Below are 53289 nucleotides of genomic sequence, written 5' to 3'. Positions count from 1 at the left end.
CCACGTTCTCGTGACAACGCGGTGGTCTTGTCCACCATCATCCCGCAGATCGGATCTTTTGCCATTTTTCCTGATGCCAGCGCCTGTTGGTGCTGCATGTGTGATTGGTTCATCACGGCCTCCTGATTCGAAGCGCCTATCAAGGCCTGCCATGGAGCTTGGCGGACAACCACGCAAACAAGGTGCCGACCATCGCTCCCCATACACTCAAGACCAGCAGCGGCCCGACGAAAGTCGCCACACCGTAGTCTTGCGGAGCTTGCAAGCGACCGAAGTCGAGTCCATGGAACAAGGCGTTGAGAAAGGCGATTCCCTGCACCGGCCATAGCGCATAGAGCAGCGCACAGATGCTGTAGGAAATGGCCATGGTCAGGGCCAAGGAAATGCCGGTTTTCCAGGGGGCGTTCATGGCTGTTTTCCTGAGTTCGGAGGGGCGCCAGTAGGGGAGGGACTGCGGCGGGCTGACCAAGGCAGGAATGCCTGTGTCCGTTCACGGTAAGTGCGGTAGGCATCGCCGAATCGTGCAAGCATCTCCTGTTCTTCCCGCTTCGCCAGCTTGATGTAGACCAGTAGGAGAATTGGGAACATTACCAAGGTGATCAACGTGGGCCATTGCAACAAAAAGCCAAACATGATCAGCACGAAACCGACGTACTGCGGGTGACGGATCCGCGCATAGGGCCCGTCGACCGCTAGCTGCCCAGTACCTTGGGCCTCGTAGAGCACACGCCAGGCGGCTGCCAATAACCAGAAGCCGCCAGCGATCAGCAGGTTGCTGAAAATGTGGAATGGCCCCCAATGCGGATTGACCTTCCAGCCCATCAGTGTTTCGAGCAGATGCCCAGCGTCGTGCGAGAGGAAGTCGATGCCAGGGAAGTTACGAGCGAGCCAGGGCATCAACAGGTAGATAGTCAGCGGGAAACCGTACATTTCGGTAAACAGTGCCACCAGGAACGCCGAGAACATGCCAAAGGAGCGCCAATCGCGGCGCGTCTTGGGCCGGGTGAAGCTGAAGGCGAACAAGATAAACACTAATGAGTTGATAATGACCAGCGACCAGAGACCGTAGGCCGATTCAGTATGGCTCATGGTTGGTACTCCTCACTTGCCTGGTGTGTTTACCGTTCGTGCCTTTGCTGATGATCACCTTGGTCGTGGGGCATAAACAGTTGCACAAGTGGGCAGGCTGCTAGTTACAAGCAGGGTAAGGCGCTCTGTACCTGAGTTGTTAGCTCAATTGGCTGCAAGGAACTGTAAAGCGCCCATGGCCCAGAACATTCCGCGGCTCTACCGCACATTTACTTTTTCATTGGCATTTCCATCATGGACGACTGTTGGTCCATCATCTGCATCATCATGTCCATCATCCCTTTGCCTGCGCCGTCCTTCGCACCAGACATGCCCATGCAACCCATTGCACTGTGTTCCTTGCTCATCATGGACATGCTGTCCTTCATCGCTTTCATGCCTTCTTGCAAGGCGGCCTGGCGCTCAGCTGGCGTTTCAGCCGCTGCCGCTTTGTCATGTGCAGCCTGCATTTTTTGCATTTGCTCGGTCATGGCATTGTTCACGGCCGTCGATGCCGGAGCAGTGCTCACGGTTGAGTCGGCCGGGTGATGGGCATCCTCGGCAGAGACCATGAATGCACTGCTAGCCAGGACGGCAGCCAGAACCCATTTAGAATGCACTTGCATGATGAACTCCTGAGATTGTGAGGGATAAGCAGAATGGCCTGGTCGCGAAAAAGCGCTGCAGCAGGGCAGAGCAACCTGTGCTCTGCCACTCTGAGGCAGGGGGGCTAATCGTTGAAACGGACGAATGTCAGCCGTACCGGGCTTTTTGGTGGCGCGGGACGTTTTAGTACAAGGGTGGCCAGAGAGGATTTTTGCTCAGGATCAAGCACCAATATCAGGACTGCCGCTGTTAGCAGTAACAGGGCGGCCCAGTGGACAGGATCCGCTGCTGGCGTCTGCAATGCAGGTTTTATCGCCGTGGCAGTGTCTTTACAGTTTTGAAGGCAACCATTGGCGTGGAGCGCATGACCATCCACCACATACTGCTCGATAGTGTGTGGGGTGGCCAAATTGTGAATCGGCTGTACCAGACACCCCTGGATTGCCATCACGGCCACAGCCAGCACCCATACCGCGAGGGTAAGGTGCAATAGGCTGCGGCGGTGACGATGGAACCAGTACATGAAGTACAACCTCGACTTATTACGTCGTGTTGATTTTCAGTCTAGCTGGCAAAGCAATGGAGAGTTTGATCAAAATCAAACTCAGGTCACTTGTGAAGGCTCCCCAACAACGCCAACACGGGGATGGGCGCAATGCCCAGATGTATGACCCGACGCCTGATTTACTCACCTCAAACTCTTCAAATAAGCAATAAGATCCTGACGACTCTGCCTGTCGGCCTGCCCCGCAAACATCATCACATTGCCCGGCACCAGGCTGGCAGGACTGGTCAGCCACTTGTCCAGATTGGCGTCGTCCCACTTCAGGCTGGCGCCTTGCAGGGCGGCGGAATAGGTAAAGGCTGGAGCCTGGGCACTGGTGCGATCGAATACGCCGTGCAGGCTCGGCCCCATCAGGTTCTTGCCCGCTTCGGGGCTGTGGCAGAAGCCGCACTGAGTCTTGAACAGGGCTTGGCCCTGAGCGACGTCGCCTTGGGCCAGTGTCAGAGGGGCGGCCAGCACCAGCGCGGCGGCCACCAGAAATTGTGTGTAGGTCATTGTGTTCCCTGTCGATAAAAAGCCCCGACAGGACAGTCCTGGCGGAGCCTCAAGCGCAATCAGAATGAGTTGGCGAGGTCGATGCCCGACTTGCCCGGTGCCAGGATGTTGTTCGGGTCCAGCGCCCGCTTGATGGCATGTTCAAGCTTGCGTTTGACCGGGCCGTAGCTCTGCGCCACCCGCTCCTGGAAAGCGGTGTTGACGCGGTAGACGGCGTAGCCTTCCTTCTCGAACACATCCAGCAACTCGGCGAAGCAGGCGTTCGCGCGCTGTGTCTCTTCAGGGTTGGTGCGGTCATATAAAACGTCGATGACGTGGTGCATGTCGCGCCAGCCGACGATGAACTCGCCGACGTAGTCCAGGCCGTGTTTGTTGAGGGTCTTCTTGGCCAGGGCCTGTTGTTTGTCGCACTCGCTGCCCCGGGCCTGGCTCACCGGTGCGAACCACATCGAGCCGCCGCCACCACGCCAGTTGTACAGGCCGAATTCCTGCAGGTTAGGCACGCCTGACATCAACTGAGCGCGGTACTTGAACGGCTGGGTATCACCCGCTTCTTCCTGGGTGACGATCCGGCCTTTGCCCAGTTGCTTGAGGGCGCCGGTGACGATGCTCCAGTTGACGTCGACCTGCTCCTTGGTGCCATACAGTGCGGCGTAGACGTTCCAGGCGCCGAGGTTCTTGTCTTTCTGGATTTGCTTGAGGATCGCGTCGGGGGTCGCGCCCGGCTCGCTGGTGTAGTCGGAACGGCGGGTGTTGCAGGTGGATGCTTCCCAGAGTACGCCAGCGATCACTACCGAATTGGGAATGACTTGGGCAATGCGCAGCGGGCGGATGAATTCGACGATCTCGGCGATGTCCGATTCGTTCTCGAACTTGATCTCGAACGGTTTGAAGACCGGAGGTTTTGGCATCAGCCAGAAGCCCATCTTCGTGCAGATACCGTAGTTGGCCTGGGTGAACATGCCATCCAGGGTCGGGCCATAGCCCCACTTGAATACCTGCCAGGCATTGTCGCCTTTTACGCCGCCCATGCCGGTGCGGTACACATCGCCGTTGGCCAGCACAACCTCCATGCCGCACTGCATCAGGAAGTGTTCGCCGTAGGGTGTGTAACCCACGCCGCGATCCATGGTGTTGCCCAAGGGGCCGGCGATGGCCGACGGCGCGGAGAACGACAGCATCAAAGGCAGGTTGTGTTCCTGGATGTAGTCGTAGAGCTGCTGATAGGTCACGCCCGGCTCGACCAGGGCGGTACACAGTTCAGGGTCGACGTGGAGGATTTTGTTCATCTTCTTCAGGTCGAGAATGATCTGTCCGCGCTGGCCTGGTGCTGCCGAGCCGTAACCGAAGTTGCGACCGGTGGAGATGGTCCACACCGGGATCTTGTGTTCGTTGCAGATCTTCACCACGCCCTGCACCTGTTCGACGGTGGTGGCGGTGACGGCGGCAGATGGCGTGTGCTCGGCATTGTCCACGGCCATCATGATCTTGGCGTAGGGGATCAGTTGATCGTCTTTGACCAGGACGTTGTCATCGCCCAGCAGTTTGCGGAACTTGGCGATGGCTTGCTCGAAGTTTGCGCTGTCGACGCCGCGCGGGAGCAGGGTCTTGTTGTTTTGCTCAGTCATTTGATTAGCTCCTTCAAGCCTCGATCGAAAACGAAACGAAATTGCCGGTAAGCGGCACGGGTCGGCGGGCAATCAGTGGTGCCTGCCGGTCGCTGGTGGTGCCAAGGGCTGCAAGGGTGTAGCCCAGCGTGGCGGCCCATTGGTCTGAGCTGTCTCTGTTGCGGGCGGTGGCAGACGCTTGCAACGGCGCTTGCAGGCTGTGCATACGCTGTTCGGTCAGGCTGAAGCCGCTGCCACAGGCGTTCAGGCTCAGGCCCAGTTGGGGGGCGCAGCCGCTGGCGGCTTCGGCGCTGAGCAGACGGTGCTGTGAAGCGTGGGGCGTGGCGCGGTGCTGGCCGAGCCACTGCACGCGCGCGCCAGCGCTGCGTGCCAAGTCGACGATCAATGCGGCGCTGGCATCGTCGACCAGGCCGATGATGCGTTGCGGCTGGCCGCTGCGCAGGCGTTTTTCAAAACCCAGGATGAAGTCCAGGCTGAGGTCGGTACGCTGTACCTTGACCTGCTTGCCCCCCCGGCTGGCGTTGACGCCCTGGAGGAAGACCGACTCGGCCACCTCATTGTTGACCAGGACCAGGGTCGGCAAGACAGGCTGGGCTTGAGCGCCCAGAACACTACCGGCCATGCTCAGGCAGGAGCTGGTCACGGCTATGCCGGCCAGGCTGCTCAATGCCAAGCCCTTCAGTACCGTGCGACGTTCGACGTTCATGGCAGGCTCCTCAAGGCTTGGCCGCCGGGGCAGGCGTTTTGGAAATGTACTCGGCGACCTGTTGCAGCGAGTTATCGTCGATGAACGAGGCAGGGAAGGCCGGCATGGCACGAAATCCATTGCGCACAATTGCAGTGATGTACTGCGCTGGCAGCTGGCGGCCGGTGATTTGCGGGCCGACCTGTTTTTCGTGGCAGTGGCCGCACACCTTGGCATAGACGTTTTCCCCGCCTTTCCAGACGCCGTCGCCATCGGCGGCGGCGTTCCCAGCCAGCACGATCAAGGGCAGGGCAAGGCAGGCAGACAGGGTCCGTTTCACAGCTGAGCTGTTGAGGAGTGAAGACATTTCGTACTCCATTTTCTTATTGGCAGGTGGGTTCATGGGAGGCGTCATGCAGCTCAGAACGGATACGCCCTTGGCGCATGTTGCAAGGTGATCCAGTGGTCAGTGGTGAACTCGTCGATCGCCCAATCGCCGTTGAAGCGACCGAGCCCGGAGTTCTTCTCACCGCCGAACGGCGCGTTGGGTTCGTCATTGACCGGGATGTCGTTGACGTGGGTCATACCGGCGTGGATGCGTCGGGCGAACTGCACGCCGCGCTCCAGGCTGGAGGTGAATACGGCGCTGGAGAGTCCGTATTCGCTGCTGTTGGCCAGTTCCAGGGCATGCTCGGCGTCACGGGCAGACTGAATGCCGACCAGAGGGCCAAAAATTTCTTCATGGGCGATGTCCATGTCGGCGGTGACGTTGCCGAACACGTGCGGTGGCAGGACGTTGCCGTGGGCTTCACCGCCAACCAGCAGCGTGGCGCCTTCGGCTTGGGCCGTGGCGATCTTCTCTTGCAGGCCCGCCAGTTGCTTGCTGTTGATCACCGGGCCTATCACCGTTTCAGCTTTGTTCGGGTCGCCGTAGGGCAGCGCCTTGACTCGCTCGACGAATCGCCGGGTGAAGGTTTCCAGCAGCGGCTGTTCGACGATGATGCGGTTGATCGCCATGCAGATTTGCCCCTGGTGGAGGAATTTGCCCACCACGGCGGCACTGATGGCCTGTTCGACGTCGGCATCGGCCAGGACCACGAACGGACTGTTTCCACCCAGTTCCAGGGCAACGTGCTTCAGATGCTCACCGCCGCTGGCGATGCGGCCGATGTTGCGGCCGACCTGGGTCGATCCGGTGAAGGAGATGAACGCCGGGACCGGGTGCTCGACGAAGGCATCGCCGATTTCCGCGCCGGAACCGACGACGACACTGAGCACGCCAGATGGCAAGCCGGCTTCCTCGAAGATGCGCGCCAGCAACAGGCCGCCGGTGACGGGGGTGTCACTGGCCGGCTTGACCACTACGGCGTTGCCCAGCGCCAGGGCCGGTGCGAGGGAGCGTGCGGTCAGGTGCAAGGGGAAATTCCACGGGCTGATAACACCGATCACGCCCAGGGGGGTGCGGTAGACGCGGCTTTCCTTGCCAGGGATGTTGGAGGCAAGAATGCGCCCATGCACGCGGCTGGGCAGGCTGGCTGACTCCAGGGTGATGGCGCGCGCGGCGCCCCATTCGATCTGCGCCTTGATGCGCGTACTGCCAGACTCGCGGATGATCCAATCGATGATTTCTTCACGACGCTCGTCGAAGATTTTCACCGCGTTGAGCAGCACCTGGCCCCGTTCGGCCGGCCCTTTGGTGGCCCAATCGAGCTGGGTGACGCGCGCCTTGCGGTAGGCGGCATCGAGGTCTTCGCGATTGGCCTGGGTGATCTGCAGCAAGCGTGTCTGAGTGAAAGGGTCGAACACGTCCAACGTTCGACCGGCGCTGCCGGCGCGCCATTGTCCGGCGAGTGGCTGCAATTCAAGGTTCTGGTAGGCAGGGCGAACGAAAGGGGTAGTGGTCATGACGAGGTCACCTCTTTTTTTATTTATGTGCAGAGGTGCCTGTTAACATTTATCGTGCCATGTCTGTTTAATAGGTATATTTCCTTAATAAACAATAAGTTAAGTTGTACTGTGGTCGCGCTGAATCCTGCCTGTGGCGCGGACTGGAAGGCAGTTGTGCGCAAATTTATGCAGAGAAAATCGCACGCTGTTGAAAGCTCGACACCAGGTGAGCGTCATCAGAAACTGTGCGGTTATCGAGCAGGCGGACGACAAGGAGCCGTGGAGTCGATCGCAAGCGGATTGACCCCGCTGGAGGGCTGGGCATACTCACAGGTTACCTACCTGCCTCTTGTTGACTGCCCATGACTCGTACTACGCACACCAAGACTGGTCGCTCTGCCGGTGAGGATTTTCTCAAACAGATGCTTGGCCGGCAGAAGCGCCTGATCGTCGACCGCGCCAGCCAGTTCGGCAGTAGCGGCCTGCCAACGGCTGAGCAGTTGGCGGAAACGGTGGCCTTCGCTCCTCAAGATGGCAGCGTGTGGTTGTGTGGCCAGCGCATGATGCTGCTGCAAGGCTCGGCGTTCGGGGCCATCCGCCGCGAGCTGATCGAGGCGCTGGGGTTCGACAAGGCGCGTGGCCTGCTTACGCGGATCGGCTGGCAAGCCGGCGCGCGTGACGCTGCCCAGGTCAGCGAGCAATGGCCGGAGGGTGATGACACCAGCCTGTACAGCGCCGGACCACGGCTGCACATGCTCGAAGGCATGGTCAATGTCGAGGTGGTGCGTTTCGAAATCGACTCTGGCATTGGACACTTCTATTCCGAGTTCCTTTGGCACAACTCACTCGAAGACGACGAGCACATTGCAGCCTATGGCCTGGGCGGCGAACCGGCCTGCTGGATGGAGATCGGTTATGCCAGCGGGTACGCCTCGTCGTTGCTCGGCCGGCTGGTCGTCTTTCGCGAGCAGGAGTGCCGCTCGATGGGTCACCCGGCCTGCCGTATCGTTGGCAAACCGGCCGATCAGTGGGACGACATCGATGCCGACCTGGCCTATCTGGACCCGAGCGACTTCCTCAGTCGCAGCACCTACGCCTCGGGGACCGAGACCACCATTGCCGAGCTGGAGGAGCCGGCCGATGGCAAACCGCTGGTGGGCATTTCGGCGGCGTTCGTGGTTGCCACTCAATTGCTGCAAAGGGTCGCACCGACTCAGGCGACGGTGTTGTTGACCGGGGAATCAGGGGTCGGCAAAGAGTTGTTCGCCCGCTCGCTGTACCAATCCAGTTCGAGGCAGCACAAGCCGCTGGTGGCGCTCAACTGCGCGACCTTGCCGGAAAACCTGGTGGAGGCCGAACTGTTCGGGGTCGAGCGTGGTGCCTTTACCGGTGCTGAGCGTTCGCGTCCCGGTCGTTTCGAACGGGCCCATGGCGGGACGCTGTTCCTCGACGAAATAGCGACGTTGAGCTTCAGTGCGCAGAGCAAGATTTTGCGTGCCTTGCAGGAAGGTGAAATCGAGCGCGTCGGTGGCACGGCGCCGATCCGGGTGGATGTACGGGTCATCGCCGCGACTAACCTGGATCTGCGTCGCGAGGTTGAGGCGGGACGTTTTCGTGAAGACTTGTTTTACCGACTGAATGTGTTCCCTATTCATCTGCCACCGTTGCGCGAGCGCCGCGAAGATATCCCGCTGCTGATGAGCTACTTCCTGCGTCATTTCAGCCAGCGTCACGGACGTCGGCTGGCGGGCTTCAGCACCAGACTGGTCAACGCACTGCTGACTTATCGGTTTCCCGGCAATATTCGTGAACTGCAGAACCTGATCGAGCGTGGCGTGATATCCGCCGGTGATGGCGAGGTCATTGATATCGTGCATCTGGCCGAGATTGGCGCGCCGTTGATGGCAATGGCCATCGGCCTGACGCCAGAGGGGCGCTTGTCGGCTGGCGAGCGCCGTGATGAGGGGGCCGGCAAGGCAGGGTCACCCATCGAAGAGGGCGGTACCACAGACGCACTTCGCGAGCCGGTATTGGAAGGCCTGCAGGCCTTCGTTTCCGGGAGCCAACGGGTGCTCAATACACCCCTGGCAGAAATCGAATTGCACCTGGTGCGCCTGGCCATGGAACGCTCCGGTGGCAACATCACGGCGGCGGCGCAGATGCTTGGCATGAGTCGCGCCCAGGTCAGCTATCGCCTCAAGGGAAGCTAGCGCCGGGTTGAACCCAATGCCCCGAGGCTCGATGCTCACGGGGCATTTTTGTTGGCGACAGGGCTCAGAGCGGGACAGTGAACTTCAGCCAATAGGCCTGGCCATCGGTACGGTTGCGAACACCGGATTCATCTTGCCATTTGGCGCTGAGGAACCAGCCGTCCCGGCTGGCGTATTGCACCGCCGGGCCGATGGAGAAGGAGCTGCCACGGTTGCCATCGGCGGCATCGACCTGGGCTGCGGCGGCGCAGTTGGAAGCGCTGCACTGGTCATCGCTCACCTGCTTGTAAGCGTGGCCACCGACGCCGAGGACCCAGCCATTGCCCAAACCCCAGCCAAGGGTATAGTCGGCGTGCAGTTCGCGGCCGGACTGATAGTGGGTGTCCTGATTTTCGAAGTTGTAATCGTACATCAGGCGTACATCGGCGTTGAAACCCTTGGGGTCCATGTAGGTCATGGCATACACCGCTTGTGCGGTGTAATAGTTGGTGCCGAGGTTAATCAGGTCGTTCTTGTCATATTCGCTGGCGGTGGGCAGAACGAAGTCGATACCCACTGCGGTGTGGAACTTGTCACTGTGGTGGAACCCGACCACCGGGCCGAGGTGAGCGTCGCCGATGCCGCGCTTGTGGTCGTGCGGGCCGTTCTTGATGTTCAGCCGCATGTCATTGAGCGGTAGCAAAGCGTGGAAACCCAGGCTGCCACCCAAGACCTGCTGTTCGGTGACCCAGATGAACCGAGGCACAATGGTGGTGACGCGCAGGTCGATGTCGGCCACCTTGTCGCCCGCGTTGTCGCGAAGGGTATCGGCCAGGTAGTCGCCGACGAAAACCTGACCGTAGGTGCCAGGCGGCGGCAGGATACCCATGCCGTAGATTTCAATGCCCAATGGCCAGGACGACACACCGCCTTCGGTAGCCTGGGCCAGTGAGGCGCTGCCGGCCAACAACAGGGCTGCGCTGAGCGAAAGGGGCGTGCAGCGGGGGAGTCTGTGATGCATGGGAGGACAACCTTATTGTTATGAGTGGTGGACCGCAGTTGTTGCCTGCGCAAGGTTGTCCTACTCAACTATTGTGCCAGCTTGGATTTTATTGTTATTCCTTTTAAATCAATAAGATGGATTATCCCTGCTAATGGTTGCAGCGACCTGTGACGCTTCTTGTTAAGAAAATTCGACTGAGTGCGCAAAGTTCGTGACGGTTCACGCGCCGCTTTGCTCGACGCCGTGGCGGAAGGCATTCGGTGTCTGGCCAGCGAGACGGCGAAAGAAGCGTGAAAAATAGGTCGGGTCACTGAAGCCCAGGCTGTCGGACAACTGGTTGATGCTCATGTTGGTGTAAGTCAGATTACGCTTGGCTTCCAGCAGCAGGCGCTGGTGAATGATCTGCAGCGCGGTTTGCCCGGCCAGTTCGCGGCACAGGGTGTTCAGGTGCACGCTGGAGAGACCGATGCGCTGGGCGAACACCTCCACCGACAGATGCTCGCGGTAGTGCTGCTCTACCAACTTGATGAAGCGGCTGAGCAAGTGCTGGTCGCGTTCGCCACGATTGCTTGGCGGCGTGCTGAGTTGACTGTGGCGGCTGGTCCAGACCATCAGCACACTGACCAATGAGTGCATCAGCACGTCGCGCGCCGGTGCGCTGCTTTCGTATTCCTCCAGCAGGGCGGCAAACAGAGTGTTGATATAGCGACGATCGCGCCCAACCGGGTAGCACCCGCAAGACGCCAGGACGGTCAACGGCGCGCCCAATTGCGACTCCAGTTTGGCCACCAGTGGCGCGCCGAGGGTGAGCACATAACCCTCGATTTTTTCCGAGAACTGAAAACCATGCACGGTCAGCGGCGGAATGACCTGGATGGCCGCTTCCAACACGTCACTACGCTTGCCCTCGATCTCGACCACTGCCTGGCCGCGTTGCACATAGAGCAACTGGAACAGGTCGGCATGACGGTGCGGCTTGATCTCCCAATGGTGCAGGCTGCTGCGTTTGGGTATGGATTCACAGTGCAGCAAGTCCGGGGTGGACCACGCCTTGTTTTCACCATACAGCTTGAACACCGGGATGTTATTGACACTTTTTTTCATCGTGTTCGGCACCCTTGAGGACGGAAACGTACAGTGTGTGTGGTCGTTCGATAATCGAACCAAATTTGTAAAAGTGCAATTTTACCCTGAAAAATCACCTTTTATTGCAAGTTTCATCAGTAAAAATGCAGGAGGTAAATAAAACAAAATAATCCGGCCGCCATCTGCAAACGGTTGGAAATCGCATATCAGAGATTAAAATAATGAAAACTCAGGTTGCTATTATCGGCGCTGGTCCTTCCGGACTCCTGCTCGGCCAATTACTGCATAACGCCGGCATCGACAACGTCATCGTCGAACGCCAGACACCGGACTACGTCCTCAGCCGAATTCGTGCCGGGGTGCTGGAGCAAGGCACCGTCGACCTGCTGCGCGAAGCAGGTGTATCCGAACGCATGGATGCCGAAGGCCTGGTCCACGAGGGCGTCGAGTTGCTGGTGGCCGGCAAGCGTATTCATGTCGATCTCAAGACACTGACCGGTGGCAAGACTGTCATGGTCTATGGGCAGACCGAAGTCACGCGCGATCTGATGGAGGCCCGCAGCGCCCTGGGTGCCCCGATCATCTATTCGGTCGAAAACGTGCAGCCCCACGACATGAAGGGCGACAGCCCCTACGTCACCTACGAGAAAGATGGCCAAACCCACCGAATCGACTGCGATTACATCGCCGGGTGCGACGGCTTCCACGGGGTCGCCCGCAAGAGCATTCCTGACGAAGTGCTTACCCACTACGAGCGCGTATATCCTTTCGGCTGGCTGGGACTGCTATCCGACACGCCACCGGTCAACCACGAGTTGATCTACGCCCACCACGACCGGGGTTTCGTGTTGTGCAGTCAACGCTCGCTGACCCGCAGCCGTTACTACCTGCAAGTGCCGCTAACCGACAAGGTCGAAGAATGGTCCGATGAGCGTTTCTGGGGTGAACTCAAGGCACGTCTGCCACACGAGGTGGCGGACAAGCTGGTGACCGGCCCTTCGCTGGAGAAGAGCATCGCGCCGCTGCGCAGCTACGTGGTCGAGCCGATGCAGTACGGCAAGTTGTTCCTGCTCGGCGACGCTGCCCACATCGTGCCGCCAACCGGTGCCAAGGGCTTGAACCTGGCCGCCTCGGACGTGTGCTACCTGTATCGCATCCTGGTCAAGGTGTATCGGGAGGGGCGTACCGACCTGCTGGAAAAATACTCCGAAGTGGCACTGCGCCGTGTCTGGAAGGGCGAGCGTTTCAGCTGGTTCATGACCAACCTGTTGCACGACTTCGGCGAGCACAAGGACGCGTGGGACCAGAAGATGCAGCAGGCCGACCGCGAGTATTTCTTCAACTCCCACGCAGGGTTGGTCAACATTGCCGAAAACTACGTGGGGCTGCCCTACGAAGCTATCGAGTAGAACGCCTGCAATACCTGCGCTGCGCAGCTAGTCGTCACGCGCAGACGATAACGGCCTGTGGGCTGACTGCGGATACTGAACCTCTACAACAACAATAAAAATGTGTAGAGGTGTCCATGAATCCTATGCACGCGGCTGTGCCGCGGTCCGCTTACTCTGCTGCAAAAAACCTGAAGGCCATGGGGCTGATCGGCGTGATGATGCCGTTGGCTGCGCAAGCTGACTTTGTCGAAGACAGCCAGATGAACCTGGGATTGCGCAACTTTTATGTCGACCGCGACTTCAAGGGCGACAACCCGAGAACCTCGCGCGATGGCAGTTGGAGCCAGGGCTTTGACCTGCGCTTTACCTCCGGTTACACCCAGGGGCCGCTGGCGTTCGGTCTCGATGCGGCCGCGCAATACGCCTATCGCCTTGACGGTGGCGGCGGTCGTGGCCCGGACAGTGTCTTGCCCTATAGCCAAAGCAGCCGGGAGCAGGCCAAGGATTACGGCCGGGCGGCACTGACCGGCAAAGTTCGCTTCTCGAAGACCGAGCTGAAAGTCGGTGAACATCGGCCGACGTTGCCGGTGGCCTTCCAGGACGACTCACGGCAGTTGGTGACGTCCTTCCATGGCGTACTGGTCAAGTCCAACGAGATAGACAACCTGACCCTGACTGGCGGGCGATTCACCGAGATCAGCAGCCGTGAATCCTCCAACAGGGAAAAGATGTACCTGTTCACCAAACCTGGCGGGCCGCGCTACACCAGCGACGGACTGGACTTTGCCGGTGCCACCTACGCCTTCGGTCCCAACCTTTCGGCCAGCTACTTTTACGGGCAGTTGGAGGACATTTACCGGCAGCATTACCTGGGCCTGACGCTCAACTCGGACCTGGGTGGCGGCTATCGCCTGAAGACCGATTTGCGCTACTTCAACAACAAGGAAGCGGGTCAGGCCCTGTACGGCGAAATCGACAACCACTCCTATGGCGCCATGATTACCTTGAGGAAGGGTGGGCACGGTGTTGGCGTGGGTTATCAACGCATGTTGGGTGACAGCACGTTCCCGACCCTGAATGGCTTCGCTCCGCAGCCTTATCTGGTGAACTGGTCGGCCGTGGCCTTCATCAAACCCAACGAGAGTTCCTGGCAGGCGCGATACGACTATGATTTCGCGGCCATGGGCGTGCCCGGCTTGACCTTGACCACCCGTTACCTGCGCGGCACGGGCATCGATCGCGGTGGGGACCTCAGCGACAGCGCTGAAAGCGAGCGGGATCTGTTTCTGGCGTATGTGATCCAGGGTGGGCCCTTGAAGAATGTGGGCATGGAATGGCGGAACATCAACGCCCAGTTCAAGCATGGCAATGACTATGATGAAAACCGAGTGATGACCACCTATACCTGGAAATTCTGGTAGGTCATGGTGACGGTCGCTCTGCCTGGAGCGACCTGGCCGCCATGACTACGTATGGACGCAATCGACGAAAAACCTCAAGCCGGCCTGGCCAGTGTTTGCGATGGCAACTCACCAAAGGCCTGCTTGTAGGCCGCGGTGAAGTGGCTGGGTTGCGCAAAACCCCAGTGAAACGCCAGCGCCGATAACTGCAGGTCTCCAGGTTGGTGGCTCAGTAGTATTTTGCGTATCGCCTGTAGCCGGCAACTCTGGATATAGCGTTGCGGGCTGGTGCCCAGGCCATTGCGAAACGCCTGTTCCAGGCTGCGTCGGCTGGTACCGCTGATGGCTACCAGCTGCATGATGTCCAGCGGCTGGTCGAGATGGGCATGAATAAAATCGACCACCCGTTTCACGGTGCCCGGCAACAGGCGACGTTGTGGCTCCGTATGCAAGCTGGGGATCAGTTGCAGCAGGTTCTCGCAAAACAGGTGCTGCACATGAGACTGGCTGGTTGGGTTGGCCAGCAACCCCGAGGTGTTGCCGGTTTCGCTGTCCACCAGGCGCAGCAAGCTGCCAAGGCTCTGCAGGGCACGATGGTTGCTATCGAACAACAGTGTCCGGGTCGGGAGCCGCAGCTCGTGGGTCTGATGGTGGCGCTCCAGGTGATCGAGCAGTAATGCAGCATCCAGGGCAATGACGATCGCCTTGGCCCCCTCATGCCAGATGACATCCACCTCATGCCCAGGGCTGAATACCAGAAGCTCTCCGCCATTGGCTTGCAGGCCGTCGGGACGACTGCTGATGGTACCTTGCAAGGGTAAAATCCCATGCCAGCTGTTCAAGGGGCTAGAGCTCACGCGGACTTCACCGCCCCATTGCGCCCCGAACAACTTCATCTGCGGCAAGGACTGCAAGGTGAAAGCAATGTCCAGGGTTCCTCGTCTTCCGAGGCTGATCCGACGTTCTTCAAGATGGTTGTTGAGCAGCGCCTCGGCATCTTCGATATTGCGCGAGCGCAGTAACGGCTCCGCTGCAAACGGAATGTTCCTGGCAGGGCAAGCCTCGCTCCTTGAAGGAGGCGGGCCGCTGATAGAGGGTGTATTCATCAGCGTAACCTTTATTCTTGTTTGTCCGGGTTGCCCCGTCTGGTTAATGAGTGCTGTATCAACGGTGTCGTTGTTGCGGTACATGGACAACAGGCTCGACAGCGGGTGTCCCGTGCCCCCGCCAAGGCAGGGATGATGAACGATGGCTGACCGGTTCCCCAGCTGTCGGGGCAAATAACGACGCGGCTGGATAAGCGCTTGCGCAACCGCGTTAGCGGCCGGCGTCGGGCTCTCGGCATACTGGTGGCTCAGCCAATAATAACAACTGAGGAACCGCGCGTATGAGCTGGATGACCCATCTGACGCTTGCCCTGATGGTTGCCGTTTGCAGCCCCGCAGCCATGGCCGCAGACGAGCGCCCGAACTTCCTGATAATTGTCGCCGATGACCTGGGTTACAGCGACCTGGGCAGTTTCGGCGGTGAAATCAGCACCCCGAGCCTCGACTCGCTTGCCCGGGACGGTGTGCGCCTGGGCAACTTCCATACGGCCCCCACCTGTTCGCCGACTCGGGCGATGATGCTCTCCGGTGCCGACAGCCACGTGGCTGGCCTGGGCAACATGGGCGAGCTGCTTCAGCCGTTCCAGCAAGGCAGGCCTGGTTACGAAGGTTACTTGAACGAACGCATGGTCACGGTCGGACAAGTGCTTCAGGACGCGGGCTACAACACTTATACCACCGGTAAGTGGCACCTGGGTCGCACCGAAGAAACCAGCCCGAAGGCACGTGGTTTTGACCGCTCCTTCATACTGGTACAAGGCGGCGCCAGTCATTTCGATGACCAGCACGCCATCATCGCGAAAGACCCGAAAGCGATTTATCGCGAAGACGGCAAACAGGTGGAAGTGCCGAAGGGGTTCTATTCCAGTGAGTTCTACACCAATCGGCTGATTGACTACATCGAAGCCGACAAAGCCAGCAACAAGCCGTTCATGGCCGTCTTGTCGTATACCGCCCCGCATTGGCCGCTGCATGCTCCGGATGACTGGCTGGATAAATACAAGGGCCGATACGACGCAGGCTATGAACCGATCCGCCAGGCACGCCTGGAGCGCCAGAAACAGCTGGGTATCGTCGCAGCGGATACGACGCCCAACACACCCATGGCCAAGGGTCTTCCAAACTGGAGCCAGTTGAGCGATGAGCAGCGAAAGCGTGAGGCGCGCAACATGGAGATCTATGCGGCGATGGTGTCCAACATGGACTATCACATCGGTCGACTGCTCCAGTACCTGGAGAAAACCGGCAAGCTGGATAACACCTTCATTGTGTTTATCTCCGACAACGGTGCCGACGGCAACAGCCCGCTTGACCTGCCAGGCAACAAGGAGTGGTTCGCCAGCGAGTTCGATAACAGCCTGAAGAATCTCGGTCACAAAGGCTCGTATGCCGACTATGGTGCTCAGTGGGCCCAGGTCAGTTCCACTCCGTACCCACTGTTCAAGGGCTTCACCAACGAGGGCGGAATTCGTGCGCCGGCGATCATCAGCGCGAAAATGCTGAAAAAGGCCCACCTGCAAGGCACCGTCAATAAAGACATGGTCCATGTGATGGACCTGATGCCGACCTTGCTGGACCTCGCCGGCGTACCGGCACTGGGCAAAACATTCCACGGCCGTCCGGTGCAAACCATCAGTGGCAAGAGCATGCGCCCGTTGCTGGAAGGGCAAGCGATGGCCGAACGTCAGATTGGCTGGGAATTGTTCGGCCGCAAGGCGCTGCGCAAGGGCGATTGGAAAATCACCCTGGTCAACCCACCCTACGGCACCGCCAACTGGCAGCTGTACAACCTCAAGGCCGACCCTACCGAAAGCCGCGACCTGTCCCAGGCCGAGCCGGCAAAAATGAAGGAAATGTTGGTCGCGTGGGACCAGTACGCGAAGGAAAACAACGTGCTCGATGGCAAGTTCGACCTCAAGTATGGGTTCGAGACGTGCCTCTATGAATATTGTTTCAAGTAAGCGGGTGCCCTGAAACCCGCTATGTGAGCGGCGACAACGTGAAACTGAACAATGGCAATACCGGCAAGTAGTGGGAGCGCAATGGCGAAATCAAATAGGAGAAAATCAAAAGCCAGAGCGAGGCGGCCTGACAGTCGACCTGATTGCAGGTCTGTCCGGGATCTGATCGTTCCCACGCTCGGCGTGGGAATGCCGCCGGGGACGATCCGCGTTCCGCTGACGACGCATGACATGAGCCATGCGCAACGGTGACGCGGAGCGTCACAGGATGCGTTCCCACGCAAAGCGTGGGAACGATCATCTCACCGCAGAAGAAAAAGCTCGACACTGGGTCGGGCTTTCCAATCACGTGGCCAAATCCCTTTGGCTGACTGCAGTGTGCTTGCCAAGTGTTACGAAGGCGTGACGGGAGTGTGCCCATCACGTGAAGCCCGGCATTCTCTCAATGGAGCGTCTTTCGACTCTCTCCAATCCTGATCCGGTCAAGCGCCCGGTTTAAGGCGTCCAGGGCATTGAGAAGGGCTTTTGCCTCAGCTTCCCGGCCATCTCCCCATAGTCGTTCAGCCATTTTGTTCAGGGCCTGGATAGATCGTTCAATGTCCGCAGCGGATGCTGGAGGGGTGTTTGTCTGCTGCTTCTTTGACATGCTCAACATTTCTGAAGTGATGGAGTAACAGTGCGCAATCAACCTGACAAATACAAGTGAGCAATGGTTGGCGATCATCGAACGCGCCGTTACAAGCGCCGCTGCAGTTACAGTACCCTATGCGCAGTTCAGCCAATGCAGGAAATGTAGATGAGCGATGAGATTGATATTCCAGAACCCGAGCACGACCATCTGCTCGATCATGAATTCCACGATGAAGAAGCATGGGTTGAACAAGACGCTCAAGGCATTCTTGACGATGAAGAAGATGAAGACGAAGAGGATGATGACCTTGATTATCTAGATCAGATAGATCAAGAAGACGACTGATCATGGCAGGTAAATACGAGAAAAAAGAAAGCCCGCACTGAGCGGGCAACTGGAATGAACCTGACAGATTCAGGCACCTGATTCAGGGTCACTCGCGGGTAAGCCGCGAGCCTCCTGGTCATTTTCGTCCTGAGCGCTTGTGCCTTCTTGCGGATGCTCGCTCGACACCGAGTTATTGGCCGCCACATCTGTCATATCGTCATCGACAGGCGCTTCATCGTTCGGTGGCAGCGGCACCTGCGGCTGATCTTTGCGGGGATCGTGGCCGGTTTCGTTGTCCGTTGTTCGCGTTACGTCCTGCTGTGACATGTTGCCAACTGCATTTTCGTCAATGTCCATGCTGGCTCTCCGTTCTGAGGCGCGGGATGTCCGTGCTTTTACATGAGAGACAGCGGCGCATCGTGAGTGCCGGGCTTTGGACGAACGGCGCGTCAGGTCTGGTCGAAACCGGGTTCCGGATCGATTGGCGGGATGCACTGCAAGGTGGTGAGATCCAGCAGTGTGAAATAACCGTCCAGCCAGCCCGCGGTGTCGACGTGGTACACATTGCCCAGCACCGCAGGCTGCCTGAGTGGCGTATGGCCAACCACCAGGGCGCGAAGTCCATGGACGCCGCGGGTATCGCCCGCCTGAATCCGGGTTCGTGACCACATGCAGCGCAGCAGTACGGCTCGCAGTTGCTTGTCACTTTCAGGCGATTGCAGTTCGGCGCGAAGTTGGTCCCATGAGGACACTGGGCAATCGGCGTGAATAATCCCGACCAATCCGCCAGGCGTCTCTATCTCGATAGCAATCGGTAGTTCGGCGAACTGCAGCGCGAACGCTTGCTGCTCAGGTGGCGATAAACCGGTGAACCATGAGCCGCCATTGCAGATCCAGCTAAAGACGTCACACGTATCGAAGTGAACCACGAAGTCGTCATGGTTGCCGCGCACGGGGTGAAACCATGGCTTGGCCAGCCAGTCCAGTGCGTCCCGGCATTCAGGTCCACGATCAATCAGGTCTCCGACGCTGAACAGGCGGTCGACAACAGGATCGAAACCAGCCGCATCCAGCGCGGCTTGCAATCGGCTGAAGTGCCCGTGAATGTCACCTGCCGCGAAATCCCGACCCGCAGTGTTTGCAGCAAAGCGCTGGATGCGCGGCACCTCGATGGTTGTGGTCATGGGGTACTCCGGTACGGCAGGACGTGTTGCTTTGTTGCTGGTCGATCACCGCTTAAGCATGCGCCAGGGTTGTGGGCCGTGTCACAACCGTTTGTTTAAAATTTGGCATGGCTTCGCCGCGAAGCGTATACATTCCAGGGGTACTTCCTTTCTGAGAGAACGGATATGTTCAGATATCGCTCGTTTGTTGCCGCTATTGCCTGTGTTGCATTGGTTTGTGCCTCGACGCTGGCATTGGCCGATCCTGGGAATGGCAAGGGGCAAGGAAACGCAAAGGGCAATTCGCAAGACAGCCAGGAGCATGGCAACCAGGGCAACCAGGGCAACAAGGGAAAGCATTCAGGCGGCGGTGATTGGGATAATGGCCCAAGCATCAATCGGGGAAGCGTTCTTGGCATTGTGGACGGGTATCGGGACTACTGGGCCCCTGGACCTGCGTTACCACCCGGCATTCAAAAGAACCTCGCCCGCGGTAAACCGCTTCCGCCGGGGATTGCCAAGAAGCTCGATGGCCGGCTGATCGGCAGGCTGCCGCATTATGACGGGTATGAATGGCAGCAGGCGGGCACCGACTTGATACTGGTGGCGATCGCTACCGGTCTGATCTATGAAGTGCTCAACGGCGCTTTCGATTGATTCTTGCTGGCGACTCCGTCCGTCGCGGGACTTGAACTGTCATGGGGTTTACGCGTCATAAAGTACGCGTAATCAACCCTCACGGAAGCAATCATGCTTTTAAAAAACAAGAGTCTCGTTGCTGTAATGTCATGCGCCCTGATGCTTGCAGCCGCCCCGTTACTCCCTGCTGACCTGTCCATCATGAACGCCGCCTATGCGAAAGAAGGTGGTGGTGGTGGTGGTGGTGGTGGTGGTGGCCACGGCGGCGGAAATGGTGGCGGAAACGGCGGTGGCCATGGCGGTGGTAATGGCGGCGGTAACGGTGCCGGCCACAGTGGTTCGGGTCATTCCGGCAGTAACGGCCACGGCAAGGGGTTGAGCAGTGATCATGCTGGCAAGGCCGTTCGCGACCATGGCGTCAGTGGCAATCACTACGGCAGTGATCGTAATAGTGACAATGGCCACGGCACCACGACTTCAGGCATCGCACACTCCAAAGATACGCGCGGCTTGGACAAGGCCAGGGCCATTTCGGAATCGACGCCGGGCGATCACAACTCGAAGGGACTGAGTAAAGCCGGCGCGCCAAAAAAATCCCACTGAGCAGAAACTGCCAGGCAAGCGACTTTCTAGCGGCCAGGCTTCTACAAAAAAATCCCGGAGACGTCTGTTTCCGGGATTTTTTTGTACTGCAGGTCGGTAAGCGTTTTACCCAGCGCTCTCGAGGATCAGCAATAACAATAATCAGCTAGTCTTCAACTTGGTGTTGCAGGCGCTTTCCGTGTGGAGAGGAGACTGCTTTCCATCGCAGGAGCACAGCGTATGTCCAGAATTTTCTTTTTGATGTTCGCCGGCATGGTCATGTGCGTCAGCCAGGCTATGGCGGACCCCCTGAAGATCGGCGTCATCGGTTCCGGTAACGTTGGCGGTACGCTGGGTACGCTCTGGGTAAAGGCCGGGCACTCGGTTATGTTTTCCTCGCGCCACCCCGAGGAGCTGACGGATCTGGTCAATAGCGCTGGCCCAAACGCTCAGGCGGGCTCGGTGAGCGATGCCGCCACATGGGGCGATGTGATCGTGTTGAGTGTTCCCTATGGCGCGATGCCAGAGCTGTCCGAAAAGGTCCAGGGCAAGCTGGACGGCAAGGTAGTGTTGAGCACCAGCAACCCGTTCGGCGGCCGTGACGCAGAGGTCGGGCGCAAGGCGCTGGAGATGGGTGTCGCCTCGGCGGACCAGCAATATCTGCCCGGAATACACCTGGTGCGTGCGTTCAACGCCATAGGCTATGCATCGATGAAAGACCAGTCGGGCAAAGACAAGGCGATTGCAGTATTCGCCGACGACGCCCAGGCCCGGGACATGGGTGCCCGGTTGGTGCGCGACGCCGGTTTTTTACCGGTTATTTTCCCGCTGGCGCGAGCCAATGAAGGGTTGCCGGGCGGCCCGCTCAGCGGCCTTTGGAACGAAGCCGAACTCAAGCGCAAAGTCGGTCTTTAGGAGAAATCCACCATGGCTTCCGCAAATCTGTTGGCCATTGCCTGGAGTGTGTTGTCTTGCACGGCAGCGTTCGGTCAAGGGGCGGCCGACACCGATCACCCACCGGCAATATTGCCATTGGAATCCGAGACGACGCCAAGGCTCATTGCCTATCCGCCGCTCGCCGAGCCGCTCGCCCGCGGGGTCGTCATCATCCAGTATCGAACAGAGCACGCCAGGATCATGCCAGTATTCGGTAAGGCGGCCGCCGATGTATCCCCACGACTGGGCCACCTTCACGTGACTGTCGACGACTGGAAAGGTACATGGGCGCACACCAGTGAAGATCCGATCATCCTGGTCGGACTGACCCCCGGCGCCCACAAGGTTCTGCTTGAAGTAGCCGACCCGACGCACAGGATCCTCACCCATACGACAGTGAGTTTCACTGTTCCGCCGAAGGGGCCATCCGTCGCCCCTCACACTGGCGCAGGTCCCGCGGTAAAACCGTAACTGTTGAGTGGTTAGTCGCGTACGTTCTGGTACAGCATCAACCGTGAGGTTTCGTGCATGGCGCGGGTCAACCGTGACAGTCGCTTGAACTCCTCGGGGTTTTGCTCGGCCACGTTGTCCAGCGGCGTCGGTGAGGCCAGGTCATGCAGGGTTGGCGAGCTGCCGTCGTGTTCCATCTGCACCATGTAGTGTTGCGTCACGCCGGCAATCAGCGGGAAGGTGCCTTCACGCAACACCAATGGCACCACACGTTCGCCTTCGGGCGCGGGCTGCTGGATATCGCGGCCCATGCCGCTGTTGCGAAACTCCAGGCCGGCCATGCCTGCCACGGTTGGCAGCAGGTCCACCAGGCCGACAGCTTCCTCGACCTTGCGTGTTCCGATCAGGCCTGGCGCGTGGATGATCATCGGCACCGCGTTGCTCTCCAGGCCCAGTTGCTCGTAGGCCGGGGCCAGGAAGGGGATCTGGGCGATACGGGTGTTGTGATCGCCAAACAGCACGAAAATGGTGTTTTCGTACCAGCCGCCGGCCTTGGCGATTTCCATCAGGCGTCCGATGTTGAAGTCCAGCAGGCGTACGGCGTTGTATTGCTCGACGCTGCGCGAGCCGGCGGCCTGGACTTGCTCCAGGGTAGGGTGCTTGACCTCGAAGCCGTCATTGCTCTTTGGAATGGTGAATGGGCGGTGGTTGCCCGCCGTTTGCACATAGGCGAAGAACGGTTTGTCCTTGGGCAACGCTTGCAGGATCTGGTCGGTTTCCTTGAACAGGTCCAGGTCCGAAATGCCCCACACATCCACCACCGGGGATTTCCAGTCGCGCTCGTCGAACAGGCGAACGCCGTCGATGCTTTGCCGGATCAGGGCATTCATGTTGGCCCAGCCGGAGTTGCCGCCAATGGTGTAGATCTTGTCGTAGCCGGTGAAGGCATTGACCAGCGTGTTTTGCCGGGTGATAAGTGGATTACGCGTCGCGGTTTCCTGTCGAGTGACGTCAGGTACCCCGGTAATGCTGGCCCAGACAGTTTTGGCCGTTCCCGTGACCGGCACATAGAAGTGCTTGAAGAACCAGCTCTGCGTGGCCAGGCGATCGATGTTGGGCGTTGGATTGATCGGGTTGCCATAGGCTCCGACGGCACTGGTGCCCAGCGACTCGAGCATGACGAACATCACGTTAGGTGGTCGCGAGCCATTGATTTTGTAAGGTTGTGGCGTCTGGTGGCGGACGAAGTCGAGGGCCTGCGGATCAGGTTTGTCGACGCCCAGATAGTGAGCCATGACCGCGTAATGTTCGCGCACCTGTGCCTCGTCATAGCGTGACTGGCCGACCTTGACGGTGTCGTAGAAAAAAATCACCGGGTTCAGGCCCAGTGCGGCGACCTGGTTGTTGCCCGAGAAGAACGCATCGCTCCAGCGCAGCGGCACGGGGTTCTCGATGTTCAGGTGTTCGACACGGCCCAGGATACCCAGCAGCACCAGCACCACCATCACTGCACCGCCCCATGTCGCGCAGAGCGGGTGAATGGTTTTGCGTGGACGGTCCAGCGTGACGCGCTCCAGACGCACCAGGGCCAGTGTCGCGATTGCGATGGTTGCCAACCAACCCAGTGAGATCCAGATGACCGGGTAGGTTTGCCAGACCATGTCACGGGATATTTGCGCATCCTCGATGAAGCGCAGCACTGTGGCGTTGATCCTCACGCCGAGGTAGGCGTAGTGGCCAAAATCGATGATGTAGATCAGCAGCGCGACGCTGAGGGCGGCTACCAGGTACAGGCGGGCGATGCCGCGCAGGAGGCGGCTGCCGACAAGGTTCCAGCGCGGGATCCAGGCCAGCAATACCAGCGGCAGCATGATCAGGATGGCCAGGCGCAAGTCGAAACGAAAGCCGATGCCCAGAGTTGTCAGCACATGTTCGTCGCCCAGGGCTTTGGCGTCGAAACCGGAAAAGCCGAAAAAGAACACCACCCGCAGTAGTGCGAACAGCACGAAGGCGATCGCTGTTGCACCCAGCCAGTAATGCAGACGTCTCGATTTCAGCCAGCCCATGCCCGTTTCCTTATTGAGATTTCATTGAAGTTCAAGCGCCGCGCAGGGTGATGAGCCGGCGATACGGCCGACGCGCCGCCAGCATCAGCAGTGCCACGCAGCAATACAGGCCCAGCAACGGATCGACCAGGTAATCCCAATAGTTGTGGGAGGGTTTGATCCCGACGAGGAAGGCCAGGGTCGCACAGGTCAACATCACCACGGCCAGGTAATGGCGCAGGTAGAACAGGCCGAGCGTCATCAGTGCGACGAACAACAACAGGGGGCGCGGGCTGTAGCCCCGCCGGTAAGGGTCCAGGTCACTCAGGCCCAGGGTTGCGGGGTACAGCACCAGGGCCAGCGCGGCGAAGAGGATCAATACGCTGGTTTGACCCTGCCGCTCAGGCGGCAGCAGACCTAGCCTGCGCAAACATCCCCAGGCCATGAACACCATTGAGGTGATCGCAAGGTCGTCGATATGGCTGCGCAGGTAAGCGGCCAGCGACAACCCGCCCAGCGGTATGAAGCTGGCGGCCAGCAAGGCAAGCAGCAGCGCGATGCGCCAGGTCCTGCCCAGGCCAAAAGACGGCAGTAACAGGAAGAGGATCATCGCGAAACTGGCATGGGCCTGCCACAGATTAATCATTGGAGACGCTCGGCCAGCCAGGCATCGTTGAAGGTGACGTGCTTGATGAAGGTGTTGTTCCAGGAATAGACCAGGTGATACATCCCGTCGGGACTGCGGAGGAAGTAGGGGTATTCATATTCAAACTCACATTCCTGGCGTTTACACACACGTTTGTCGAGGTTGGCGAGGAATTGCGCCTCCAGCGTCTGGCGCAGCTTGCCACTGGAGCCACGGAATTGTTTGCCGATGATTTCCTTGTAGACCAGAGGGGTATACGGATCGCCCTCTGGATCCGGTGATTTGTCCAGGTCGTGCAACAGGCGCCAATCGTCCATTTTCGCATCGGTGCCATACAGGCTCAGCTTGAAGCGTCCATCCTGCAGGTCATTGAGCGCTACCAGCAACCCGCGGTCCGGCGTCGCAACAGCTGCCAACGAGGAGTTGGGGTTCGAAGGAACCAGCGGATAAGGTTCGCTCCAGCTTTGTCCGGCGTCTTCCGTGCGGCTCGCCAGGACCCGGTGGTGGGTGTCACCGGCATAACGCAACAAGGCGATGCCGCGTTGGCCATCCAGCGGAACGATCGCCGGTTGCAATGAATTATTGCCATGGCTGATGCGGAATTTATCGATCACATCACCGTCTGCGCTCAAGTACAGGTACTCGGCAAACTTGCCGAGGAACTCATGGTAGACCGGCAGGCCGATGGAACCGTCGGCATGGAACACCGGTGCCGACCGGACCAGGGTGCTGATGTTCAGGAACGGTGAAGTGATCAATTGGCGTGGTGCCGACCAATGCCCGCCAAAATCGTCTGAAACCATCACATTGACCGCGCTACCGGCCCATCCGCCCATGGACACGGAAACGTAGAACAGCCACAGGCGGTTGTCCGGCGCGAGGGCAATGACCGGGTTACCCAGTTTGCGGATGTACTTTCGCGTGCTTTGCTGGGTCGAGTCCCGGGTCGCCATGACCTGTTCCTCCCCCCACTCGCCGGTACTCAGGTTGAAACGGGCGGAGCGCACCTGAACATCGGCTGCGCCTTCGCGGGTGCCGGCGAACCAGACCGCCATCAGGCTACCGTCAGGCAAGGCAGTGACCGCCGCCGAATGCACGAAGTCCACCAGCCCGGAGGAGGCGAAACGGCTGGTATAGATGGGTTTAGCGTCCTTATCCGCCACCGCCGAGGCCGGATTGATCAGGGCAAAGGGCGAGTGCTCGGGGGCCGGGTGGGTGATCCATGCAGCCGCGAACAGGCAAACAAGGGCAATGTAGATGCCGAATGCAGGAATGCCGGAAAATTTGATGCGCATGATTGGGCCTTTGGCATTTCAAGACCCATTAAAACACTCAACCCCTTACTTTAGTACATAATTGGATTGTAAGAATTTTTGTTTTGCGGGATGTTGATTGAAAATTTGGCTGAGCGCTCCAAGGGCGACTTTTTCAGGGCGTGGAGCGGGTGGGTTCATGACCGTTTCCAGCCGACCCGTTTTCTGCTCGTCGGCACGTTGAAAACAGGCTCAAGATCGGTTCGTTCGAGCCGATGGGGTGGGAGCTGACGGCTTCAAGCAGTTCATTAGCCCGCAATGAAGAAGCCTGAGGCCGCCACCGCCCATCCGGTTTATGGCCTGTGGGCGGTGGCGGCACTTGCGCCGATCACCGAGCAGGTGATTGCCAACCAGCATTTCCCAGGCTAAACCACGCCGAACCGGAGCTCGCGCCACGAGCGTTCCGGCCAGTTTTATTTGCCAGCGGAATCATTGAGTTACTGAATGGTCAAAGACAGGGTTTCAACACCGTGCGGGATTTTCCAGCGGCTGAAACCCTCTCACCCCCCCCACCTTCAGGATGCTCAAATGAATCGCGCAGTAATGATGACCCTGGCCATTTCCAGCCTGCTCTTGCTGGGAGGCTGCGGACCTCACTGGGAAGACGGAGAAAGGTACGGTCGATATCAAGATCATGATCATCGCCGTGGCTATGACCGGGATGATGACCGAGGGTATGACCATCGATACGATCGTCGTGACGATGATCGCGACAACCGTCGTTATCGCGATCGTGACGACCGGGACGACTGATACATCCGGGGCTTTTGAAAAAGGGGTAGAGGTTGGTCAACTGCCAGACTTGCTACCCCTTTGATTCTCCCCGTCGTCCTCCGATGCTGCGTCTTTTTTTATGGAGTGCGCGTCGGCACCGGCGTTTGAACCCGCTGCTTCCTCGCCCTTTTTATCTGCCTTTTCTTCGTTGGATTCCGGCTGGTTGAGCCCGGGAAGTGCCGAAGGTGGAATCGTTGCATCCTCGGTGGTTTTCTCGGCGGCCTGCACGTAAAGCGGCGAAGCCGACAACAAGCCCGTGAGCATGAGAGTGACAATGGTGATGTTCATCGTTTGAGTCTTCCGTGCAAGGGTATGTACGGCATTTGAAGCACGGCTCACAGGAAGGTGCGCAGTGGCAGACGGGCGGCAGATCCGAAGTGTTGCAACGGGCGCCCGGGAACCATCACTTTTTCGGCGATTTGTTGCTTGTGGGGATGTGCAGGTAAGACATCACGCTTTCGGTCAGTTCGGTGGCCAGCTTCACGGCTTCCTTGTTGCGAGCCATCACGCCTGCCACCAGTCCTTCGATCAGGGCAAGCACGGCAATGTTGGAACTGGTCAACACCGGATGGTCTGCCGGGGCAAACAGCACGTGTTCGGCAATGGCGGTGAGCGGGGAGGCGGGTGAGTCGGTGATCGCCAATACCGAGGCGCCGCGCGCATTGGCAAAACGTGCAAGTTGCAGCGTATCGAGGGAGTAGCGCGGCAGGGAGATCGCGAGCAGTACGTCCTCATCAGTGATGGCAGCCAACCGGTAAGCGGCGTTTTCGTTGCCGCCCTCCATGCTGATGGCGGTTGCGTCCGCGCAGAAGGGCATCAGGGTAGAGGCGGCGAGACCGGCGAAGTAGACGCTGTTGCCAAACCCGAGGATGTAGATTTTCCGCGCCTCGATCAGGCGAGTGACAAAGGCCTCGAAGGTCTCGGCATGGTTGTTGGTCGCCGCCGTGGCGAGATTGCTGCTGGCGCTGTGGATTTGCTCATGCAGGCCAAATGCACCACCCGGTCGATGCGCCAGTTCGTTGCGCAACTTATCGACCGGCGACACCATCTGCTGCAACGTCGCGACCAACTCGGCTTTCATGCCGGTGTAACCACCCAGGTTCAGCGCCTTGGCCAGTCGATTGACCGCTGCTGGCGAGGTGGATGTCTCTTGAGCCATTTCTTCGATGGTCAACGTCGCGGCCCTGAGCGGGTGACGCAGGACAAAGTCCGCCACTTTGCGCAGTGACGGCGGCAGGTCGGAAACGATTTCCGCCAGTTTGCGCATCACTGGCGCGGCATAGACCGTGGTGTCTTTCGAAGGGGTTGGCATATCCGGCTCAACATGTCCTGAGGGTTGGAGGTGGGGTGGGGCGAATGACCCGTAGGAGCATGCTCGCTCCTACAGAGGTCTTGCTCGCGAGTGTATCCGAAGCCGACCCTCGCTGTGCGCAGATGACTTATTTCAAGCTACTCGCGCCTGAAGTTGCTGCAGTACTCAGGCTTCACTACGACCATGCAACAAAGTCAGCGAAAACGCCTACAAAATATAAAGAAAGATCTCTCAAGTCATCCACATACAAAAATTAATCGAAGCCTGGCACGGTGGCTTGGTTTATCGAATCCGCAATCACCCTGAGAAAAAATTAACTTACTAAGTTAGTGAAGTTATCGGTGTGTTGGAGCGGCGTTGAAATAGTAAAAAACCAACATTCGCTCTGGAAGACAAATGACAGAATACTTACTCGTTTTGTTTATCGGGGTCATTTCAGGCGTCGTCAGTGGTGTAATCGGTACGGGGGCATCGATCATGCTTCTGCCTGCGCTCGCCCTTTGTTTCGGCCCCAAGCAGGCGGTGCCGATCATGGCGGTGGCAGCAATCGTCGGCAATATTTCAAGAGTTATTCTTTGGCGAAAGGATATTCACTGGAAGGCGTTTTTAGCCTATTCGGTGACAGGGGTACCCGCAGCGGCTCTTGGTGCACACACACTCTGGAGCCTGAAAGCAACCTGGATTGATATAGCCCTCGGGACGTTCTTTCTGCTCATGATTCCCTATCGCCACTGGGCAAAATCAAGAAATTTCACTCTTTCGCTTTGGCAGCTCTCAATCACAGGGGCTTTTGTCGGCTACCTCACGGGTATTGTTCTTTCTACCGGGCCGCTGACCATTCCAATTTTTTCTGCATACGGGTTATTGAAAGGCCCATTGCTCTCAACCGAAGCAGCCGCCTCGTTTGTTATTTACTTGAGCAAGACAATTACCGGTGTTTCAGGCGGTTCCGTGAAGAACTTTTTGGGTGGGCAACATCCCGGCCGGAGCGTTCCGAAGCCGACCCTCGGTGTGCAGCGACGGGCCAAGAGTCGGTGTGCGCCGAAGGCTTATTTCAAGCTGCCAGCCAGGAACTGCTGGAGGCGTTCGGACTGCGGGTTAACCAGCACCTCGCGCGGGTCGCCACGTTCCTCGACCTGGCCCTTGTGCAGGAATACCAACTGGTTCGACACCTCGCGGGCAAAGCCCATTTCGTGGGTCACGACCACCATGGTCCGGCCTTCCAGCGCCAGGTCCTGCATGACCTTCAACACTTCGCCGACCAGTTCGGGGTCGAGTGCCGACGTGGGCTCGTCGAACAGCATTACTTCAGGTTCCATGGCCAGTGCCCGGGCAATCGCCACCCGCTGTTGCTCACCTCCGGACATATGCGCCGGCCAGGCGTCCATGCGGTGTGCCACGCCGACCTTGTCCAGGTAGTGCTCGGCCTTTTCCCGCGCCTGTTTCTTGTCGATGCCCAGTACATGCACCGGTGCTTCCATGACATTTTCGAGGGCACTCATGTGCGACCAGAGATTGAAGTGCTGGAACACCATCGATAACCGCGAACGCATGCGTTGCAGCTGCCTGGGTTCGGCAGCCTTGAGCCCGCCGAGTTTGTTGCTCACCAGCTTGAGCTGTTCGCCATTGAGCGCGATGTTGCCGGCGTTGGGTTGTTCCAGCAGGTTGATGCAACGCAGGAAGGTGCTTTTGCCCGAACCGCTGGAGCCGATGATGCTGATGACGTCACCGGCTTTCGCCTCCAGGGACACGCCCTTGAGTACTTCATGGGTGCCGTAGCTTTTGTGCAGGTCCTTTATTTCCAGCTTGTACATGGTTCTGACTCTCTGTTATCAGTCGCTGAGCAAGCGGCCTTGGCGAATGGGGGTACTGCCGGCAATTTTCGCCAGCCACAGGCCGGGCTGGGCAAAGCGCAGGCGTTCGCGGGCGTAAAGAATGCCGTCGGTACTGGCACGCACCACGCTGTGCTGGTCGGTGAGCGGATCAATCACTTCGAACAGCGGATCGCCGACCTTGACCCGGGCCCCCAGCGGTTGCAGATAACTCACCACCCCCGGGTGTGGCGCGTAGGCGTACTGCGCACCGGCGAACGGTGTCGCTTCACACCTGCTTGGTGGCGACGCAGGCCAGTCACCGCTGATCAGGCCTTGATCGGCGAGATAGCCGAGAATGGCTTGCGCGCTGTCGACGCACGTCTCGCGTTCGGTGTCAGCCATGCCACGCAATTCAATAGTGGTGGCTACACATGCCAGCGCAATATTGGCTTCAGGGAAGCGCTTGGCCAGTTGCAGCCAGGGGAGTGCGCAGGCTTCATCGAATGCGCTGCCGCCCGCAGCCTCGGCCAACAGGGCAACGCCGGCGTCCAGGCGGGCGGCCAACGAGCGCAGGCGTGGCCAGTTTTGCGGCATGGTATACAACAGCATGATCGACTCGAAGTCGCAGTGCAGGTCCAGCACCACATCGGCGTCGCAGGCATGCTGCAGCAACAGGCGACGCAAACCGTCGAGCTCCGAGGTCGCTGCCGGCAAGTTGGCGAGGGCATCGCCCATGGCGCGGCGGATCAGGGCGACGTTGGCATCGGCATCGTCGCCCAATTGACCTTCCAGTCGCTGCGCGACGTCCTTGCCGAGTTCCGGGAAGTCGCGATTGAAATTCTTCCCGCTGGAGAACTCGAAGCGACCTTGGTGCGTGGCCTGGAACATCTGGGCGATACCGATCGGATTGGCCATTGGCACCAATTCGATCACCCCGTTCAGGCGACCTTGCTCTTCCAGCGCCTGCAGGCGGCGCTTGAGTTCGACGGCGACGCGCATTCCCGGCAATTCATCGGCGTGCAGGGAAGCCTGGATGTAGGCCTTGCGCGCGCCGCTGCCAAAACGGAACAGCGAGAGCTTTCGTTCTGTGCCCGAGGCACTCCACGGCAACAGGTATTGAATGTGTTGCATGAGACTCCTTAGTGCTTGCGCGGTGCCAGGTAGGCCAGCCAGCGGCGCTCGGCCAACTTGAACAGACGAACCAGGCTGAAGGTCAGGGCCAGATAGATCAGGCCCGCGGTAATGAACGCCTCGAACGGCAGATAGAACCGTGAACTGACCGTTCGCGCGGCTCCCGTGATATCGACCAGCGTGACGATCGACGCCAGGCTGGTGGTTTGCAGCATCATCAGCACTTCGTTGCTGTACTGCGGCAACGCCCGGCGCAGGGCCGACGGCAGGAGAATCCGCCGGTACAGGGTCAAGCGCGACATGCCCATGGCTTTGGCGGCTTCGATCTCGCCGTAGGCGGTGGCCTTCAGGCTGCCGGCCAACAGTTCGGCGCTGTAGGCACTGGTATTGATCGCAAAGGCCAGGCAAGCGCAGAAAGTTGCACTGGACAGGTACGGCCAGAGCGCGCTTTGGCGTACCGCTTCGAACTGCGCCAACCCGTAATAGATCAGGAACAATTGCACCAGCATCGGCGTGCCGCGAATCACGTAGGTGTAGAGCCAGGCCGGGAAGTTGAGCAGCGGCGAACGGGATACGCGCAGCAACGCGATGGGAATCGCCAGCACCAGGCCAATGGCCAGGGAAATCAGCAGGACTTTGAGGGTCACCAGCGCGCCATTGAAATACAGCGGCAGGTTTTCCCAGATCAGGTTGTAGTCGAGAATCATGCCTGTGCTCCCCGTTACAGTTCGGCGGCTTTGACGCCGACCGAGTAGTGTTTTTCCAGATAGCGCAGCACCAGCAACGACACGCTGGTCAGCATCAGGTAGAGCGCGGCAGCGGTGAGGAAAAACGTGAACGGCTCATGGGTGGCGTCCGCCGCGTTCTTGGCCTTGAACATCATGTCCTGCAAGCCGATCACCGAGATCAGCGCAGTGGATTTGGTCAGCACCAGCCAGTTGTTGGTGAAGCCGGGAATGGCGAAGCGAATCATCTGCGGCACCAGGATCCGCCAGAACACCTGCAGGCCGCTCATGCCATAGGCCGCGCCGGCCTCGCCCTGGCCCTTGGGGATCGCCATGAAGGCGCCACGAAAGGTTTCCGAGAGGTAGGCACCAAAGATGAAGCCCATGGTGCAGACGCCCGCGATAAACGGATTGATGTCGATGTAGCGGGTGTAGCCCAGTGCGAGGGCAAGGCGGTTCACCAGATCCTGGCCGCCATAGAAGATCAGCAGGATCAACACCAGGTCGGGAATCCCGCGGATCAGGGTGGTATAGCCTTCGCCCAGTACCGCCAGCCATTTGAACGGCGACAACCGGAAGGCGGCGCCGATCAGGCCCAGGGCAATGGCCAGGGTCATGGAGGTCAGGGCAAGGTTGATGGTCAGCCAGGCGCCATCGAGAATGCTCGATCCGTAGCCGTGGAGCATGTTGAAGTTCCTCAAGCGAGCGCCGCAAGGCGCACGAGACAAGCCACAAGTGGCGCCTGCACAGGCCTGCGCCAGGGTCTGGGGTAAAGGCTTATTCGCCGTAGATATCGAACGCGAAGTACTTGGCCATCACTTGCTGGTACTTGCCATTGCTGCGGATGGCGTCAATCGCCGCACTCAGGCGCGCAACGTTCGCGCTGTCGCCTTTACGCACTGCAATCCCGGCGCCTTTGCCGAAGTATTTGGGGTCGTTGATGTCGGGTCCGACCAGGGCAAAACCATTACCCAATGGCGTCTTGATGAAGCTCTCGTTGGTGTTGACGACGTCGGCGAGGGTGGCGTCCAGGCGACCCGCTGCCAGGTCGAGGAAGGCTTCATTCTGTGAGGAGTAGCGAACAATCGAGGCGCCGGCTTTCTCAAGCTGCTCGGTGGCGAAACGGTCATAGGTCGAGGAACGTTGGACGCCGACTTTCTTGCCCTTGAGATCGACCAGCGGGTCGTTGATCACGTTGCCGGCCTTCATCGCGAACTTGCCCGGCGTGTGGTAGTACTTTTTGCTGAAGTCGACGGATTTCATGCGGTCCTCAGTGATCGACATCGACGACAACACGGCATCGATCTTGCGCACTTTCAGTGAGGGGATCATGCCGTCGAATTCCTGGATGACCCATTCGCACCTGACCTTCATTTCTTCGCACAGCGCGTTGCCGATGTCGTAATCGAAACCACTGACATTGCCCTCCGGCGTCTTGAAGGAGAAGGGCGGGTAGGCGGCTTCGATACCGATGCGCAGGCTGTCTTCGTCGGCATGTGCCAGCAAGCTTGCGGCGCACAGTGCCAGAGTACCTAGAAGTTCTGTCTTGTTCATATTGTTGACTCCCTGGATGAGGTGTTTGGGTGTTGCGCGCAGCGATCGTCCGATCTGTCGAAGGGGACCGCTCCGTGGATTTTCGAGGCTATAAATGGCACATAAAATTTCATAAATCAAACAAATGAAAAAAAACATATCAGTGTCGGGCGAAAAATACCGGAGCGTCACTGTCACTATTGGCAGGTCAGGCCCGGGCAAGTCCCACGTGCAACCACGCAGGCGGGCCTGATTGTCGATAGTCGGTTTTTTCTAGATCCGGGGGAGGGGACAGGGGTGGTAAGCGGACACGAATGCGACCGCTGACTCGCGGGGAAACTGCGCCCCGCGTTGTCAATTTCAGCGAAAAAACCTGCTGTTCACTTGTACTTGATCACGATCCCTTTGAGTTTGCGGCCATTGACGGTATGTACGTCGCGAGCCCATAGCGGCCCGTTGAGATAGGCACCTACCGGCTGGATATGGTCATAGACCACCACCACGGCATCGCCACCGAGCTTGGCGGCTTCTTCGCGCAGTTTCTGCTCGACCTCGGTAATGGGCGGGGCCGGGTCAACACTGGCGTCGATCAATATTTCGCCCAGCCGAACGTGTGGGCGCAGGGGCTCGGAGCGCAATACGACGATTTCACTGGGCAGTGTCGGTGCGGGATGTTCCACGCCAACGTAGGCGGTGGTCTGGGCATCGACTGTCGCGCAACCGCTGAGTGCCAGCAGGGCGGCGGCGAGCCCTCCTGCCAGCAGCGACAGTTTTAGACGGGTGGACCATGACGGGTCATGGGTGTGCATGGTGGTTTCCTCCGAAGGGCCGCTGTCACACGGGTGGCTTGTTGACGGTAGCAGACGGCCCGGGAGTTGCCAGAGTGCCCGACCGTTCCAGGCCGGAGCTGCTCGAAGACTTGAGCAGCGGCGCTGTGCGCGATCCTGTTACTGGTCCTTTTCGCAGTTGATCATCCACGACACGCCAAAGCGATCGACCAACATGCCAAAACGCGCGGCCCAGAAGGTGGCCTCGAGCGGCATTTGCACCTTGCCACCTTCGGACAGGGCTGAAAACACCTGTTCAGCCTCCTGGATGCTGTCGACATTCAGCGAAATCGAACAACCGCTCATCTCATCGGTGGGGCGATCGGGAGTGGTGTCCGAGCCCATGATCGCCTGGTCCCCCACGGCCAGCCGGGTGTGGATGATCAGGTTGTGCAGATCCTTGGGGACGTGCTCGGCGGCAGGTGTTTCGCCGAAGGTCAGCATGGCTTCGAGCTGGCCCTTGAGACTTTCGCCATAGAAGGTGAATGCGGCTTTGCAGTCGCCGTTGAAGATCAGGTAGGGATTGATTTTCATGATTGCGCTCCCGGTCAGTGGAAGGTACACATCGAATTGGACGCTGGGTGCAAGCGCGAATTCCGATGGCATCGACTGGGCAAGCAAAGCGCTAAAACGCGGAGGCAGCCTGGGTATTTTTAGATATTTTCTCGATAGGGCGCGCCAGGCTTATAGCCTCGCTCGTGCGCCTCGGCGCGAGCACGCGCTCGATGGCACCGCCGACCAGGTTCTCCAGCAGTTCATCGTGCTCGCTTTCGTCCAGCGAATGGGCGGTCAGCCAGCTGGGTGCGCTGTTAAGCAGGGCGGCGATGGCATGGCCGGCCGCCAGGAGACCTGATTCACTGAACCTCGAACGAGCGCCGAGCAGGACCATCAACTGGCGCTCGTATTGCTCGCGCAATTTTTGCACCCGAGCCTGCTGCTCTTCGTTCAGGCAACTGCTGTCGCGCTCCACCAGGCGATAATGCCAGGGCAAGTCGCGATGTAAATTCAGGTGCGCGCGAATCAGGCTGTTGAGTCGGTCGCGCTTGGCCGGCGCCTGTTGCTTGATGCGCCCCAGCGTGGCCAGCAGCTCTTCGTAGAACTCTTCGATCAAATCCAGCAACAGGTGCTGTTTGCTCGGGTAATGGTGATACAGCGAGCCCGGGGAAAGCCCCAGGCACGTCGCGAGCTCGCGCATGCCCACCTGACCGAAACCCTTGCTGGCGAACAGCTCCAGCACCTTGTCCCGGTATTCGGCGAAACGCGAGCAACGCTCAGGCATAGGCATGGAAGCCGCGCCCCGTCTTGCGTCCCAGGTAACCGGCGGCGACCATTTCCTTGAGCAATGGCGCCGGGCGGTATTTGCTGTCGTTGAAGCCCTCGTAGAAGGCTTGCATGATCGCCAGCAGCGTATCCAGGCCGATCAGGTCCGCCAGGGCCAGCGGGCCGATAGGCTGGTTGCAACCCAGGCGCATGCCGGCGTCGATGTCCTCGGCGCTGGCCAGGCCTTCCTGCAGTACCAGGATCGCTTCGTTGATCATCGGCACCAGGATCCGGTTGACCACGAACCCCGGGCGGTTGCCGGCGGTGATTGCGGTTTTGCCCAGGCGGGTCGCCATGTCCAGCGCCAGGGTGTGGGTGGCATCGCTGGTTTGCAGGCCGCGAATGACTTCGATCAGGCCCATCACCGGCACCGGGTTGAAGAAGTGCAAGCCGATGAAGCGTTCAGGCTGGCTGACACTGGCCGCCAGCTGGGTGATCGACAGCGACGAAGTGTTGGAGGCGATCACGCACTCGGCGCTGACCTGCGCGGCAATCTGTTGCAGCACCCGCAGTTTCAGGTCGAGGTTCTCGGTGGCGGCTTCGATCACCAGTTGCGCATCGTGCAGGCTGCTGTAGTCGGTGCTGGTGCGGATCTTGTCGAGGGCGGCGTTTTTTTGCTCGACGCTCAGGGTTTCCTTGGCGACTTGCCGGTCAAGGTTCTTGCCGACGGTGGCGAGGGCTTTTTGCAAGGCAACCTCGCTGATGTCCAGCAGGGTCACGTTGAAACCGGCCAGGGCGCAGACCTGAGCGATACCATTGCCCATGGTGCCGGCGCCGATCACCCCAATGTTTTGCAGATTCATGTTGCCGTCCTTTCGATAAACCTTGCGATACCTTGGCCGTCGTGATGGCCGAAAGCGTACTATTGCCGCGAGTCTAGAGCCGGCGCAGTGGTTGGCCTATGCCGAAACTGTTCAACGGCACTGATGTTTTTTGCCATTTCGGGTGATGGGGAGCGAAGCGTTCGCATGCGGGAAAAGGACTCGGTAGCCGCCTACTTCGTGCAGGCGATGATCCACGGGCTGGGGGACGATCCACAGCGAGTGCGGGCTGTGCTGGAACAGGCCGGTATCGATCCGGCGCTGATGCAGGACCCCACCTCGCGGGTGTCGGCCAATGCCTTTGCGGCGTTGTGGCTGATTCAGATCCGCGAGCTGAATGACGAGTTCTTCGGGCTCGATTCCCATGGCATGCCGCCGGGCGCATTCGCCCTGATTTGTCGCGCCTTGATCCAGGAGCCGGACCTGCACAAGGCCATGCGCCAGTGCCTGGCCAACTTCGCCCTGTTCCTCCGGGATTTTCGCGGCACGCTGACCGTGCGCGGCAAGCGGGCGGTCATCAGTCTGGACAGCCAGGCGGCCAACGAAGACGTCAGCCGATTCGGCGAAGAGACGTTCCTGGTGTTGATGATCAGCCTGCTCTGCTGGCTGGGTGGGAGGCGCATCCCGATCGACCGCGCGGACTTTCGCCATGCGCGCCTGTCACTCAGCGATGACCGTTTGCTCTGGGGGCCGAACCTGACCTTTGGTGCCGAGCGCACCGAAATCGAGTTCGCCAGTCATTACCTGCGCCTGCCGGTGGTCCAGGACCTGGCGTCGCTCAAAGTGTTCTTGCGCACCGCGCCACAATGGCTGGTGATCCGCTTTCGCAACCAGCACGGCCTGGCGTCGCAGGTACACCAGCGCTTGCGCAACAGCCATTACAGCCAATGGCCGACCCTGCAGGCCTTTGCCCTCGAACAACACCTGAGCCCCAGCACCTTTCGCCGAAAACTCGAACGCGAAGGCTGTTCCTATCAGGAGATCAAGGACGAAGTGCGACGCGCGGTGGCGTTCGAACAGTTGCGCGGGAGCCAGGCCAGTATCGGCGATATCGCCGAACAACTGGGTTTCCAGGAGCCGAGTGCATTTCACCGGGCCTTCAAGAAGTGGACGGGAGAGAGCCCGGGGCGGTATCGGGCGCGGTTTCAGGAGGGGCGGCTCGAAACCTCGGCGGAGTCTGACAGGTGAGCCCGATGTTTGACCGTGTCACCTCGCTTCTCGACCAGGCACGCCGTGCCTTGCTCCTTGTCTGGGGTACATCCCGGGGGCTGTTTCTGGGGCTGGTGCTGGCAACGCTGGTCGCCGGTGTACTTCCGGCGCTGGCGGCATGGCTGGGCCAGCGCATTGTCGACGCCGTGGTCTTCGCCATGCAATTGCACGCGCAGCAGGGCAGTGCGCCGTTGTGGCCGGTGCTGCGCTACGTGCTGTTGGAAGCGGGTGTGCTGGCCTTGCTGTCCGCCACCCAGCGGGCGCTGTCGGTACAGCAGTCGCTGTTGCGGGTGCAGCTGGGGCAGAAGGTCAACACGATGATTCTGGAAAAGGCCCAGACGTTATCGCTGGTGCAATTCGAGAATTCGGAGTTCTACGACAAGCTGGTGCGGGTTCGGCGCGAAGCCTCGACCCGGCCGTTGGCGTTGGTGATGAAGTCGCTGGGGCTGATCCAGAACCTGATCGTGCTGATCAGCTTCGGTGTGTTGCTGGTGCATTTTTCACCTTGGGCCCTGGTGTTGCTGGTGGTCGGTGCGTTGCCGGTATTTTTTGCCGAGGCGCACTTTTCCGGCGATGCCTTTCGCCTGTTTACCCGCCGCGCACCGGAGAGCCGGCAGCAGAACTACATCGAGACGTTGCTTTCCCATGAGGGCTACATCAAGGAGGTCAAGCTGTTCGGTTTCGCGCCGCTGCTGTTGCAGCGTTACCGCGACACCTTTGCCAGGCTTTACGCCGAGGACCGGCGGCTGACCCTGCGTCGCGATGGCTGGGGATTTGCTCTCGGCCTGCTGGGCACCGCGGCGTTCTACCTGGCCTATGCCTGGGTGGTGGTCGACGCGGTCCACGGCAGTATCAGCCTCGGCCAGATGACCATGTACCTGGTGTTGTTCAAGCAAGGACAGGCGGCGGTGAGCAGCAGCCTGAGCGCCATCAGTGGTTTGTACGAGGATGGCCTCTACCTGTCGAGCCTCTACGAATACCTGGCCGAACCCGTGGTTGCCGACACCGGTCATCTGACCGTGGGCGCGGTGCCTGGCGACGGCCTGCGCTTCGAGAACGTCGGCTTTCGTTACCCGGGGGCCAGTCGCGCCGCGCTGACAGGCATCGACCTGCATCTGGTGCCGGGGCACAGTGTGGCGCTGGTGGGGGAGAACGGTTCGGGCAAGACCACGCTGATCAAACTGTTGACCCGGCTGTATCGGCCCGATCAAGGACGCATCCTGCTGGATGGCAGCGATCTGCAAGCCTGGGAGGAAGACGCGCTACGCCGGCGGATTGGGGTGATCTTCCAGGACTACATCCGCTACCAGTTTTCCGTCGGCGAGAACATCGGCGTGGGCGACACGTTGGCGTTCAAGGATGAGCAGCGCTGGCAGCAAGCCGCCGCCGAAGGCATGGCTGCGCCGTTCATCGAGCGCCTCGATCGCGGCTATGCCACGCAACTGGGGCGCTGGTTTGCCGGAGGGCTGGAGCTGTCTGGTGGGCAATGGCAGAAAATCGCCCTGTCGCGCGCCTACATGCGCCGCGATGCCGATATCCTGATCCTCGACGAGCCGACCTCGGCACTCGATCCGGCGGCGGAAGCGGCGGTGTTCGAGCATTTCAGCCAGCACACCCAAGGTCGCATGACCCTGCTGATTTCCCACCGTTTTTCCAGCGTGCGCAACGCCGATCACATCATCGTGCTGGATCAGGGCAGCATCCTTGAACGTGGCGATCATGCCACGCTGGTCACGGCCGGGGGGCGTTATGCGCAGCTGTTCGACCTGCAGGCCCGGGGTTATCGATAACACTCAGGAATCCTGGGCACCCCGTGACACCATGCCCCGTGAACCCTTAGCCCCGGCTATCTGCGGTTTTGCCCGCATCAGGCCTTCGAGCGCCTGGCGATACTGGCTGCCGCCCAGGCTCATGCTGTTGTTGTGCGTGCCGCCGGGTATCAGCAACAAGCGCTTGGGTTCATTGGCCGCATTGAACAACTGCTGACTGAACCGCGACGGCATGAACTGATCGGCCAGGCCATGGACCACCAGCAACGGCATGTCGATGTCGACGATCTTGTCGATGGAGTCGAACTTCTGCGACAGCAACCAGCGCACCGGCAACCAGTTCACCGGCAGGTTGTTGCCCGCGACTTCAGTGACGGCATCGCCCAGGGAGGTGAAGGTGGACTCGATCACCAGGCCGCGCACCGGGACCGGGCGTTTTGCCTTTTTCGCCTGGGCGGTCAGGTCTGCCGCCAGGTCGATGGCCACCGCGCCACCCAGGGAGTGGCCGTAGATCAAGCGCTTGCTGGCATCCGGTTGCATCGCGGTGAAACGATCCCAGGCGGCCCGGGCATCTTCGTAAACGCTGGCTTCCGACGGCAGGTCGCCCTGGCTCTGTCCGAATCCGCGATAGTCGATCGCCAGCACCGAGTAGCCCATGGCTCGCAACTGCTCGATGCGAAAGGCCTGGCCGGTCAGGTTCCAGCGTACGCCGTGCAGGTAGAGAATCGATGGCGCGTCACGGCGCGCGGCCGGCCACCACCAGGCATGCAGGTTTTGCCCGGCCTTGAACTCGACGGGCTTGATGTCGAATTCCTGCACGTCCCCAGGCAAACCGCGATACCAGCGGGCCGTGCCCGGTTCAATGCGAAACAGCAACTCGCGCTCTTTGTACTTGAGTGCGCCGCAACCCACGGGCAGGCCGACGACCAGCGCGGCCATGCACAGCAGCGGCAGCCAGCGCAGGCGCAGGCGAGTGAGGAGGGCAGTGGTCATCGGGTGGTTCACCGGTATGGACATGAAGTGCGCGTTTTAACAGATGCGCGCGCGGGGTGGGGAAAACTGCGACTTGTGGGAGCGGGGTTGCTCCAGGCGGCGTTCCGACGAAGGCGATGGCACAGTCGACATTGATGCTGTCTGACACACCGCCATCGCCAGCAAGCCGGCTCCTACAGGTCCACGCGCAGCACGATTTTGCCGATGTGGTCGCCGGCTTCCATCCGCGTATGGGCTTGTGCCGCCTCGGTGAGCGCGTAAACCTGGTCGATCATCGGCAGGCAACGCCCGGCCGCAAGTACCGGCCAAACATATTCGCGCAGCTGTTCGGCGATCGAGGCTTTTTCTTCCCGGGTGCGCGAACGCAACAGCGAACCGGTGACCACGGCGCGCTTGGCCATGATCGCCAGCAAATCGACATCCTTGCCGAAGGCACCGCCGAGGAAGCCCAGCATCACCAGTCGACCTTCCATGCCCAATGCCGCGATATTCTGGTTCAGGTACGAGCCGCCCATGATGTCGAGGATGACATTGACGCCTTTGCCGGCGGTTTTTTCCGCAATGACCTGGACGAAGTCCTGATCGCGATAGTTGATCGCTTCGGCGCCCAATTGGCGGATTACCGCACACTTTTCCTCACTGCCCGCCGTGGCGAATGCCTTGATGCCGAACTCGCGGCACAACATCAGCGCGGTGGTGCCGATGCCGCTGGTGCCGCCGTGGATCAACGCGCGCTGGCCTTTGCTGGCGCCGCCCATGTCGAACAGATTGGCCCACACCGTAAAGAAGGTCTCCGGGACCGCCGCCGCGTGCACCCAGTCCATGCCTTCGGGTATCGGCAGGGCCTGGCTGGCCGGGACCACGCAGTACTGCGCATAGCCGCCACCATTGGTCAGCGCACAGACCTTGTCGCCGACGATAAAATCACTGACTTGCGCGCCAACGGCGACCACTTCACCGGCCACTTCCAGTCCCGGGATCGGGTTCATGCCGGGTTTCATCGGGTACTTGCCGGCGCGCTGGATCACGTCGGGGCGATTGACCCCGGCGGCGTGCACGCGGATCAGCACTTCACCGACGCCCGCCGTGGGCAAGGGTACCTGGCGCGGTTGCAGGACTTCGGGGCCACCCGGTTGGGGGATTTCAATCAAGGTCATGTCTTTAGGCAAATTCATTGCATATACCTGTGTGGAAAATCAAAAGATCGCAGCCTGCGGCAGCTCCTACATGGGAATGCAGACACCTGTAGGAGCTGCCGCAGGCTGCGATCTTTTGACCTTCATGGGCAACTGGCCTGAACAACAGGGTCAGGTCGATTCATCAAGCGCACCGCCAACTCCAGCAACAACGCCATCACAATGGCTCCGGCCGCAATTTCGAACATCAGCCCATGATGGCCGCCGCTGGCATTGAACAGGGCCGAATAAGCAAAGCCGGAAATGGCCTGGAAGGTGGCGAAGGACACAGTGGCGCGACTCCAGACCACCTGTTGCTGATGATGCCCAGGGACCAGTTCGTGAACCCGTGCCAGTGCCAGCGGCACGATGCCTGGGGGGAATGATCCGAGGATCAGCGCCAGCACGGCCAATGAGGCGAAGGCGCTGGATACCGACAGCGCAGCCACGGCAATCGCCTGCACCAGCAACACCATGCGGATACTGCGCTTGGCGCCCAACTGATCCGCAAGAAAACCATAGCTCACCGGCCCGACAATCGCGCCGAGGCCGTACATCACCCAGATCAGTGCGCCGACATGTTGCCCGGCGCCGAGGCCGCGAGCCACGTAATCCACCAGGAACACCATGGCCGGCACCAGCCCCGCCGCCATGAGTGCGTATTGGGCAAACAGCAGGTAGACACCCGGGTGGGTGCGGGTCGGCGCGCCATGGTGCGTCTCTGTCGTCATTGCCTGGTGTGCGACCGCCGGCCACCCAAACCAGCTGATGGCGGTCAGGATCAGTGCCAGCAAACCGAGGCCGAGCCAGGTTTGCTGCAGGCCCAGGCTCAGCAACGGCGGAACGATCGTTCCCGAACCGGCAATGCCCAGCCCTATGCCGAGAAAGATCGCGCCACTGGCCAGGCCTCTGCGCGAGGCGGGCACATGCGGCAACACCGTCGACGCCACCAGCACCATGATCGCGCCGCCGGCGACACCCGAGAGTAAACGCCAGCCGAAAAACCAGCTCACCGACAAGGGGAACGCACAGGCGAAGAACGACAGTGTGACCGCCAGCATCATCAGCCGCAGTGCGCTTTTGTTGGACGTGCGACGTGCCAGCGGCTGGCCGATCAGTGCACCGATCAGGTAGCCCACCAGGTTGGCGGCACCGAGGTACACCACGTCGCTGGCGGAAAACCAATGGGCCTGGATCAGCGAGGGAATCAACGGCGTATAGGCAAAACGTGCCAGGCCAATGCTGACCAGGCTGGCGCACAGGCCGGCAAGGATCGGTAGCCAGAATGCATTGCGTGGGGTGTTCGAGGGAGTGAGCATAAACGCTCTCCTGCAGATTTTTACTGGTGATCAGCTTAACCAACTTCTGTGATGCACTAATGCAGCGATTTCGCGTTATGGTGATGCGTAAATGCATCTGATGGAGAACCTGATGAATTGGGATGACGCACGGGTGTTTCTCGCGGTCTGCCGCGAATCAACACTGCGCGGTGCCGCGCGGGTATTGGGTGTCGATCAGGCCACGGTGGGGCGGCGCATCACTGCGCTGGAAAAATCATTGAACGCCACGTTGTTCCTGCGCACCAGCGATGGGTATGCGCTGACAGCCGTGGGCGAAGCGGCGATGCGCGCGGTTGAGAAAATGGAGCATTCGGCTCTGGAACTGCAGCGGCGCATCCAGGGCCTCGACGACCGGCTGACGGGCATTGTGAGGGTGACCACCACCGACTCCCTGGCCATCGACTTCCTGATCCCGGCCGTCGCCCGCCTGCATCAACGTCACCCCGACGTGCGGGTGCAACTGGACGCCTCGACACAAATCCTCAGCCTGGCCAAACGCGAAGCCGATATCGCCGTGCGCAATACCCGGCCGGACAACCCGGACCTCATAGCCCGGCGAATCGCCCGTTGGCCGGTGGGCCTGTTCGCCTCGCAAGCCTACGTGGATGCCCACGGTATTCCCGAGCCAGGATCGGCATTCGAAGGGCATGACCTGGTGGTTTACCAGCCGTATTTGCAAGGTGGCAAGGACATGACACTGGTCAACGAACCCGTAGTGCGCGGGCGGATTGCCGCGAGCCTGAGTTCCAGCCTGCTGGTGCGGCGTTCGATTGCCGCAGGCATCGGGATCGGGGAGATTCCCGTGTATGTGGGGGAGAAGGATGGGCTGGTCCGACTGTGGCCGGAGCGCACGCGGCCGTTGCCGTATGACGTGTGGCTGGTGACCCACGCGGACCTTCGGCATACCGCGAGGGTCCGTGCGGTGATTGATGAGATTGTCGAAGGTTTTTCCGGGAACCTGTAGGAGCATGCTCGCTCCTACAGGGGCTGGTGTAGGCCTGTTATGGCATTTCTGGCAGTTCTTGCGGGCGCAAGTCGAACACCAGCACCTCGGCATCCACCCCATTGCTCAAGGTCAGCAACTGTTCCTCGCGAACCCGCACACCGTCGCCTGCCTGCATCGGCACGCCGTTGAGTTCGACGCGACCGCGAGCCACATGCACGTAGGCGTAGCGATTGGCGGCCAGTTCCAGAGTCGCAGTTTCCTTGCCATCGATCAGGCCGGCATACACTCGCGCATCCTGGCGCACTTTCAGCGAGCCCTGGGCGCCATCGGGGGAGATAATCAATTGCAGGCGACCGCGTTTCTTCTGCGTGCTGAAGTGTTCTTGCTGATAGCGCGGTTTGGCTCCGCTGACGTCAGGGACGATCCAGATTTGCAGGAAGTGCACGGGCCGCGAGTCCGAGTGGTTGTACTCGCTGTGCGCCACGCCGCTGCCGGCACTCATCAACTGTACGTCGCCGGGACGGATCACCGAGCCAGTGCCCAAGGTATCCTTATGTTCCAGCGCACCCTCGAGCACGTAGGAGAAAATCTCCATGTCGCGGTGCGGATGCTGGCCGAAACCCTTGCCGGCTGCCACGCGGTCATCGTTGATCACCAGCAGGTCGGAAAAACCCTGTTCTTTCGGGTTGCGATAGCTGGCGAAGGAAAAGGTATGGAACGACTTCAGCCAACCGTGATTAGCCAGGCCACGATCCGATGCTTTGCGAAGGGTCAGCATGATGAAATCTCCTGTGGGGACGTCAATTCGTCCGAGTGAGGAGAAGGTTAATGTTTATCGATTGATGCAATAAGTAGCTGAAAATTGAAATACTGTCTCTTTCAGATTGACAATAATGCGCCTGAGGGCGCGGTACCCTGTGGGAGCGGGCTTGCTCGCGAATGCGGTGTTACATTCAACAATTTTGGTGACTGACAAACCGCATTCGTCGGAACGCTGCCCGGAGCAAGCCCGCTTCGACAAGTGCTTGTGCGCAGTACATATCCTTTTTTTCCAGTGATGTTGAACCCATGAAAACCGTAGCAATGGTGCTGTTTCCCGACTTTCTCCTGCTCGACATGGCCGGGCCCATGGAGGTGTTTTCCATTGCCAATCGTTATCTGAAACCCGATGACCACTATGTGCTGACGACCCTTGGCACCGAGCCCGGCGCCTTGAGGGCGTCCAATGGCGTGAAGGTGCAGGCAGACTTGCCTGTCGATCAGGCCTGTGATGGCTTCGATTTGCTGCTGGTGCCCGGTGGGCCTGGTGCCTACAACCAAAAATATCCGCCCTTGCTCGAGTGGCTCAAGCACAACGTCAGTCGATCGAAAACCTATGGTTCGATCTGTACCGGGGCGTTTGTGCTGGGACACGCCTGTTTGCTCGACGGCTATCGCGTGACCACCCACTGGCATTACACCGACCGGTTGATCAAGGCATTCCCCAAGGCGACGGTCGAGACCGACCAGATTTATGTCCAGGACCGCAACCTCATCACTTCCGGCGGCGTCACCGCCGGCATTGACCTGGCGCTGGCGGTGGTCGCCCAAGACCATGGCAAGAAGGTCGCCCAGGATGTGGCCAAGGTGTTGTTGGTGGTCATGAAGCGCCAGGGTGGCCAGGCGCAGTTCAGCCCGTTGATGGCGGCAGTGGCTCCGCACGAAACGGCGATTACCCGGGTGCAGAACCATGTGCTCGAACATCTGGACGAAACTTTCAGCATTGAGCGCATGGCCGGCCTCGCGAATATGAGCCCGCGGCATTTCGCCAGGGTCTTCGCCCGGGAAGTGAGCATGACACCCATGGAGTTTCTGCAAAGCGCACGTATCGACTGCGCCAGGAGCCTGCTGGAATCCGGTGACTTGCCGCTCAAGACGGTAGCGTTCAAAAGTGGATTCGGCAGCGTGCGGCACATGCGTTTCCTGTTCAGTGAAAAGCTTGGCCTGACCCCGACCCAGTATCGCGAGCAATTCAGCTAGCGCCCTTGTCCGTCGTGCGCACCCTAATGGCCGTGACGCTCCCCCCGTGGCTGTTGTACCGTCACCTGGGCCTGCCAAGATACCGCTGAGCTCATTGCAATGAAGGTACGCAGCGCCTGGATGGTTGCGCGTGCCGAGCAGTTTTCCAGCGGGTGACAGTGGATGAACAGCCTTACAAACGTAACCAGCGACACGGTGTTGCACTTCGGTCCCTACGCGTTCCACCTCCAGCAGCGACTGGTCCTGGAGGGTGATCAGCCGTTGCGCCTGGGCGGGCGCGCGTTGGATATCTTGCAGGTGCTGGTCGAGCGTGCAGGCTCGGTGGTCAGCAAAGACGAACTGATTGCCCGGGTCTGGCCAAGGTCGGTGGTCGAGGAAATCAACTTGCGCGTGCACATTGCGGCGCTGCGTCGGGTTTTTCGTGACGGACAGGACGGGCATTGCTACATCGCCACGATTCCTGAGCGTGGCTACAGCTTTGTCGCGCCGGTGCGACAGGCGCTGGAGGTGACTCCATTGCCCTGCGACGCCTTTGCGAGCCCGGCGCACAATTTGCCAGCACGGCTTACGCCCATTACTGGTCGCGACGCAGTTGTCGGCAGTCTGGTGCGCCAGTTGCCGGTGCGCCGTTGCATGACACTGGTCGGGCCCTGTGGCATCGGCAAGACCACCGTTGCGCTGCGTGTCGCTGAATTGCTGTTGCAGCACTATCGCGATGGCGTGTGGCGGGTGGATCTGGCGCTGATCGATGACCCGGCGCAACTGGTCGAGCATCTGACGCGCACCTTGCCGCTGGGCATCGGCGCGGACGTGGACGCACTGGGGCGCTGGCATGCATTGCTGGTCCTGGACAATTGCGAACACCTGCTGGAAGGCTGCCGGACGCTGGTCGAGACGTTGCTGACGTCGGCACCTCGGCTGTCGATCCTGGTCACCAGTCGTGAACCGCTGCGGGTCACCGACGAAGTGCTCCTGCCTTTACCGCCGCTGTTGGTACCCCCTGCGTCGGCATTGTGCAGTCTCGATGAGGTCATGAGCTATTCGGCGGTGCAGCTGTTCGTCAGCCGCGCCCGAGCTCGCCAGCAAGGATTTGCCCTGCGCGAGCAGGACCTCAAGGCTGTGCGCGAAATCTGTCGGCGACTCGATGGTTTGCCCTTGGCCATCGAGCTTGCCGCCGCGCAGATCGATGCGCTGGCGCTGGTGGGACTGCAGGCGCAACTGGATAACTGCTTTCAGATGCTGACCCAGGGGCGACGCACGGCAGTCCCGCGGCACCAGACCCTGAAAGCGGCCCTGGACTGGAGCTATGAGCGGCTGGCACCGATGGAGCAAACCGTGTTGCAGCGTCTGGCGGTGTTCAAGTCGGCGTTTACTGACGACGCAGCGCTGGAGGTGATCAGTTGCGCAATGCTGCCGCCGTCGAGTCTGGCCAGCATCATGGAGAGCCTGGCGCTCAAATCGTTGGTGTCGCTGGAGCAAGTCCGCGGTGTGACCCGTTATCGCTTGCTCAATACGACCCGCTGCTATGCCCTGGAAAAACTCGAACAGAGCGGGGCCTTGCGCACCTACGAAATGCGCTACGCCGGCTACGTCAGTCACAGCCGCCGACCATCAGCCAGGCACGTGGCCCTGCAACTCTGCGAGTAACCGTTGTACAGCGACCAGGTCGGGGGTGGCATGGCCTTCGGTAAACCGCTGGTAGACCGGCGACAGCAAGTCCCGGGCTTGTCGGTAGCGGCCCTGGCGTTGCCAAAGCCGCGCCAGCGAGGTGGCGCTACGCAGCTCCCAGGCCAGGGCACCCTGGGCTTTTGCTATGTTGAGCGCCTTGATCAACAGGGTCTCGGCGGTACAGTTTTTTACCGGGCAATCGGCCGCCAGCAGCGCATTGGCCCTGGCCCGCAGAATCTCCGCGGTGCTCCAGCCTGCCGCGCCGGTTTCGGCGCGTTGCAGCAAATCGTCATCGACCAGGCCGCTGTCGAGGGTGACCATGATTTCCTTGATCAAACCCGCACCCGGACGAGATGACGCCTGGGCGTCTGCACCGTCGATGACCTGCGCATAGTGTCGAGCCCAGGTATAGAACAGCAGGACCGAGTGCTTCTGCGCTTGTTCCAGCAGCAGGCGCAAGAGTTCGCGAGCGGTTTGGTTGTCGCCGTTGTAATGGGCGATCAGGCAGCCCGACAGGGCCAGGGTGTAGCAGATCGATGTGCCATGGTTGATCTGCAGCGCAACGTCCAGCGCCTGGCGGGCCGTACGCCAGGCTTGTTCGGGGTGGCCTTGAATCCAGAGGATGCGAGCCAGGATGGTCAGGGCGGCGACGCTCTGGTCGTATTGCACGCCAAACCCATGGGTGAAGCGATTGAGATGACCGCTGTGGGCCATGCGCTGGATCACCTCTTCGGCGTTCATCCGCGCCCGTAGCTGGTCGCCGGCAAAGTGCAGGGTCAGCACACGCAGGCGATGTGTGCTCAAGGACAGCGCGGCGTCATTGTGCAGCCCCAGTCGGTCGAATTGCTCGCTCTGTTCCAGGGCCATTTGATAGTGGCCGCAACTGAGGTTGACGGCCAGGTGCCCGGAAATGGCGCGCAACTGACCGGCCACATCGTTGCAGTGAATGGCCAGGGCCCGTGCACTGACGAAGGCTTCGACGGTTTGCGCAGTGCCGCCCTGGGCGTGGTAACAGGTGCTGCCCAAAGCCAGTTTCAGCAGCATTTTCAAGCGCGGACAGGGCTCGGGCGCTGCATCGAGCAGTGTCAGGGCCTTGCGCACATAACCGCCGTACTCGTTCAGTAGCGACAGTTCCTGCCACAGTGGCGTGGATGTCGCGGTCAGGCGGATCGCCAACGCATGCGGGCCTGGCGCAGACAGCCCCCAGTCGAGCGCCGCGCGCAGGTCTTCGAGGCTGCGGGCATACCGCTCGATCCACTGCCCGGTGGGAATATGCTCCCAGTCGTTTTGCCCCTGCTGCATCAGTACCAGGCATCTCTGGGCGTGGCGGTCGCGGGTGGCGGGCAATTCAGCGCTTTGTTCGAGTTTTTCCAGGGCATAATTGCGGGTGGTGTCGAGCAGGCGGTAGAAAACCGCTTCGTCACCGACGTCCACGTTCAACAGCGACTTGGCCACCAATTGCGTGATCGAGCCAAACACTTCGCTCGGTTCAATGTGTTCACCCACGATCACCGCCGCCGCCGATTCAAGGGTAAAGCCACCGCGGAAGATGCCCAGTCGACGCAGGCAGGTTTGTTCGCAGGCAGTGAGCAGGTTGAAGCTCCAGTCCAGCGTCGTGCGCAGGGTCTGGTGCCGGCCCAGGGTCGTCGGGTTGCTGTGGGTCAGTCGGCCAAAGCTTTGCTGCAACTGCGTCAGCAAACCCTGCAGGCCAAGGTTCGCGACCTGCGCGGCCGCCAGTTCCAGGGCCAGCGGAATGCCGTCCAGGCGCCGGCAGATATCGATCACCAGCGGCAATTGGGCGTCGGTCAGCTCAAAGCTGTCGTGGTTGGCCATGGCCCGCTCGACAAACAGCTGCAGTGCGGAAAAACCCAGCGCCTGGGTATGGTCCAGCACGGCAATGGGCGGAGGGCAGTCCAGTGATTCCAGGCGCTGCACGTATTCACCTTCGGCTCGCAGGCTCTCGCGGCTGGTGGCCAGGATATGCACCTGCGGCGCGCCACGCAGCAGGCTTTCACACAGCAATGCCACGCTGTCGATCAAGTGTTCGCAGTTGTCGATGACCAGCAACATATGCCGTTCGCGCAGGAACGTGGCGAGGCTGTTCATCGGTTCGCTGTCGTGCAGGGACAGTTCCAGCACTGTCGCCAGGTGACCACAGACCATCGCTGGATCGTTGATCGGTGCCAGGTCCAGCAGGCGGATGCCGTCTCGGTAACGGCCGATCAGTTGCTCGGCAACGCGCAGGGCGACGGTGGTCTTGCCGATACCGCCGGGGCCTACGAGGGTGATGAAACGCTGGCGTGGCAGCTGCGCCACCAGGTTGTCGACCAGCACCTGACGACCGATCAGACGGGTGCTGCGCAAGGGCAGGTTGTGGCCACTCAATTTCCCGGCGTCGCTGTGTAGGCCTTGCCCGCTGTGCTCCAGCGCGCACGGCGCAACAAAACTGTAGCCACGCTGGGCCACGGTGACAATGTAGCGCTGGCCGGCCTGACCGTCGCCAAGGGCTTTGCGCAAGGCTGCCATGTGCACTCGCAAGTTGATCTCTTCCACCACGCTGTCGGGCCAGACTTGCGCCATCAGGTCCTGCTTGCTGACAACCTTCCCGGCGTGTTCCAGAAGGATCAACAGGATGTCCATGGCACGTCGGCCCAGGCGCAGGGGCCGTTCGGATTCCATCGCCAGACGTCGTCCGGGGTAGATCCTGTAGGGGCCGAAATGCACAGCCTGTTCGGGGGCGAGGGTCAACGGTTTACTCCTGTATGCATGCGTCTGGGACGCGCTTTTCGAGCATATTCCTCAGGTTTTTGCCGCCTTGCAATGCACTGCGCGAGTGACCGTTGCTCAAACGCATTGAATGTCGTGTATCAGGTAATGGCGGGCGGTCCCGTGAACATTGGTCGAAGATGCATTAAACCCGGGTCGCCGGGGCTTTTGGCGTGCCTGGGAAAATTAACAACGTTTAACTCGTCGTGCGTCCGGTCTACGCCAAGACTGCGAACCCTAAATGGATTCTACATGTCTGGAGGACGCCGGAGATGAGCAACGTGGTGGTGGTCTATCACAGCGGTTACGGGCACACCCGGGTCATGGCCGAAGCCGTGGCCCAAGGTGTGCAACGGCACGTGGGTAGCTCCTGCCGACTCATTGCCGTCGAAGACGTGGACGAACACTGGGCGTGTTTGCACCACGCCGACGCGATCATTTTCGGTGCCCCGACCTACATGGGCAGCGCTTCGGCAGCCTTCAAGGCCTTCATGGAGGCTACGGCGGCGTTTTACCTGGCGCAACCCTGGCGCGACAAGCTGGCTGCCGGCTTCACCAATTCCGGCTGCCTGTGCGGCGACAAGCTCAACACCCTGCTGCAGATGGCGGTTTTCGCGGCCCAGCATTCGATGATCTGGGTCGGCCTCGACCTGCTGCCCGCACGCTCCGCCACGGGCGAGTTCGACGGCCAGATGAACCGGCTGGGCAGTTCGTTGGGCGCCATGGCCCAGTCGAATGTCGAACAGTCCCCCGACCTCGCACCGCCCGCCGAGGACCGCAGCACCGCGGCACACCTGGGCGAGCGCGTGGCGCGGCTGGCCGAGCGAATGCGCCGCACATCCGATTGATTGACCTCAACCCCACGTAAGGAACACGCCCCATGAGTACGTTCACCACCCGCGACGGCACCGAGATCTATTTCAAGGATTGGGGGAGCGGTCAGCCGATCGTCTTCAGCCACGGTTGGCCGCTCAATGCCGACAGCTGGGAATCGCAGATGTTGTTCCTGGCCACCCAGGGCTACCGCGTCATTGCCCACGACCGCCGTGGACATGGCCGTTCCAGCCAGCCATGGTTCGGCAACGACATGGACACCTACGCCGATGACCTGGCGCAATTGATCGAACACCTGGACTTGCACAACGTCGTGCTGTTCGGTTTCTCCACCGGTGGCGGTGAAGTGGCGCGCTACATCGGTCGTCACGGCACCGAGCGGGTGGCCAAGGCCGGGCTGATTTCCTCGGTGCCACCGCTGATGCTCAAGACCGATGCCAATCCCGGCGGCCTGCCGATCGAAGTGTTCGACGGCATTCGCCAGGCTTCGCTGGTGAATCGCTCGCAGCTGTACAAGGACCTTGCCAGCGGCCCGTTCTTCGGCTTTAACCAGCCAGGCGCCACCCCGTCCCAGGGCATGATCGACTGGTTCTGGATGCAGGGCATGGCCGCCGGCCACAAGAACGCCTACGACTGCATCAAGGCATTCTCAGAAACCGATTTCACCGAAGACCTGAAGAAATTCGACGTGCCGACGCTGGTGGTGCACGGCGACGCCGATCAGGTGGTGCCGATCGAGGCCGCGGGTATCGCGTCGGCAGGATTGGTGAAAAATTCGCGGCTGTTGGTCTACCCTGGCGCGCCCCATGGCCTGACAGACACCCACAAGGATCAGCTCAACGCCGATCTGCTGGCATTCCTCAAGGGTTGATGTATGCCGGCGATGGCGTCCGTGAAGTCGCCATCGCCGGCTCCAGCAGGTTTGTTTGTGCGGGTGAGGCGGGAAGGGCGCGTACTGTGCGGCAACGCCAGGCAAACGGATTGATGCCTTCACTGCGGGTGAACATGTGGCAGAAATGCGCCTGGTCGCAGAAGCCGCATTCGAGGCTGATTTGCGTCAGGCTCAGGTCAGTGTGCTGGATCAGCAGCTTGGCCCGGGCGATGCGTTGTTGGCGGATCCATTCCTGGGGTGAGCAACCGGTGCTGCACTTGAACGCCCGGGAAAAATGACTGCGCGACAGCGAACAGGCCTGGGCCAGTTCGGTCACTTGCAGGGTTTCTCCGAGGCGCTCGAGGATCAGCCGTTTGACCAACCGCTCGCGCTGCGGACTGAGGCCGCTGGTGCTTTTGCCTTGTGTTTGTGCGACTGCCGCGCGGGCGGCGCTTTGCTGCAACTGAGCCATGGCGAATGTCCGTGTCGGTAGGCTTCATTCTTGAACTCCAGGGCTCTGGGTTGCGAGTTAAACGTTGTTAATTCCTCGTCCATGACGGGCACTCTTGCGTAAAGTCAGACACAATCGCTGCCTCGCGCCTGGCTCAACACAAAAAGGAACCGTGCCTATGAACCGTAACGATCTGCGCCGTGTCGACATGAACCTTCTGGTGATTTTCGAAGCCTTGATGTTCGAGAAGAACCTGACCCGCGTCGCGGAAAAACTGTTCATGGGCCAGCCTGCCGTGAGCGCGGCCCTGGGACGGTTGCGCGATCTGTTCGATGACCCTTTGCTGTTGCGCAACGGTAGAAGCATGGAGCCGACGGCGCGGGCATTGGCGATTCTCAAGGAGTTGCAACCGGCGATGGATACCATTTCCGGCGCGGTAAGTCGCGCCAAGGAATTCGATCCTGCGACCAGTTGCGATGTGTTTCGCATTGGCCTGTCGGACGATGCCGAGTTCGGGTTGTTCCCGCCACTGCTGAGCAAGCTGCAGGAAGAAGCACCGGGCATTGTCGTGGTGGTACGCCGGGCCAATTACCTGCTGATGCCGGCCTTGCTGGCGTCGGGGGAAATTTCCGTGGGCGTCAGCTACACCACCGAGTTGCCGGCCAATGCCAAGCGCAAGAAACTGCGCGATATTCCCTGCAAAGTGCTGCGCGGTGACAAGCGACCGGGAACGCTGACCCTGGATGAGTATTGTGCGCGTCCCCATGCGATGGTCTCGTTTTCCGGGGACCTGAGCGGCAATATCGATCTGGATCTGGCGAAGGTTGGTCGTACCCGTCGAGTGGTGCTGGGGGTTCCGCAGTTCAGTGGTTTGCGCGCGTTGCTCGCCGGGACCGAGATGATTGCCACGGTGCCCGATTATGCAGCTTGTGCGTTGGTTGAGGGGTGTGGCTTGCGCGCTGAAGATCCGCCGTTCGAGATTGCGGCGGCGCAGTTGTCGATGGCGTGGAGTGGGGTGCATGACAATGATCCGGCGGAGCGTTGGTTGCGGTCGCGCATCAGTCAGTTCATGTCTGAGCCTTTGGCTGTTCTGGCTTGACCTTGGCGGCCTGGTAGCCGACCAGGTTGCTGGTTGTTTGAGTACATATCCGTTGCTGCGGTAACGGCCGCTTAGGGTTTCGCCCTTACG

At 60.0% G+C, this 53289-nt stretch carries 54 protein-coding genes and 2 pseudogenes; 20 read left to right on the top strand and 36 right to left on the bottom strand.

Annotated elements, in window-relative coordinates; all coding sequences use genetic code 11:
* Nucleotides 1-139 precede the first annotated feature (139 nt).
* The 5 genes and pseudogenes from PG5_RS26950 to PG5_RS26935 form a co-directional block, all read right to left on the bottom strand.
* Nucleotides 140-409: a DUF5676 family membrane protein gene (locus tag PG5_RS26950; RefSeq protein WP_020800242.1), complete on the bottom strand. Its 270-nt coding sequence runs from the start codon at nt 407-409 to the stop codon at nt 140-142.
* The gene (locus PG5_RS26945) at nt 406-1089 is read right to left on the bottom strand and encodes an isoprenylcysteine carboxylmethyltransferase family protein (protein ID WP_020800241.1); all 684 of its coding nucleotides are present in this window, start codon (nt 1087-1089) and stop codon (nt 406-408) included. The genes PG5_RS26950 and PG5_RS26945 overlap by 4 nt, the downstream gene beginning before the upstream one ends.
* A gap of 29 nt (nt 1090-1118) precedes the next feature.
* Nucleotides 1119-1187: pseudogene (locus tag PG5_RS35475) on the bottom strand (DUF2933 domain-containing protein); the annotation flags it as partial.
* Between the two features lie 111 nt (nt 1188-1298).
* Nucleotides 1299-1694 (bottom strand): hypothetical protein, encoded by a 396-nt coding sequence (locus tag PG5_RS26940; protein WP_020800240.1) that lies wholly within the window; start codon nt 1692-1694, stop codon nt 1299-1301.
* Nucleotides 1695-1798: 104 nt separating this feature from the next.
* The gene (locus PG5_RS26935) at nt 1799-2197 is read right to left on the bottom strand and encodes a hypothetical protein (protein WP_020800239.1); all 399 of its coding nucleotides are present in this window, start codon (nt 2195-2197) and stop codon (nt 1799-1801) included.
* Between PG5_RS26935 and PG5_RS34345 the strand changes: the two genes are divergently transcribed.
* On the top strand, nt 2196-2345 hold the full coding sequence (locus PG5_RS34345) for a hypothetical protein (RefSeq protein WP_155943752.1): 150 nt from the start codon (nt 2196-2198) through the stop codon (nt 2343-2345). The genes PG5_RS26935 and PG5_RS34345 overlap by 2 nt on opposite strands.
* Before the next feature lie 17 nt (nt 2346-2362).
* Here PG5_RS34345 and PG5_RS26930 read toward each other — a convergent pair whose 3' ends face one another.
* The 5 genes from PG5_RS26930 to pchA are packed head-to-tail and all read right to left on the bottom strand — an operon-like array spanning nt 2363 to nt 6952.
* Nucleotides 2363-2734, bottom strand: coding sequence for a cytochrome c family protein (locus tag PG5_RS26930; RefSeq protein WP_020800238.1), 372 nt, complete (start codon nt 2732-2734; stop codon nt 2363-2365).
* Nucleotides 2735-2793: 59 nt separating this feature from the next.
* Entirely contained in the window at nt 2794-4362 is a 1569-nt protein-coding gene (locus PG5_RS26925; RefSeq protein ID WP_020800237.1) for an FAD-binding oxidoreductase, read from the bottom strand.
* A 13-nt stretch (nt 4363-4375) separates the two neighbouring features.
* Entirely contained in the window at nt 4376-5068 is a 693-nt protein-coding gene (locus PG5_RS26920) for a hypothetical protein (RefSeq protein WP_020800236.1), read from the bottom strand.
* Nucleotides 5069-5078: 10 nt separating this feature from the next.
* Entirely contained in the window at nt 5079-5414 is a 336-nt protein-coding gene (locus PG5_RS26915) for a cytochrome c (RefSeq protein ID WP_020800235.1), read from the bottom strand.
* A gap of 53 nt (nt 5415-5467) precedes the next feature.
* Nucleotides 5468-6952, bottom strand: coding sequence for a 4-hydroxybenzaldehyde dehydrogenase (pchA, locus tag PG5_RS26910; protein WP_020800234.1), 1485 nt, complete (start codon nt 6950-6952; stop codon nt 5468-5470).
* A gap of 344 nt (nt 6953-7296) precedes the next feature.
* Here pchA and PG5_RS26905 point away from each other — a divergent pair, with 344 nt between their 5' ends.
* Complete coding sequence (locus PG5_RS26905) at nt 7297-9144, top strand: sigma-54-dependent Fis family transcriptional regulator (protein ID WP_033044442.1); 1848 nt, start codon at nt 7297-7299, stop codon at nt 9142-9144.
* A gap of 64 nt (nt 9145-9208) precedes the next feature.
* Here the strand turns inward: PG5_RS26905 and PG5_RS26900 are convergent, their stop codons facing one another.
* Nucleotides 9209-10144 (bottom strand): transporter, encoded by a 936-nt coding sequence (locus tag PG5_RS26900; RefSeq protein WP_033044443.1) that lies wholly within the window; start codon nt 10142-10144, stop codon nt 9209-9211.
* A gap of 201 nt (nt 10145-10345) precedes the next feature.
* Nucleotides 10346-11230, bottom strand: coding sequence for a helix-turn-helix domain-containing protein (locus PG5_RS26895; protein WP_020800230.1), 885 nt, complete (start codon nt 11228-11230; stop codon nt 10346-10348).
* Between the two features lie 203 nt (nt 11231-11433).
* Here PG5_RS26895 and pobA point away from each other — a divergent pair, with 203 nt between their 5' ends.
* Complete coding sequence (gene pobA, locus PG5_RS26890; RefSeq protein WP_020800229.1) at nt 11434-12621, top strand: 4-hydroxybenzoate 3-monooxygenase; 1188 nt, start codon at nt 11434-11436, stop codon at nt 12619-12621.
* A gap of 125 nt (nt 12622-12746) precedes the next feature.
* A complete protein-coding gene (locus PG5_RS26885) occupies nt 12747-14024 on the top strand; it encodes an OprD family porin (RefSeq protein WP_020800228.1) in 1278 nt (425 codons plus the stop codon).
* Between the two features lie 74 nt (nt 14025-14098).
* On the opposite strand, the gene PG5_RS26880 is transcribed toward PG5_RS26885, so the two are convergent.
* Nucleotides 14099-15109 carry an AraC family transcriptional regulator gene (locus PG5_RS26880; RefSeq protein WP_042955780.1) on the bottom strand — a complete coding sequence of 337 codons (1011 nt, stop codon included), beginning with the start codon at nt 15107-15109 and terminating at the stop codon, nt 14099-14101.
* Nucleotides 15110-15390: 281 nt separating this feature from the next.
* On the opposite strand from PG5_RS26880, the gene PG5_RS26875 reads away from it, so the two are divergent.
* Nucleotides 15391-17070 (top strand): arylsulfatase, encoded by a 1680-nt coding sequence (locus PG5_RS26875; protein ID WP_020800226.1) that lies wholly within the window; start codon nt 15391-15393, stop codon nt 17068-17070.
* A gap of 442 nt (nt 17071-17512) precedes the next feature.
* Here the strand turns inward: PG5_RS26875 and PG5_RS26870 are convergent, their stop codons facing one another.
* Nucleotides 17513-17716, bottom strand: a complete 204-nt coding sequence (locus tag PG5_RS26870) for a hypothetical protein (RefSeq protein WP_042955784.1) — start codon at nt 17714-17716, stop codon at nt 17513-17515.
* 150 nt (nt 17717-17866) lie between these two features.
* Here PG5_RS26870 and PG5_RS26865 point away from each other — a divergent pair, with 150 nt between their 5' ends.
* Nucleotides 17867-18046 carry a hypothetical protein gene (locus PG5_RS26865; RefSeq protein ID WP_020800225.1) on the top strand — a complete coding sequence of 60 codons (180 nt, stop codon included), beginning with the start codon at nt 17867-17869 and terminating at the stop codon, nt 18044-18046.
* 69 nt (nt 18047-18115) lie between these two features.
* Here the strand turns inward: PG5_RS26865 and PG5_RS26860 are convergent, their stop codons facing one another.
* Together PG5_RS26860 and PG5_RS26855 are read right to left on the bottom strand one after the other, a co-directional pair.
* Nucleotides 18116-18385, bottom strand: coding sequence for a hypothetical protein (locus PG5_RS26860; protein WP_020800224.1), 270 nt, complete (start codon nt 18383-18385; stop codon nt 18116-18118).
* Between the two features lie 92 nt (nt 18386-18477).
* A complete protein-coding gene (locus PG5_RS26855; RefSeq protein ID WP_020800223.1) occupies nt 18478-19212 on the bottom strand; it encodes a metallophosphoesterase in 735 nt (244 codons plus the stop codon).
* Nucleotides 19213-19377: 165 nt separating this feature from the next.
* Between PG5_RS26855 and PG5_RS26850 the strand changes: the two genes are divergently transcribed.
* The 4 genes from PG5_RS26850 to PG5_RS26835 all read left to right on the top strand — a co-directional run bounded on the left by PG5_RS26850 (nt 19378) and on the right by PG5_RS26835 (nt 21819).
* Complete coding sequence (locus PG5_RS26850; RefSeq protein ID WP_020800222.1) at nt 19378-19848, top strand: anti-virulence regulator CigR family protein; 471 nt, start codon at nt 19378-19380, stop codon at nt 19846-19848.
* A gap of 93 nt (nt 19849-19941) precedes the next feature.
* The gene (locus PG5_RS34500) at nt 19942-20433 is read left to right on the top strand and encodes a hypothetical protein (protein WP_042955779.1); all 492 of its coding nucleotides are present in this window, start codon (nt 19942-19944) and stop codon (nt 20431-20433) included.
* Nucleotides 20434-20652: 219 nt separating this feature from the next.
* Nucleotides 20653-21327 carry an NADPH-dependent F420 reductase gene (locus PG5_RS26840; RefSeq protein WP_020800219.1) on the top strand — a complete coding sequence of 225 codons (675 nt, stop codon included), beginning with the start codon at nt 20653-20655 and terminating at the stop codon, nt 21325-21327.
* Between the two features lie 12 nt (nt 21328-21339).
* Nucleotides 21340-21819 carry a DUF6130 family protein gene (locus tag PG5_RS26835; protein ID WP_033039422.1) on the top strand — a complete coding sequence of 160 codons (480 nt, stop codon included), beginning with the start codon at nt 21340-21342 and terminating at the stop codon, nt 21817-21819.
* A gap of 11 nt (nt 21820-21830) precedes the next feature.
* Here the strand turns inward: PG5_RS26835 and PG5_RS26830 are convergent, their stop codons facing one another.
* From PG5_RS26830 to PG5_RS26820, 3 genes are read right to left on the bottom strand one after another with little or no spacing between them, the layout of a single operon-like run.
* Nucleotides 21831-23864, bottom strand: coding sequence for an LTA synthase family protein (locus PG5_RS26830; RefSeq protein WP_020800218.1), 2034 nt, complete (start codon nt 23862-23864; stop codon nt 21831-21833).
* A gap of 31 nt (nt 23865-23895) precedes the next feature.
* Complete coding sequence (locus PG5_RS26825) at nt 23896-24489, bottom strand: hypothetical protein (RefSeq protein WP_020800217.1); 594 nt, start codon at nt 24487-24489, stop codon at nt 23896-23898.
* Nucleotides 24486-25784, bottom strand: a complete 1299-nt coding sequence (locus PG5_RS26820) for an exo-alpha-sialidase (RefSeq protein ID WP_020800216.1) — start codon at nt 25782-25784, stop codon at nt 24486-24488. The genes PG5_RS26825 and PG5_RS26820 overlap by 4 nt, the downstream gene beginning before the upstream one ends.
* 546 nt (nt 25785-26330) lie before the next feature.
* On the opposite strand from PG5_RS26820, the gene PG5_RS33900 reads away from it, so the two are divergent.
* Nucleotides 26331-26555, top strand: a complete 225-nt coding sequence (locus tag PG5_RS33900) for a hypothetical protein (RefSeq protein ID WP_020800215.1) — start codon at nt 26331-26333, stop codon at nt 26553-26555.
* A 36-nt stretch (nt 26556-26591) separates the two neighbouring features.
* On the opposite strand, the gene PG5_RS26810 is transcribed toward PG5_RS33900, so the two are convergent.
* Nucleotides 26592-26864: a hypothetical protein gene (locus PG5_RS26810; RefSeq protein ID WP_020800214.1), complete on the bottom strand. Its 273-nt coding sequence runs from the start codon at nt 26862-26864 to the stop codon at nt 26592-26594.
* A 115-nt stretch (nt 26865-26979) separates the two neighbouring features.
* Nucleotides 26980-27888 carry a MurR/RpiR family transcriptional regulator gene (locus tag PG5_RS26805; protein WP_020800213.1) on the bottom strand — a complete coding sequence of 303 codons (909 nt, stop codon included), beginning with the start codon at nt 27886-27888 and terminating at the stop codon, nt 26980-26982.
* Between the two features lie 396 nt (nt 27889-28284).
* On the opposite strand from PG5_RS26805, the pseudogene PG5_RS35470 reads away from it, so the two are divergent.
* A pseudogene (locus PG5_RS35470) lies at nt 28285-28836 on the top strand (sulfite exporter TauE/SafE family protein); the annotation flags it as partial.
* 101 nt (nt 28837-28937) lie between these two features.
* On the opposite strand, the gene PG5_RS26800 reads toward PG5_RS35470, so the two are convergent.
* The 9 genes from PG5_RS26800 to PG5_RS26760 form a co-directional block, all read right to left on the bottom strand.
* Nucleotides 28938-29702 carry an ABC transporter ATP-binding protein gene (locus PG5_RS26800; RefSeq protein ID WP_020800212.1) on the bottom strand — a complete coding sequence of 255 codons (765 nt, stop codon included), beginning with the start codon at nt 29700-29702 and terminating at the stop codon, nt 28938-28940.
* An 18-nt stretch (nt 29703-29720) separates the two neighbouring features.
* Nucleotides 29721-30833, bottom strand: a complete 1113-nt coding sequence (locus tag PG5_RS26795) for a succinylglutamate desuccinylase/aspartoacylase family protein (protein WP_020800211.1) — start codon at nt 30831-30833, stop codon at nt 29721-29723.
* Nucleotides 30834-30841: 8 nt separating this feature from the next.
* Nucleotides 30842-31540 carry an ABC transporter permease gene (locus PG5_RS26790; RefSeq protein ID WP_020800210.1) on the bottom strand — a complete coding sequence of 233 codons (699 nt, stop codon included), beginning with the start codon at nt 31538-31540 and terminating at the stop codon, nt 30842-30844.
* Nucleotides 31541-31554: 14 nt separating this feature from the next.
* Nucleotides 31555-32244 (bottom strand): ABC transporter permease, encoded by a 690-nt coding sequence (locus tag PG5_RS26785; RefSeq protein WP_020800209.1) that lies wholly within the window; start codon nt 32242-32244, stop codon nt 31555-31557.
* Between the two features lie 91 nt (nt 32245-32335).
* Nucleotides 32336-33112, bottom strand: coding sequence for an ABC transporter substrate-binding protein (locus tag PG5_RS26780; protein WP_020800208.1), 777 nt, complete (start codon nt 33110-33112; stop codon nt 32336-32338).
* A 359-nt stretch (nt 33113-33471) separates the two neighbouring features.
* Nucleotides 33472-33900, bottom strand: a complete 429-nt coding sequence (locus tag PG5_RS26775; RefSeq protein ID WP_020800207.1) for a hypothetical protein — start codon at nt 33898-33900, stop codon at nt 33472-33474.
* Between the two features lie 138 nt (nt 33901-34038).
* Nucleotides 34039-34452: a VOC family protein gene (locus PG5_RS26770; RefSeq protein WP_020800206.1), complete on the bottom strand. Its 414-nt coding sequence runs from the start codon at nt 34450-34452 to the stop codon at nt 34039-34041.
* A 91-nt stretch (nt 34453-34543) separates the two neighbouring features.
* On the bottom strand, nt 34544-35203 hold the full coding sequence (locus PG5_RS26765; RefSeq protein WP_042955777.1) for a TetR/AcrR family transcriptional regulator: 660 nt from the start codon (nt 35201-35203) through the stop codon (nt 34544-34546).
* Entirely contained in the window at nt 35190-36041 is an 852-nt protein-coding gene (locus tag PG5_RS26760) for a 3-hydroxybutyryl-CoA dehydrogenase (protein ID WP_020800204.1), read from the bottom strand. The genes PG5_RS26765 and PG5_RS26760 overlap by 14 nt, the downstream gene beginning before the upstream one ends.
* Before the next feature lie 165 nt (nt 36042-36206).
* Between PG5_RS26760 and PG5_RS26755 the strand changes: the two genes are divergently transcribed.
* Nucleotides 36207-37247: an AraC family transcriptional regulator gene (locus PG5_RS26755; protein WP_020800203.1), complete on the top strand. Its 1041-nt coding sequence runs from the start codon at nt 36207-36209 to the stop codon at nt 37245-37247.
* A gap of 5 nt (nt 37248-37252) precedes the next feature.
* The gene (locus tag PG5_RS26750) at nt 37253-39058 is read left to right on the top strand and encodes an ABC transporter ATP-binding protein (protein WP_020800202.1); all 1806 of its coding nucleotides are present in this window, start codon (nt 37253-37255) and stop codon (nt 39056-39058) included.
* Between the two features lie 3 nt (nt 39059-39061).
* Here the strand turns inward: PG5_RS26750 and PG5_RS26745 are convergent, their stop codons facing one another.
* The 3 genes from PG5_RS26745 to PG5_RS26735 all read right to left on the bottom strand — a co-directional run bounded on the left by PG5_RS26745 (nt 39062) and on the right by PG5_RS26735 (nt 42524).
* A complete protein-coding gene (locus PG5_RS26745) occupies nt 39062-40030 on the bottom strand; it encodes an alpha/beta hydrolase (protein WP_042955776.1) in 969 nt (322 codons plus the stop codon).
* Nucleotides 40031-40203: 173 nt separating this feature from the next.
* Entirely contained in the window at nt 40204-41205 is a 1002-nt protein-coding gene (locus tag PG5_RS26740) for an NAD(P)H-quinone oxidoreductase (RefSeq protein ID WP_020800199.1), read from the bottom strand.
* Nucleotides 41206-41309: 104 nt separating this feature from the next.
* Entirely contained in the window at nt 41310-42524 is a 1215-nt protein-coding gene (locus tag PG5_RS26735) for a YbfB/YjiJ family MFS transporter (RefSeq protein WP_020800198.1), read from the bottom strand.
* 112 nt (nt 42525-42636) lie between these two features.
* Between PG5_RS26735 and PG5_RS26730 the strand changes: the two genes are divergently transcribed.
* On the top strand, nt 42637-43509 hold the full coding sequence (locus tag PG5_RS26730; protein ID WP_042955783.1) for a LysR family transcriptional regulator: 873 nt from the start codon (nt 42637-42639) through the stop codon (nt 43507-43509).
* 37 nt (nt 43510-43546) lie between these two features.
* Here PG5_RS26730 and PG5_RS26725 read toward each other — a convergent pair whose 3' ends face one another.
* Nucleotides 43547-44269, bottom strand: a complete 723-nt coding sequence (locus PG5_RS26725) for a pirin family protein (RefSeq protein WP_020800196.1) — start codon at nt 44267-44269, stop codon at nt 43547-43549.
* Between the two features lie 290 nt (nt 44270-44559).
* On the opposite strand from PG5_RS26725, the gene PG5_RS26720 reads away from it, so the two are divergent.
* The gene (locus tag PG5_RS26720) at nt 44560-45510 is read left to right on the top strand and encodes a GlxA family transcriptional regulator (protein ID WP_042955774.1); all 951 of its coding nucleotides are present in this window, start codon (nt 44560-44562) and stop codon (nt 45508-45510) included.
* Nucleotides 45511-45672: 162 nt separating this feature from the next.
* Complete coding sequence (locus PG5_RS26715; protein ID WP_020800193.1) at nt 45673-47157, top strand: winged helix-turn-helix domain-containing protein; 1485 nt, start codon at nt 45673-45675, stop codon at nt 47155-47157.
* Here PG5_RS26715 and PG5_RS26710 read toward each other — a convergent pair.
* On the bottom strand, nt 47122-49926 hold the full coding sequence (locus PG5_RS26710; RefSeq protein WP_020800192.1) for a winged helix-turn-helix domain-containing protein: 2805 nt from the start codon (nt 49924-49926) through the stop codon (nt 47122-47124). The genes PG5_RS26715 and PG5_RS26710 overlap by 36 nt on opposite strands.
* Nucleotides 49927-50216: 290 nt before the next feature.
* On the opposite strand from PG5_RS26710, the gene PG5_RS26705 reads away from it, so the two are divergent.
* Together PG5_RS26705 and PG5_RS26700 are read left to right on the top strand one after the other, a co-directional pair.
* Nucleotides 50217-50792: a flavodoxin family protein gene (locus PG5_RS26705; protein WP_020800191.1), complete on the top strand. Its 576-nt coding sequence runs from the start codon at nt 50217-50219 to the stop codon at nt 50790-50792.
* Nucleotides 50793-50824: 32 nt separating this feature from the next.
* On the top strand, nt 50825-51649 hold the full coding sequence (locus tag PG5_RS26700; RefSeq protein ID WP_020800190.1) for an alpha/beta fold hydrolase: 825 nt from the start codon (nt 50825-50827) through the stop codon (nt 51647-51649).
* On the opposite strand, the gene PG5_RS26695 is transcribed toward PG5_RS26700, so the two are convergent.
* Nucleotides 51639-52121, bottom strand: coding sequence for a helix-turn-helix domain-containing protein (locus PG5_RS26695; RefSeq protein ID WP_020800189.1), 483 nt, complete (start codon nt 52119-52121; stop codon nt 51639-51641). The genes PG5_RS26700 and PG5_RS26695 overlap by 11 nt on opposite strands.
* A 157-nt stretch (nt 52122-52278) precedes the next feature.
* Here PG5_RS26695 and PG5_RS26690 point away from each other — a divergent pair, with 157 nt between their 5' ends.
* Nucleotides 52279-53199 carry a LysR family transcriptional regulator gene (locus PG5_RS26690; protein ID WP_020800188.1) on the top strand — a complete coding sequence of 307 codons (921 nt, stop codon included), beginning with the start codon at nt 52279-52281 and terminating at the stop codon, nt 53197-53199.
* Nucleotides 53200-53289 lie beyond the last annotated feature (90 nt).

The organism is Pseudomonas sp. G5(2012) (assembly GCF_000408945.1).
GTDB classification, from domain to species: Bacteria; Pseudomonadota; Gammaproteobacteria; order Pseudomonadales; family Pseudomonadaceae; genus Aquipseudomonas; species Aquipseudomonas umsongensis.
This window is presented reverse-complemented; position numbering and strand designations above follow the sequence as displayed.

Excerpts from the sequence above, each read along its gene's own strand:
- PG5_RS34500 (WP_042955779.1), top strand. The coding sequence starts at position 19,942 with ATGCTTTTAAAAAACAAGAGTCTCGTTGCTGTAATGTCATGCGCCCTG.
- PG5_RS33900 (WP_020800215.1), top strand. The coding sequence starts at position 26,331 with ATGAATCGCGCAGTAATGATGACCCTGGCCATTTCCAGCCTGCTCTTG.
- PG5_RS26915 (WP_020800235.1), bottom strand. The coding sequence starts at position 5,414 with ATGTCTTCACTCCTCAACAGCTCAGCTGTGAAACGGACCCTGTCTGCC.
- PG5_RS26950 (WP_020800242.1), bottom strand. The coding sequence starts at position 409 with ATGAACGCCCCCTGGAAAACCGGCATTTCCTTGGCCCTGACCATGGCC.
- PG5_RS26840 (WP_020800219.1), top strand. The coding sequence starts at position 20,653 with ATGTCCAGAATTTTCTTTTTGATGTTCGCCGGCATGGTCATGTGCGTC.
- PG5_RS26795 (WP_020800211.1), bottom strand. The coding sequence starts at position 30,833 with ATGCAACACATTCAATACCTGTTGCCGTGGAGTGCCTCGGGCACAGAA.
- PG5_RS26865 (WP_020800225.1), top strand. The coding sequence starts at position 17,867 with ATGAGCGATGAGATTGATATTCCAGAACCCGAGCACGACCATCTGCTC.
- PG5_RS26905 (WP_033044442.1), top strand. The coding sequence starts at position 7,297 with ATGACTCGTACTACGCACACCAAGACTGGTCGCTCTGCCGGTGAGGAT.
- PG5_RS26690 (WP_020800188.1), top strand. The coding sequence starts at position 52,279 with ATGAACCGTAACGATCTGCGCCGTGTCGACATGAACCTTCTGGTGATT.
- PG5_RS26735 (WP_020800198.1), bottom strand. The coding sequence starts at position 42,524 with ATGCTCACTCCCTCGAACACCCCACGCAATGCATTCTGGCTACCGATC.
- PG5_RS26860 (WP_020800224.1), bottom strand. The coding sequence starts at position 18,385 with ATGGACATTGACGAAAATGCAGTTGGCAACATGTCACAGCAGGACGTA.
- PG5_RS26835 (WP_033039422.1), top strand. The coding sequence starts at position 21,340 with ATGGCTTCCGCAAATCTGTTGGCCATTGCCTGGAGTGTGTTGTCTTGC.
- PG5_RS26885 (WP_020800228.1), top strand. The coding sequence starts at position 12,747 with ATGCACGCGGCTGTGCCGCGGTCCGCTTACTCTGCTGCAAAAAACCTG.
- PG5_RS26930 (WP_020800238.1), bottom strand. The coding sequence starts at position 2,734 with ATGACCTACACACAATTTCTGGTGGCCGCCGCGCTGGTGCTGGCCGCC.
- PG5_RS26765 (WP_042955777.1), bottom strand. The coding sequence starts at position 35,203 with ATGCCTATGCCTGAGCGTTGCTCGCGTTTCGCCGAATACCGGGACAAG.
- PG5_RS26935 (WP_020800239.1), bottom strand. The coding sequence starts at position 2,197 with ATGTACTGGTTCCATCGTCACCGCCGCAGCCTATTGCACCTTACCCTC.
- PG5_RS26720 (WP_042955774.1), top strand. The coding sequence starts at position 44,560 with ATGAAAACCGTAGCAATGGTGCTGTTTCCCGACTTTCTCCTGCTCGAC.
- PG5_RS26750 (WP_020800202.1), top strand. The coding sequence starts at position 37,253 with ATGTTTGACCGTGTCACCTCGCTTCTCGACCAGGCACGCCGTGCCTTG.
- PG5_RS26880 (WP_042955780.1), bottom strand. The coding sequence starts at position 15,109 with ATGAATACACCCTCTATCAGCGGCCCGCCTCCTTCAAGGAGCGAGGCT.
- PG5_RS26715 (WP_020800193.1), top strand. The coding sequence starts at position 45,673 with ATGAACAGCCTTACAAACGTAACCAGCGACACGGTGTTGCACTTCGGT.
- PG5_RS26740 (WP_020800199.1), bottom strand. The coding sequence starts at position 41,205 with ATGAATTTGCCTAAAGACATGACCTTGATTGAAATCCCCCAACCGGGT.
- PG5_RS26940 (WP_020800240.1), bottom strand. The coding sequence starts at position 1,694 with ATGCAAGTGCATTCTAAATGGGTTCTGGCTGCCGTCCTGGCTAGCAGT.
- PG5_RS26790 (WP_020800210.1), bottom strand. The coding sequence starts at position 31,540 with ATGATTCTCGACTACAACCTGATCTGGGAAAACCTGCCGCTGTATTTC.
- PG5_RS26810 (WP_020800214.1), bottom strand. The coding sequence starts at position 26,864 with ATGAACATCACCATTGTCACTCTCATGCTCACGGGCTTGTTGTCGGCT.
- PG5_RS26900 (WP_033044443.1), bottom strand. The coding sequence starts at position 10,144 with ATGCATCACAGACTCCCCCGCTGCACGCCCCTTTCGCTCAGCGCAGCC.
- PG5_RS26780 (WP_020800208.1), bottom strand. The coding sequence starts at position 33,112 with ATGAACAAGACAGAACTTCTAGGTACTCTGGCACTGTGCGCCGCAAGC.
- PG5_RS26730 (WP_042955783.1), top strand. The coding sequence starts at position 42,637 with ATGAATTGGGATGACGCACGGGTGTTTCTCGCGGTCTGCCGCGAATCA.
- PG5_RS26855 (WP_020800223.1), bottom strand. The coding sequence starts at position 19,212 with ATGACCACAACCATCGAGGTGCCGCGCATCCAGCGCTTTGCTGCAAAC.
- pobA (WP_020800229.1), top strand. The coding sequence starts at position 11,434 with ATGAAAACTCAGGTTGCTATTATCGGCGCTGGTCCTTCCGGACTCCTG.
- PG5_RS26775 (WP_020800207.1), bottom strand. The coding sequence starts at position 33,900 with ATGCACACCCATGACCCGTCATGGTCCACCCGTCTAAAACTGTCGCTG.
- PG5_RS26800 (WP_020800212.1), bottom strand. The coding sequence starts at position 29,702 with ATGTACAAGCTGGAAATAAAGGACCTGCACAAAAGCTACGGCACCCAT.
- PG5_RS26945 (WP_020800241.1), bottom strand. The coding sequence starts at position 1,089 with ATGAGCCATACTGAATCGGCCTACGGTCTCTGGTCGCTGGTCATTATC.
- PG5_RS26805 (WP_020800213.1), bottom strand. The coding sequence starts at position 27,888 with ATGCCAACCCCTTCGAAAGACACCACGGTCTATGCCGCGCCAGTGATG.
- PG5_RS34345 (WP_155943752.1), top strand. The coding sequence starts at position 2,196 with ATGAAGTACAACCTCGACTTATTACGTCGTGTTGATTTTCAGTCTAGC.
- PG5_RS26760 (WP_020800204.1), bottom strand. The coding sequence starts at position 36,041 with ATGAATCTGCAAAACATTGGGGTGATCGGCGCCGGCACCATGGGCAAT.
- pchA (WP_020800234.1), bottom strand. The coding sequence starts at position 6,952 with ATGACCACTACCCCTTTCGTTCGCCCTGCCTACCAGAACCTTGAATTG.
- PG5_RS26830 (WP_020800218.1), bottom strand. The coding sequence starts at position 23,864 with ATGGGCTGGCTGAAATCGAGACGTCTGCATTACTGGCTGGGTGCAACA.
- PG5_RS26785 (WP_020800209.1), bottom strand. The coding sequence starts at position 32,244 with ATGCTCCACGGCTACGGATCGAGCATTCTCGATGGCGCCTGGCTGACC.
- PG5_RS26925 (WP_020800237.1), bottom strand. The coding sequence starts at position 4,362 with ATGACTGAGCAAAACAACAAGACCCTGCTCCCGCGCGGCGTCGACAGC.
- PG5_RS26895 (WP_020800230.1), bottom strand. The coding sequence starts at position 11,230 with ATGAAAAAAAGTGTCAATAACATCCCGGTGTTCAAGCTGTATGGTGAA.
- PG5_RS26755 (WP_020800203.1), top strand. The coding sequence starts at position 36,207 with ATGCGGGAAAAGGACTCGGTAGCCGCCTACTTCGTGCAGGCGATGATC.
- PG5_RS26745 (WP_042955776.1), bottom strand. The coding sequence starts at position 40,030 with ATGACCACTGCCCTCCTCACTCGCCTGCGCCTGCGCTGGCTGCCGCTG.
- PG5_RS26700 (WP_020800190.1), top strand. The coding sequence starts at position 50,825 with ATGAGTACGTTCACCACCCGCGACGGCACCGAGATCTATTTCAAGGAT.
- PG5_RS26850 (WP_020800222.1), top strand. The coding sequence starts at position 19,378 with ATGTTCAGATATCGCTCGTTTGTTGCCGCTATTGCCTGTGTTGCATTG.
- PG5_RS26725 (WP_020800196.1), bottom strand. The coding sequence starts at position 44,269 with ATGCTGACCCTTCGCAAAGCATCGGATCGTGGCCTGGCTAATCACGGT.
- PG5_RS26820 (WP_020800216.1), bottom strand. The coding sequence starts at position 25,784 with ATGCGCATCAAATTTTCCGGCATTCCTGCATTCGGCATCTACATTGCC.
- PG5_RS26875 (WP_020800226.1), top strand. The coding sequence starts at position 15,391 with ATGAGCTGGATGACCCATCTGACGCTTGCCCTGATGGTTGCCGTTTGC.
- PG5_RS26705 (WP_020800191.1), top strand. The coding sequence starts at position 50,217 with ATGAGCAACGTGGTGGTGGTCTATCACAGCGGTTACGGGCACACCCGG.
- PG5_RS26770 (WP_020800206.1), bottom strand. The coding sequence starts at position 34,452 with ATGAAAATCAATCCCTACCTGATCTTCAACGGCGACTGCAAAGCCGCA.
- PG5_RS26825 (WP_020800217.1), bottom strand. The coding sequence starts at position 24,489 with ATGATTAATCTGTGGCAGGCCCATGCCAGTTTCGCGATGATCCTCTTC.
- PG5_RS26920 (WP_020800236.1), bottom strand. The coding sequence starts at position 5,068 with ATGAACGTCGAACGTCGCACGGTACTGAAGGGCTTGGCATTGAGCAGC.
- PG5_RS26870 (WP_042955784.1), bottom strand. The coding sequence starts at position 17,716 with ATGTCAAAGAAGCAGCAGACAAACACCCCTCCAGCATCCGCTGCGGAC.
- PG5_RS26695 (WP_020800189.1), bottom strand. The coding sequence starts at position 52,121 with ATGGCTCAGTTGCAGCAAAGCGCCGCCCGCGCGGCAGTCGCACAAACA.